Source organism: Cryobacterium sp. W22_MBD10_FK3 (genome assembly GCF_052113745.1).
In the GTDB taxonomy this organism is placed as follows: Bacteria; Actinomycetota; Actinomycetes; order Actinomycetales; family Microbacteriaceae; genus Cryobacterium.
Window position 1 is genome coordinate 510,579 of the sequence record NZ_JBGQOH010000001.1, and the last position, 57,671, is coordinate 568,249.

Sequence of the window (57,671 nt, forward strand, 5' to 3'; positions counted from 1 at the left end):
TCGGGCAGTGGTGACTCCGGGCGGGCTCACTGTCGGTGGTAGGTGAGACGATCTCACCATGAGCAACCCCGACCAGGCACCACCGCCCGCTCCGGATGATGACCACCGCTCTCCGGAGTCCGCTCCACCTGGATTCACCCCCGACCCTGCCCCTGCCCCTGCTCCGTCGGCGCCGTTCGTTCCCCGCCCGACCCTGGACGAGTTCGTCCGCTCGGAGCTGGCCCGGCGCACGGAACTGATCGCGGCCGAGGCCCGGCTCATCGCCCAAGCACAGGCCCGGCAGGTCGAGTATCTCGTCGACCTGCAGGGTTGGAGTGAGGACCCGCAGGTGTCCTCGCGCTTGCACGGCAGCCCGGAGAGCATCCGGCTGGCCGACGCGAACGCGGCCACCCTGACCGAGGATCAGGCCCGCGCGGCCGCGTACAGCCGATGGGAGGGCCGGGACGTGGCCCGCCGCACCATCGTGAGCGAGACGGCCTGCCTGTTGCGGATGGCCGAACGCACGGTGGAACACCTGATGGATCAAGCCCGCTGGGTCATGTGCGCCCCGGCCACCTTCGAAGCCCTCTGCACCGGAGAGATCAGCTACCGGCACGCCACCACCCTCGTCGACCAGATGCGAACCCTGCCCGACGACGAGCACGCGGCATTCGAAGCGAAGGTGCTGCCGGAGGCGAAGCGGCTGCCGGTGGGCCGGTTCAAGGACAAGGCCCGAAGGCTGCGGGAGCGGCTGCACCCGGAGACCATCGTGGCCCGCACCACGAACGCCCTGACCGAGCGGCACACCCGCTGGGAGGCCGCCGCCGACGGGATGGGCTGGCTGCACTGGTACGGCACCGCGCACGACACCAGAGCCGCCTACGACCGGATCAACGCCATGGCCGTGAGCCTGAAGAAGATCGGCGACCTCACCACCGCTGACGACCCGGACGCCGGGTCCGGGATCGGTAGCGGTGCCGCGTTCGGGATCGACTCGGCAGCCGGCATCGGCCAGGACCCTGCCGAGGAGCTGCCGACCCGCACCCTGGATCAGCTCCGCGCCGATGTCACCCGGGCGCTGCTGCTAGACGGCATCACCCCGGACGGGATGGGCGCCGGGATCCGCGGCACGGTGATGATCACCGTGCCCGTGCTGACCCTGCTGGGCTTGGACGAGGAACCCGCCACCCTGGAGGGGTACGGGCCGATCTCACCCGAGACCGCCCGGGAGATCGCCGGCCACGCACCCAGCTTCACCCGGCTGCTCACCCACCCCGAGACCGGGGTGGTGCTCTCGCTGGGCAAAACCCAGCACAAGAACACCAAGGCCATGAAGAAGTGGCTGCGGGTGCGCGACGAAACCTGCCGGTTCCCCGGCTGCGCCCGCCCCGCGGTGACCAGCGACGTCGACCACACCGACCCGTGGGCCGAAGGCGGCCGAACCGACAGCGACAACCTCGCCCACCTCTGCGAACCGCACCACCGGCTCAAACACCTCTCGCAATGGCGGGTCACCCAGGAACCCGGCGGGATTCTGCTGTGGACCTCGCCGGGGCAGCGCAGTTACCGCACCGATCCGGCCAACCCGATGGGACCACCGCGGCCGCGGCCACCGCTCGTTGGGCCGACCACCCGCAGACGGCCCGCCGACGATAGCTACCTGCTGCCCCGGCACCGGCCGAAGCGGCACCCAGCGCCGCCGGTGCCCGGCAACCCGCCGTTCTAGAGACGCTTGAGAAGCTGGAGAAGGAGGCCTAGGACGCGAGGGTGTTCACAGCGTTCTTGCTGTCGCGCCACGCAATCCAATCCACGACCGGGGCCAGATCGTAAGCGGGGCCGGAGATGCCGAGCGTGAAGAGGGTGGTGCCGAGCTCGTAGAGCTCGTCGGCCTCGTCGGTGGTCTTGCCGCGCAATTCGGTCGAGATCTCGATCTCGTTGATGTCGCGGCCCACGGTGTCGCACCAGGTGCCCAGCACCCCGAGCTTGTGGGTGAGCACGTCCGGGCTGGAGAACGAATGCCAGATGTCGGCGTGCTGGGCAACGATGCGCAGAGTCTTCTTCTCGCCACCCCCGCCGATGAGCACGGGGATGTCACGAACCGGCGCCGGGTTCAGCTTTGCCCAGCGTGATTCGATGCGGGGCAGGTCGGCGGCGAGGGCATCCAGCCGGGTGCCAGCGGTGCCGAAGTCGTAGCCGTACTCGTCGTAGTCACGCTCGAACCAGCCCGAGCCGGTGCCGAAGATGAAGCGCCCGCCGCTGATGTGGTCGATGGTGCGAGCCATGTCTGCCTGCAGGTCGGCGTTGCGGTAGCTGTTGCAGTTCACCAGGGCGCCCATCTCGATCACGCTGGTCTGCTCGGCCCACGCCGCGAGGAGCGTCCAGGATTCGAAGTGCAGGCCCTCGGGATCGCCGGAGAGCGGGTAGAAGTGGTCCCAGTTGAAGGCGACGTCCACGCCGAGGGCTTCCACGGCCGAGACAGTGTTGCGGATCGACGTGTAGTCGGCGTGCTGAGGGGCGATCTGTACACCGAGGCGTACCGGACGGGGCTGGGGAGAGGTCATTGCAAAATCCTAATCCCCGACCTCGCCCAACCCGCTCAGGCGTGCGCGAGCGCCAGCCGGGTTAGCGGCCGAGCATCTTCTGCAGTGCCGCCATCTCCTCGGGCGACGGGCCGCCGGCCGGCGCCTTCACACCGCCACCGAGGCCGAAGCCCGAGCCGCCTGTCGCCGGCGCGCCGCCGAGCTTCTCTCCGGAGGCGATGGCCGCGTTCTCCGCGGCGCGTTTGGCCGGGTTGCCCGACTTCGAGCCCTTCTTCTTCTGCTGCACCTGGGGGCGCTTGCCACCCATGCCGCCGGGAATCGGACCCATGCCGGGAATGTTGGGCATGCCGCCCTTCGCAACCGTCTTCATCATCTTGGCGGCCTGCTCGAACCGTGCCACGAGCTGGTTCACCTCGGAAACGTTGGACCCTGATCCCCGGGCGATGCGCAGGCGACGTGAGCCGTTGAGGAGCTTGGGCGTGACTCGCTCGGCCTTGGTCATCGACTGGATGATGGCTTCGGTGCGCACGATCTCGCGTTCGTCGAAGTTCTCGAGCTGCTGCTTCATGGCGCCGGCGCCGGGCAGCATGCCCATCATCTTCTTGATCGAACCCATGTTGCGCAGCTGCTGCATCTGGCCGAGGAAGTCGTCGAGGGTGAAGGTGTCGGTGGAGAACTTCTCCGCGATCTTGCGCGCTTCGTCTTCGTCGAAGGCGCCCTGGGCCTGCTCGATCAGGGTGAGTATGTCACCGAGGTCGAGGATCCGGCTGGCCATCCGGTCGGGGTGGAACGGTTCGAAGTCGTCGAGGCTTTCACCCGTGGACGCGAACATGATCGGCCGGCCGGTGATCGACGCGACCGACAGCGCCGCGCCACCGCGGGCGTCGCCGTCGAGCTTGGAGAGCACAACACCTGTGAAGTCCACGCCGTCCTGGAATGCGCGGGCGGTGGCCACGGCATCCTGGCCGATCATGGCGTCGATGACGAAGAGAACTTCGTCGGGGTCGATGGCCTTGCGGATGTCCGCGGCCTGCTTCATCATCTCGGCGTCGACGCCGAGGCGCCCGGCGGTGTCGACGATGACCACGTCGTGCAGCTTCTGCTGGGCGAACTTGACACCGTCTCGGGCGACCTTGACCGGATTGCCGACGCCGTTGCCGGGCTCGGGTGCGTAGACCGCGACGCCGGCCTGGGCCGCGACGACCTCGAGCTGCGTGACGGCGTTGGGCCGCTGCAGGTCGGCGGCGACGAGGATCGGCGTGTGACCGTCTTTGGCGAGCCACTTGGCGAGCTTGCCGGCCAGGGTGGTCTTACCGGCACCCTGGAGGCCGGCGAGCATGATGATGGTCGGCGGCTTCTTGGCGAATTCGAGGCGGCGTTGCTGGCCACCGAGGATCTGGATGAGCTCCTCGTTGACGATCTGCACAACCTGCTGGGCGGGGTTCAGCGCCTTGCTGACCTCGTCACCGAGGGCGCGTTCGCGCACCTTGCCGGTGAATTCCTTGACCACCTCGAGCGCCACGTCGGCGTCGAGGAGGGCGCGACGGATCTCGCGGACGGTGCCGTCGACATCCGCGGCGCTGAGCTTGCCCTTGGTGCGGAGATTTTTAAACGTCTCGGCGAGGCGATCTGAGAGGTTTCCAAAAGTAGCCATTGTGGTCTTAGTTTAACCGGATCCGGGCCGCTTCGGCTCACCCGTGGCGTTCCGGCCCGTTCGGCGCCCGATCCGGCGGCAATCAGGCGTCGGGGGTGATCAGGCGCTCGACGGCCCGCACCACGCTGGCCCGCCGGGCGATGACCGCATCGGCATCCGGCTCCCGGTCTGCGGTCAGGGCCGATGACGGCTCGTGGATCCAGCAGGAGACAATTCCGAAAACCAGGGCGTTGAGGTGGTCGGGATCCCAGGAGCGGTCGACAGCGCCGGCCGCCTGCAGGGCGATGACGCCGCGGAGCCGTTCGGCGTGGAAGTCGTTGATGAGGGTCAACGGCGGGTTGATCGCGTCCTGGCCCTCCAGGTTGGCCCAGTCGATCATTCGCAGGTGTTCCGGATGGGTCACCGCGTGGTCGTACATTGCACCAGCGAATTCGGGCAGGGTCTCGCCCGCGTATTGCTGCACCGCGTTCGCGAACTCAATCAGGTTCAGCTCCAGGACCGCACTGAAGAGCTCAGCCTTGTTCCGGTAGTACGCGTAGAGCCGTTCCTTGCTCGCCGAGGCATTGCCGGCGATCCGGTCGATGCGGGCACCGGCCAGCCCACGGGCGGCGAATTCCACCCTGGCGGCCTCGAGGATGCGCTGGCGGGTGGGTTCAGGCTCCCGCGGGGCCAGACCGGACGGTGATTCGTCACTGTTCATACCCCCGAGTGTAACAAAACGAACTAGTTCGTTTGGTAGAGTTCTCGGCATGTCAAAATCGAGCGCGACCGGCGTCCCTCCGGTTTCCACCCCGTCAACAACAGACTCCTTCACCCCCGCGGAACTAGCGCACAACCCGCGCCGCTGGTGGCTCCTGGCCATCGTCGCCCTCGCTCAGCTCACCGTGGTGCTCGACGGCACCATCGTCAACATCGCGCTCCCCCACGCCCAGACCGACCTCGGCATGAGCGACGGCGATCGCACCTGGGTCGTCACCTTGTACGCCCTGGTCTTCGGAGCCCTCCTCCTCCTCGGCGGCCGCATCGCCGACTACTGGGGCCGCAAGCGTTCCTTCATCGTGGGCATGGCCGGCTTCGCCGTGGCGTCCACCCTCGGTGGGATGGCGCAAAGCACCTGGGAGCTCCTCGCCGCCCGCGGCCTGCAGGGCCTGTTCGCGGCCCTCCTCGCGCCGGCCTCGCTCGCGCTGCTCACGGTGAACTTCCCCGGCGGCAAGGACCGCATCAAGGCGTTCTCGGTCTACGGCGCTATCGCCGGCGGTGGCGCGGCCGTCGGCCTCGTGCTCGGCGGCGTGCTCACCGAATACGCCAGCTGGCGCTGGTGCCTTCTGGTGAACGTGCCGATCGCCGTTGTCGCGATCGTCGCCGCCATCCCGATCATCACAGAGAGCAAGGCCCACGGCAACACCCGGTACGACGTGCCGGGCGCGATCCTGGTGGCCCTGGGCCTCGGCTCGCTGGTCTTCGGCTTCGCCCAGGCCGAGAACGGCTGGTCCTCGTGGCAGGTGCTCGTCTTCATCCCGCTCGGCGTTGTGCTGCTGGCCCTCTTCGTGCTCGTTGAGAGCCGCTCCAACCACCCCCTGCTGCCGCTCCGCATTCTCGCCAACAAGGTGCGCGGTGGCGCGTTCATCACCGGCACCCTGACCGGCGCCGCCCTGCTGGGTGGGTTGCTCTTCCTCACCTTCCACCTGCAGATCGTGCTCGGCTTCTCGCCGTTGCAGTCCGGCCTGGCCTCCCTGCCCATGACAGCCATGATCATCGTGGGCGCGGCGGTGCTCTCGAAGTTCCTGCCCCGGGTGGGTGTGCGGCTGCCGATGACAGTCGGCCCCGTCGTCGTGGCGGCCGGTCTGCTCTACCTCTCCCGCATCACCGTGGGCGGCAGCTACGTCGTCGAGGTGCTGCCCGGGCTGATCCTGATGGGCCTGGGCCTGGCCATGATCTTCGTGCCGCTGCAGAACGTGGCTCTGGCCGGCATCGACGCGCACGACGCCGGCGCCGCCAGTGCCGCCGTCACCGCCGTGCAGCAGATCGGCGGTTCGATTGGCTCCGCGGTGTTCACTGTGCTCTACACCTCGGCGGTCGCTGCCACTCTCGCCGGCGGAGACGGCACTCCGGTCGCCCAGCTGCAGGCCTTCGTCGACGGCTACCAGGCTGCTTTCTTCTGGGCTGCCGTCGGTGTCTTCCTGGCCGCCCCCGTGGCGTTCTTCATGGTGCGTCCGCGCGCCGAGGACCTGCTCGGCACCGAAGGCGCCGTGCACCTGGGCTGAAGCGCCCACCCGCAACACACGAAGGCCCCCGGTTTCCACCGGGGGCCTTCGCCGTGCGCAACCGAGGCTAGCTGTCGGCGGCGATCACGATCGTGTCGCCGTGCACGTCGAGGGTGACGACGAGCAGGGCATCCGTCTCGTGCGGGTTGATCGAGTAGTCGAGCACCGCGAAATGCTGGTCATTGCCGATGTGGTGCGGGTGGAACCCGATCCGCTGCAGCTGGATGGACCGCAGGAAGTCGATCTGTTTGTCCCCGGAATCCCAGATCAGGGCGTCCTCCAGCACCTCGCCGTCGACCTCCTCGAACTGGGCGACGATGAACTGGCTGGTCACCGACACCTCGGCGCTCAGGTCGGCCACGAGCGACTCCCTGGCCTGGGAATCCAGGTCTTCCAACGCGTTGATCATGGCCGCGACGATGTCGAGGGCCTCGGCGGACACCGACTCCTCGTCGGGCGAGCTCACGTCAATCTCGACGTTCTGGTCGCCCAGTTCGACGGTGTCGGACCAGTACACCTCGCCGCTGTCGTCGTCGCTGCCGAGAATTCCGAAGAAGTCGTGTTCGATGGTCATGAGACGTCCTATCCGACGAGTTTTTGTGCGAAAACGTGCGGGGTGAATCCGGTGAGGTCGTTGATCCCCTCACCCTGCCCGACGAGCTTGATGGGGATGCCGGTCTTCTCCTGCACGGCCAGGACGAAGCCGCCCTTGGCGGACCCGTCGAGCTTGGTGAGCACCAGCCCGGTCACCCCGGCGTGCTCGATGAAGGCCTCCGCCTGGGCAAGGCCGTTCTGGCCGGTGGTGGCGTCCAGCACCAGGAGGACCTCGGAGATGGGGGTCTGCTTCTCGATCACCCGGCGGATCTTGGTGAGTTCGTCCATCAGCCCGCCCTTGGTCTGCAGGCGGCCGGCGGTGTCGATGATGACGATTTCGGTGCCCGTGTTGATGGCGCGTTCGACGGTCTGGAAGGCCACCGAGGCCGGGTCCTGGCCCTGCGCCTGCGGCTTGACGATCTCGGCGCCGGCGCGCTCGGCCCAGGTGGCCAGCTGCTCCACCGCGGCGGCGCGGAAGGTGTCGGCGGCGCCGATCAGCACGCTGCGGTCGTAGACACGCAGGAACTTCGCGAATTTGCCGATGGTGGTGGTCTTGCCGACGCCGTTGACGCCGACCACGAGCACCACGGCGGGCCGTGCGCTGAGGTTCAGGGTGGAATCGAGTTTGGCCAGGCGCTCCTCGATGCCCTCCCGCAGCATCCGGTGCAGGTCCTTGGGGTCGGTCGTGTTGTATCTGGCCACCTTGGCGCGAAGCTCGGCGACGATCGCATCGGTGATGTCCGGCCCGAAGTCGGCCTGAATCAGCGAGTCCTCGAGGTCATCCCAGGTGTCTGCGTCGATCGTCTTCTTCGCGAACACTCCGCGCAATGCGCCGGAGAGGGACCACGGGGTGCGTTCTGCCATGGGTCAAGGCTAGTCGGCGTGGACCGGCCGTGCGCACCCGACCCGCGCGCCGACGGCGCCGCCCACGGCCAGGGCGATGCCGGCGGCGATCCGCCGTGGGGTGGCGCGGGGTCCGGGGTGCTGGGTATCTTCACCGGTAGCGCCGTTGCCGCCCGAGCGAAAGGATGCCCGATGTCCCCCGCGACCCCCACCGTCCTGGCCGATCTGGATGCCCAACTGGAGGGAAGCGTGCTGCTGCCCGGTGCTCCGGGCTGGGACGACGCCAGGGCGGCCTGGAACCTCGCCGTCGACCAGCAGCCGCGCGCCATCGCCCGGCCCCGCTCCGTGCGGGACCTGCGCCATATCATCGTCGCCGCCCGCGAGGCCGGCGCGGGCGTGACCGTGCAACCGCGCGGGCACGGCGCCGGCACCGACCTCACCGACACGATCCTGGTGCGCACCACGGCGTTCGACGAGGTGAGTGTCAACGTTCTCGCCCGGTTCGCCCGCGTCGGCGCCGGCGTGCCGTGGGGCACCCTGCTGGCTCGCCTCGACGGCACCGGGTTGGTGGCCCTCGCCGGGTCGAACCCCGATGTGAGCGTCGCCGGGTATCTGCTCTCCGGTGGCCACTCCTGGTTCAGCCGGTGGAAGGGGCTGGCGGCGCACTCGATCCGCGCGGTCGAGCTGGTCGATGCGCGCGGGGTACTGCGCCGGGTCACCAGGGAAAGCGATCCCGATCTGCTCTGGGCGCTCCGCGGCGGCGGCGGCCTGTTCGGCGTGGTGACGACTCTCGAAATCGACCTGTTCCCGGCGCCGGACCTTTTCGGCGGCAAGATCCTGTTCCCGGCGGAATCGGCCGAGGTGGTTTTCGGTGCGGCGCTCGACGTCCTGTTGGATGCACCCCCGGAATTGAGCCTGTTCCTGGGCATGATCAATCTGCCCGACACCCCGGCGGTGCCGGAACTCCTGCGCGGCCGCAGCTTCACCCAGGTGGATGCCGTCTTCGTGGGCACCGAGGCGGACGGCCAGGCGCTGCTGGCCCCTCTGCGCACCATCGCACCGGTGATCGCGGATCTCAGCCACGCGTTTTCGATCGGCCAGCTCGGTGATGTATCGGCCGAGCCCCAGGAGCCCTCGGCCACCCTCGACTGGGCCATGGCGGTGACCGAGCTGGAGCCGGCGACCATCGCCGAACTGATCGAGGCCTTCCGCACCGGCAGCTACGCGGGTCTCACGCTGCTGCAGATTCGGCCGTTGGGCGGGCTGCTCGTTGACGCCGCCGTGGGCGCCGATGGAGCAGCGGGGCATCTGGATGCGGCATTCGTGCTGTTCGCGGCGGCCATCCTGCCGCCCGGCGCGCCGGTCCCGGTCGGAGCGGAGCGGCATCTGCTCTTCCAGCCCCTGGCGGACACCCTGCAGGCCGTCGGAACGCCGCGCACGGTTCCGTCGCTGCTCGCAGCCGAGCAGGACCTGTCCCTCGCCTTCGCGCCCGACACCCTGCAGCGGCTCGGGCAGGTCAAGAAGGCGGTCGATCCGGAGAACCTGTTCCGCAGCAATCGACCGCTGCCGGCGGCGTACCTGCTCAGCTAGGCCCGAAGCGTCACGACGCCTGCTCGTCGGCCGCCGGGATGCCGGCCTCGCGAACGATGCGCTGGCCCACAACGGCGGACACACCGTCTTGCCGCATCGACACCCCGTAGAGCGCATCCGCGATCTCCATGGTGCGTTTCTGGTGGGTGATGACGATCAACTGACTGGTGGTGCGGAGGTCCTCGAAGATGGTCAGCAGGCGGCCCAGGTTGGCGTCGTCGAGCGCGGCCTCCACCTCGTCCATGATGTAGAACGGACTGGGCCTGGCCTTGAAGATCGCGATGAGCAGGGCAACGGCGGCCAGCGACCGTTCGCCGCCGGAGAGCAACGAGAGCCGTTCGATCTTCTTGCCCGCGGGCTTGACCGAGACCTCGATCCCGGTGGTGAGCATGTCGGAGGGGTCGGTGAGCTGGATGCTGCCGCTCCCCCCGGGGAAGAGCACCGGGAAGACCTCCGCGAACGCGGCCTGAGTGTCGTCGAAAGCGCTCGCGAAGATGGTGCCCATCTTGTCGTCGATGTCGTCGATGATCGTGAGCAGGTCGGCACGGGTGTTGGTGAGGTCGGTGAGCTGCTCGGTGAGGAAGGAATGCCTCTGCTCCAGGGCGGCGAACTCTTCGAGGGCCAGCGGGTTGATGCGCCCCAGCCGGGCATACTTGCGTTCCGCGGCGGCCAGGCGCGCCTGCTGGGCGGCGCGGTCGTACGGGATCAGGTCGTCGGCGGCGATGTCGTCATCGTCGCCATCGAGGCCGACGGATCCGTGCGGTCCGGCCCCGGCCTGCCCGGAAGGCACGGGCTGGTCTGGACCGTACTCAGCCACGAGCACTTCTTCGACGAGCCCCAGCTCGCCCGCGGCGCGCTCCAGGAAAGCCGACAGCTGCAGCTTCTTCTCGTAGATCGCCAGCTCGAGGCCGTGTACGTTCTCTGTGATGGCCTGTAGGCGGGTGCGCAGCCCGCTCTCGGCGCGGCGGAGCTCGCTGAGCTCCTCGTTCTGACTGGCGCGCTCGGCTTCGGCGGCGGCCAGCCGCTGGCGGGCCTCGGCAACGGCACCGTCGATCGAGGCCAGGACCGCGGGTAACGCGTCGGCGACGGCAGAGGCGGCGTGCACCTGGCGGCGACGGATGACGGCACGGCGGGCAGCGGCGTCGGCCTCGGCCCGGTCGGCTGCGAGCTGCCGCGTGAGACCCTCCACCCTGGCCTGGCCGCTGCGCACCCGTTCTCTGGCCGTGTCGACCTGCAGACGTGCTTCGATCTCGGTCTCCCTGGCACGTTCCAGCTCGGCGTAGAGGGAGTCGCGTGCACTGACGTCCAGGATGGGTCGGGGCGTGGAGCGCAGGGTGCTCAGGGCGGCGGCGCTGGTGGCCGCTGCGCGCTCGGCCTCGGCGACCCCGGCCGACGCCAGGTCGGCCGCCGCCGACAGCCTGTCGAATTCGGCTGACGCGGCATCCGCCTGCACGGTGAGGCGGTTGCGCCGGTCGGCCAGCGCACTCTGTCGGGTGCTCTGCTCCCGAAGTGCCACCCTGGCGGCCCGGGTCTGCTCCTTCGCTGTGGCCAGCATGGTGCGCTGCTCGCCGAGGTCCCCGGAGACCTGGGCGATCTGCGAGGTCACCTCGGCCAGGCGGCTCTCGGCGGCGTCGCGTTCGGTGACGAGTTCGAGTTTGCTGGGCGCGGCCCCTGCCCCGCCACGCAGCGACTGGGCGGTGAGCACATCGCCGGCCAGCGTGATCACCGTGACCGGGTACGCCGTTCCGGCGCTCAGGAGGGCATCTGCCGCGGCCACGGCGACGGCGAGGTCGTCGACGATCACGGTTCGGGCCAGGAGGCCGAGAACCCCGTCCGGTGCCGTGACGACGGTGTGGGCGGCTCGACTGCCGGCCAGCCCGGTCAGGTCGAGGGGTGGTCCTGCTGTGTGATCTCCGGCCTGGGCGATGACCAGCTCGACCCTGCCCAGGTTGTCGGCATCGGCGTGCTCCACAGCGGCGATGGCGGCCGCTCGGTCGTCGGCGGCGACGGCGTCGGCCAGGGAACCCAGTGCCGCGGCGATCGCGCGTTCGAACCCGGGCTGCACGCTCATCTGCTCGGCGACCAGCCCCCTGATGCCGGGCAGGCCTGCACCGATCAGGGCGCTCGACCCGTCTTTCTGGCCGAGAGCCAGCGTCAGGGCGCCGGTTCGGGCCGCCAGGGCGTCGCGCTCGCGCTCCGCGCCGTGCAGGAGTTCCCGCAGTCGCTCGAGGTCGGTCTCGGCCCGGGCGACCTCGGCCTCCGCGCTCTCCAGGACCTCGGCGAGGTCTACGGCAGGCTCGTCAGCCTCATCGGCGTCGTCAAGGGCGGCGAGCTGGTCGCGGGCGGCGCCCAGGCGGTCGCGGGCGGAGTCGAGGGCGCCCTGCTGGCGCAGTACTTCGCCGCGCACCGCCGCCAGGCGGGACGCCGCGGTGTCGGCCTGTCCGGCCAGGTGGGAGACCTGCAGGTCATGCCTGGACACGAGAGCCGACTGCGCGGCGATTTCGTCGTCGACGGCGTCGAGGTCGCGCCGCACCGCGGCGGTCGCCGTGCGCGCGCTGGACCAGGCGTCTTCGGCGGCGGAGATTCCGGCTCGGAGCCTGTCGACCTCTGCGGCGGCATCCTGCACGCGCTGGGGCGTGATGCTGGACGCACGTTCGGCAGGTTCGGCCTGCGTGCCGAGAAGTGCGAGTCTCTGGTTGGCCAGGGTGTAGAGGCCGCGCAGCCGTTCCTGGGCGGATTCGAGCCCGAAGGCGGTGCGGCGGGCGACGTCCACGGCGTCGCCGACCTGGGCCTCCTCCAGTCGGCGCACCCGCACCTGGTTGTGATCGAGTTGGTCCTGGATGACGATCCGCTCGGAGTGCTTTTCGCTCTCGGTGCGCCCGTGAGTGTCGAGCGCGGTGCGCAGGGCGACCACGTCATCGGCCAGCAGCCGGGCGCGGGCGTCCCGCACCGTGGCAGCGATCTGCTGGGCCTGCCTGGCCACCTGGGCCTGTTGGCCGAGCGGCTTGAGCTGGCGCCGGATCTCGCCGGCCAGGTCGCTGAGCCTGGTCAGGTTGGTCTGCATCGCCTCGAGCTTGCGAACGGTCTTTTCCTTGCGCCGTCGGTGCTTGAGAATCCCCGCGGCTTCCTCGATGAAACCGCGCCGTTCTTCGGGGCTGGCGCGCAGCACAGCATCCAGTTGCCCCTGCCCCACGATCACGTGCATCTCGCGGCCGAGCCCGGAGTCGCTGAGCAGCTCCTGAACGTCGAGCAGTCTGCAGGTGCGCCCGTTGATCGCGTACTCGCTGGCCCCGTTACGGAACAGGGTGCGCGAGATCGTCACCTCGGCGTAGTCGATGGGCAGCGCGCCGTCGCTGTTGTCGATCGACAGGATCACCTCGGCCCGGCCGAGGGGTCCGCGGGTGGAGGTGCCCGCGAAGATGACATCCTCCATCTTGCCGCCGCGGAGCGTTTTCACGCCCTGCTCGCCCATGACCCACGCCAACGCGTCGACGACGTTCGACTTGCCGGAACCGTTGGGACCGACGACACAGGTGACCCCGGGTTCGAAGGCGAAGGTCGTCGACTGGGCGAAGGACTTGAAACCCTTGAGGGTGAGGCTCTTCAGATACACCCCGTCCACCCTCCCTCGCGCCGGCACCGCGCTCGCCGCATCGTGGCCACCGGATAGTGACCGCCTGGTCACGGCTAACGGTACCCGACCAGCGCTCAATCACTGGGATCGGCCCGCTGGTGGGCACGATTACCGCCGCCTGCGCCCTGAGGCCCCTGCGAAGGCGGGTTCGGGGATCTTGAAGAGCGGGCTGACACGGACGCGCCTATTGCCGGCGGCACGCCGCGGGTACGCTGATCGACCATGACCGATGATGCGTTCACGATCGATGAGCTCGCCATCCCTGAGCATCCGAACGGCGCGGGCTGGACTGATTTCGCCGCGTCGGTGCACGTCAAGAACGCCGTGGAGATGTTCGCGTACGGCACCGACGAACTGACGTTCACCGCCGAGGAACTCCTGCCCGCATGGCACACCCTCGAACACGCACCACGCCGGTTGCTGGTTGCCAGGGCGGAGGGGCAGATCGTGGGTCGTGCGGTGTACGAGACTCTGGCCGAGCCCTCGTCCGACTATGCGTGGTTGAGCGTCGAGGTGTTGCCGCAGTTTCGCCGGCGGGGAATCGGCGGCGCTCTAGCAGCACGGTTGGAGGCGATCGCCGACGCCGAGAACCGTGCGAACCGGGTGGTTTACGCCGTCTCCCCCGAGCACGTCGACCGGGGGGAGTCCGCCGAGCGTCTGATGGCACCGACGGGTTTCGGTTCGGTGCCGCTGGCAAACCCCGAGGTGCTCTTCCTGCTGCATCGCGGGTACAGGCTGGAGCAGGTTGAGCGCGGCAGCCGGCTCGAACTGCCTGTTGACCCTGACGTGCTCGCAGAGCTCGAGCGCACCGCCGCCCGGCACGCCGGCGATGACTACGCCCTGGTGAGCTGGACCGGGCGCACCCCGGAACGCTGGCTCGAGGATTTCACCGAGTTGTACACGCGGATGTCGACCGATGCCCCGACCGCCGGCCTCGAGGAACCGGAGGACGTCTGGACCGTTGAGCGGCTGATCGCCGACCAGGACGCCGGCGCGGCCGGCCCGCGCACGGCGCTGGTGACGGCGATCCTGCACCGGCCGAGCGGGCATCTGGCCGGCTTCACCGAGTTGTCGGTGCCGGCGGGCTCCGCCCGGGCCGCCAGCCAGGAAGACACCCTCGTGCTGCGGGAACACCGCGGTCGCCGGCTGGGCATGCTGCTGAAGATCGCGAATCTGAAGCAGTTGGGCCAGGCCTTTCCGCTGGTGCCATCTGTGACCACCTTCAACGCCGAGGAGAACCGCCACATGCTCAGCGTGAACGAGGCGCTCGGTTTTGTGCCGATGGGCTACGAGGGAGCCTGGCGCAGGGTCAGCGCAGGCGCTGGCAGCGTGGACAGAAGTGCGAGGAGCGATTCATGAATTTGGCCCGAACGAGCTCCGTGCCGCAGCGCGGGCACGGGCGGCCGTGTTGCCCGTAGGCGTTGAGGCTGTGCGAGAAGTAGCCGGACTGGCCGTTCACGTTCACGTACTGGGCGTCGAAGCTTGTTCCGCCCTCCGCGAGGGCGCGCGACAGGATCGCCCGTACGGCGTTCAGCAAACGACGGGCCGTGACCGTTGAGAGTGAGGCCGCGGGCTGGTCGAAGTGCACCCTGGCCTCGTACAGGGCTTCGTCGGCGTAGATGTTGCCGATTCCGCTGACGACGTTCTGGTCGAGCAGTACTCGTTTGATTCCCGACCGGCTACGACCCAGCGCGCGATAGAACTCCGCTGCGGAGAACCACGGGTCGAGCGGGTCGCGGCCGATGTGCGCCACCTGGCTGGGGATCAGGCCCGCCCAGACCGCGGCAGTGGCAGCTGCTCCGCCTGCGGGTGGGGAACCCGGAGCCAGGCCGGGCCCCGCGTATCCGGCCGGATGGCCGTCACCGGTGGCCTGCAGCCTGTCGACGGCCATGCTGCCGAAGATGCGCTGATCCACGAAGTGCAGGGCCAGCTCGCCGTGCACGGGGTGTTCAAGGCTGAGACGGATGCGCAGCAGCTTTTCGGGCGGCTCGCCGGCGTTTCGCAGCAGCACCTGCCCGCTCATGCCCAGGTGCGCCACGATCGCGCGGTCCGGAACTGTGCGCTCAGGAACGGCGCGGTCCGGTACTGTGCGGTCCGGTACTGTGCGGTCCAGGACTGTGCGGTCCGGGACCGGAGGGTGCGGCTGCAGCGGAAACCACAGGAATTTTCCCCTCCGCACGGCCGCATCGATGCGGGCCCCGGTCAGGAGTGCGTCGAACTCACCGAGCGACCTGTCGTGGCGGCGCAGAGAGCGTTGGTCGAAGACCTCGACACCGGTGACTGTCGCGCCCGACACTGCGTTCTCCAGGCCGGCACGGACGACCTCCACCTCGGGGAGTTCGGGCACGGGTCAGCTGCGGGTGGCGCGCAGGGTGGTCCACGCGTCGAGGGCAGCGGCCATCTCCGCGTGCTTCTTGCTGGTGCCCTCCCCCGTGGCCGTCACAGCGGTGCCGACCGTGACCGTGGCGACGAAGACCTTGGAGTGGTCAGGACCGCTCTCGGCGACCGCATAGACCGGAACACCGGCTCCGAGCCGGGCTGCGGCTTCCTGCAGGCTGGTCTTGGGGTCCATGGAGATCCCGAAGTGGCCGGGGTCGGCGAGCATGGGCGCCAGCAGGCGCATCACAAAACGCGTCGCGGACTCGACGCCGGTGTCAAGGTACACGGCCCCGATGAGGGCCTCGACGGTGTCGGCGAGGATCGACGACTTGTCGCGGCCGCCGGTGAGGGTCTCGCCACGCCCGAGGCGCACGAAGCGGCCCAGGCCGATCCCCCGGGCGACCTCGGACAGCGCGGCCGTGGAGACCAGACTGGCCCGGCGCTTGGCGAGGTCGCCCTCGGGAAGGGACGGGAAGTCGCGGTACAGCATCACGGTCACGGCCTGGCCAAGAATCGAGTCGCCCAGAAACTCCAGGCGTTCGTTCGTGGGCAGGCCACCGTTTTCGTACGCGAAGGAGCGGTGCGTCAGCGCGAGCTCCAGAAGGCCGGAGTCGACCTGCAGACCGAGGATCTGCTGCAGGGCAGCCATCGAATCGTCCGGCGACCCGGCCTGCTTCCGGGCAGCAGAAACTCCTGCAGCGGGATTCGCTGCAGGAGCATCGACTGTTCCGGGATTTGCGTCAGAACCTGACACGGTTGCGCACCACCCCTTGACTAAACCTTTTGACTAAACGTCAGCGACCTTACGGCCCTTGTACTCCATGAAGAGTGCGGTGCCGGCGGCGTCGGTGACGACCTTGGCACGGTGCGGCAGGCTGTAGACGACCTTGCCGTTTTCCATGGTCTTCACCAGGGTGGGGGCTTCGGCCTTCCAGCAGGAACGGCGTGAGCGGGTGTTGGAGCGTGATTGCTTGCGCTTCGGGACTGCCATGACTACTTCTCTTCTCTATCCGGTACAGCATGGATGTCGTCATCCGTGCTGATGCTTTCGGAAGCTTGGAATTCCAATAGTGCGGACCAGCGGGGATCCTGCACGTCACTCGGTTCAAGTTCAGGGGAAGTGGCACGCCGTTCCCCGGTCTCTGGGTCGAGACCTGGGCAATCCCGCCGGCAAACCGGCTGGAACGGCAGTGACAACACCACTGCATCCCTGATTAGTGGTTCAAGATCCACGTGGTCATCCTGAACCGCACACTCATAAGCTTCGTCTAGATCGTACGCGAAAAGCTCGACAAAATGAACTCGGACAGGCAATTCGATGTCAATCAGGCATCTTCCGCACTCTCCGGCGGCTTTTCCGGTCACATCGGCGGTCACCAGGATGCCCTCGTGGATGCATTCCAGGCGCAAGTCGGCTTCCAACGTCGAGCCGGCCTTCACGGCGACAAGCGCTTCGCCGAGGTCATTGGGCACGACAATGTCGATTTGTCGCTCATACTGCGTTCCCGGGCGGTTGATGATGTCGCGGACGTCAACCTTGTAGGGGGTCTTCTTGAACTTGTTCACAAGGGAAAATTCTACGCGTCCACGGGGCATGGTCGCTCCCCGCCGGTTTCGGCCCCCGCCCGGTCACTCCGGAGCGGCGGCGGCCAGGCCCATCCGGCGCAGCGCGGTGGACGTCAGCGACGCCGGGAAGACCAGGGCCCTGACCCGGCGGGCCGTCCCTGAACCGGCGCGCAGGGCTTCCAGGACCACATCGAGATCGGCCAGGAGCCCGGCCCCTCGGGCGGGCGCCGCACCGCTCTTGGGCGCGTAGTGGGCCTGCTCGGTCGCCACCAGCATCCGTTCGAGGGCGTCCCGCACGGCCGGCGTGTCGCCGATGCCCGGGCGCTGACGGATGGTGGCGGCCAGTTCCCGGGTCGTGAGGGTCTCGTAGACGCCCAGCCCCGCATCCACCGCCGTGTCGGCCAGCTCGCGCCAGGCCAGAACGGCGCCGACCCGGTTCGTGGCCAACAGCCGGCGTCGGCGCTGCCTGCGGGCCAGCCGCACGGCGCCGGGAGCGAGCAGCAGCAGCAGCAGGCCCACGGCGACAAGCCCGATCCGGGCGAGGGTTCCGGGCAGCTCGTCCTCTGTGGCCGACAGGGAGTCTGCGGCGCCGGGCTCGAACCCGGGGTCGTCGTTCAGGCGCGGTACGACGGGCGCCGCTGCACCGGGGGCCGGCGCGCCGGAGACCGTCGTGCTCTCGGGCTGGGCATAGTCGGGCACAGAGCCCCGGCCAGGAGTCGGTTCGAAGGGCACCCAGCCGACACCCACGAAATAGAGTTCGGGCCAGGCGTGCAGGTCGTGTGAGTCCACGTTGTACCGATTGAGTCCGTCGATCACCGTCGATGTGCGAGTGCCTGGGAGGTATCCGAGGGAGATCCGGGCCGGGATGCCCAGACTCCGCGACATCAGGGCCATGGCTGAGGCGAAGTGCACACAGTAGCCGCGCTTCACGTCGAGGAAGGTGGCGATCACATCCGCTCCCCCGCCGTCGTAGCCCTCCTCGACCGGGGCCTCGGTGTCGTAGCTGAACTCACTGCCGCGGAGGTAGTCCTGCACGGCCACCGCGGCGTCGTAGCTCGAATCGGTGCCTTCGGTGACGGTGAGGGCGGTCTGGCCGATGATTTCCGGCGTTCCCATCGGCAGGAACAGGCTGGGCTCGATCGCCACCGGATACCGTCCCCCGGCTTGGCGGAGCTCGTCCCTGGTGGGTTGCACCTCGAGTGAGGTCACTGTGTACCGCTGCCCGGCGGTCGTGCTGTTGACGCTCGAGATGGCCTGGGTGTCCAGGTTCCAGTACCAGTCCCCGTCGACCCCCTCGACGCTCAGGGCCGGCACCGGAACCGGAAGCATGTCGGTGCGCACCCCGTCGATGGTGATCAACGTCCTCGCCTCAGTGCGGGCCACCTGGGCGGACAGCCCGGGCGGATCGGCGATCGCATCGACGGTGAGGTCGGTGTTGACCTCAGCCGCCCGCGGCAGCCAGCTGGCGCCCTTGATGTCGTCAAGGGTGAGCAGGGCCAGGTACGGCTGCTCGGTGGCCGTCGTGCGGTAGTGCAGAGCCGGCCCGGCCGTCGGCCGGCGCAGATCCTGGCCGAGATTGATCATCGGGCTGACCCCGGCGCCGAACAGGGCACTGGTCGGCTTGGTTCCGAAGGCTCCCCCGGAGAACACCGGCGCGGCGAGGCTGACGACCAGAGAGCCCACTATGCCGATCGCGCCGATGGCCAGTGCGCCACGCACGGCGCCGGCCGCTCCCGTGAGCCCGGCGCTCCGACCTCCCGCGTCGAGGTTGACCTGCATGCCGCGAAGGTGAACGTCGATGCGCAGCAAGAGCAGGAAGGCTGCAGCGGTCGCGACGAGCGAGACCCAGCCCGCGCCCGTCGACACGACGAACCCGGGCACCGCGACCGGCACCAGCGCCGGGACACCGGCCAGCGCGGGACGTCGGAGCCCGACGGCGAGGAGGTCCATCACCATGGCCAACAGACCAACCCCGACCACCAGCAGGAACAGGATGCCGTCCAGGACTTGGGCCGGCGTGCCCTGTGTCTGGATGGACCGCACTCCGGCGGTGGCCAGTTCGGTGAATCGCGCGACAGTGTCACCGGTGGGGATCAACCAGAGCAATCCGGTACCGCCGCCGAAGAACAGTGTGAGCAGGACGACGAGCGCACCCGTGGACAGCAGCGGCACGAACACAGGCAGCACGCCGAGCCGGCGCAGCCACGCGGCGCAGACGAGCACGATGCCCGCCACGACCAGAAGCGCCAGCCACCAGGCTGATCCGGACAACACCGCGCCCAGGGCGGCGCATCCCGTCATCAGCAGCACCAGCACCGCCAGGCTCAGCGGCCAGCGCACGATCACAGGCCGGCGGCGGGGCGGCCCACTCCCGGGGGCGCGGCTCCCCCGCCCGCCGGCGCGCTGGGCGGCGGCCCGCTGGGCGTCGGCACGCTCGGTGCGCTCGGCAACCTCGGCCCTGGTCATCGTGTCTCCGCCCGGTCCAGGCCGGCCTGCGCCCACGCCGCGGCAACACCCGAGGCGGCGTTCACCTGCACGCACTGCCAGCCGGCATCGGTGAGGCGCTCGAGGGCTTGGGCACTCACGGTGTCGAAGACGAAGGCGACGGCCGGCTGGCAGAGGCCACGCAGCGCGGCCAGGTCCCTCGTGTCGCCGGTGCCGATGTCGACGAGCACCGCGAACCCCGGAATCTGCCGGCCGAGGGCCGGGGCCGGGCGATGCCCGGAGTCCCACACATCGTCGTCGCCGCGCGCGCGCGCCGGGCGGTCGCGCTGCACCACGTTCGCCAGCGCGTCAACCAGAGAAAGCACCCCCTCTGGTCCGGTGAACGATGCCGGTTCGTCTCCGCGCAGCCCGCCACGCCGGCCGTCATCCGGATCGTGTCGGGCCTTGGGGTCACCGGGCCGCGACCGGCCGGGGACAAGCTGACAGGGGCCGAGCTCCACGACATCCAGCCGGAACCCGCCCTCGAGCAGATGCACGGCGATCGACGCCGCCAGTTCGATGGCCACCTCGAACTCGGTGTCGTGGTCGGCGCCGTGTCCGCCGCGGGTGGTGTCGAGGATGAGGCGTGCCTCGGGATGACTGCGCTGTTCCTCCTGCCGCACCATGATCTCTCCGTGCCGTGCTGTCGCGGGCCAGTTGACCCTGCGCATAGGGTCACCAGGCCGGTACTCCCGGGCGATCAGCTCGTCGGAGTCGTTGTCGAGATGGCGCACGCGCTCGTGACGGGACCCCTCGCCCCGCGTGATGGACACCCCGTTGCCCGGCAACGCGGTGACCCTGGGGGTGACCGTGAGGTCGTGCGGAGCACCGACCGGCCATTCGCTGTAGGCGAGCCCGAAGGGGTCGGTGCGGCCGAGCATGAGCGGTCCGATCGGATACACGCCGCGCCGGGTCGTGTGCACGTGGTAGCTCACCACGGCCGTGTCGCCCGCCGCGGTGCGTCCTGCCCACCCCGGGGCGAGGGTGCGCAGCGGCTGGCTCGGCGGCACGGCCACGCCCCTGGCCGCCAGGTCGCGCCAGCGCAGCCCGGGCATGGGGGCCGGGGCGAGATTTCGGATCTGGATCGTCACGGCGGCGCTGAGGCCCGCAGACACGGTACCGGGCCGAAAGGTGCGCGTGACGGCGACGCGAAGCGGATGCACGAGGACGAAGCCGAGTGCCGCGGCCGATACGAGCAGCAGCAGACCGGCCACGAACAGGAGGTCCCGTTCGTCGTACACCCAGGCGACGGCGAAGAGCACGGCGCCGAGGCCCAGGAAGACGGCACCGCGGAGGGTCGGGCGCACCAGACGGCGGGCCCTGCCCCTGCGCCCGGTCAGGTCGGTGCGGGTCATGCTCATCGCGTCATGCTCATCTGCGTCACGTCCACTTGCGTTTACGCCCCCATCATGACTGCGGTTCCGCCCGCCCGCTATACCCGGCCCTGAGAGCCTGTCGGCACGGGGGTGGCGGCCAGGATGCGCCGCACCGTCTCCTCGATGAGCATCGCGCTGTCCTGGGACCGGTGGCCCAGCGCCCTGGTGGTGGGCACCAGGCGGTGGCCCAGCACGGCGACGGCGAGCGAGTCGATGTCGTCGGGAATCACGTATTCGCGCCCGTGCAGCGCCGCCTGGGCCTTCGCGGCCCTGATGAGCTGCAGCGTCGCCCGCGGACTCGCGCCCAATCGCAGGTCGCGGTCGTCCCTGGTGGCACGCACCACGGCCACCGCGTACTCCTTGACCGCTCCAGAAGCGAACACGCTGCGGGCGGCCGTCATCATGCCACGCAACTGCGCGCCGGTGACGACGGCGTCGATGCGGGCCAGCGGGCTTGTCACATCGCGGGAGTCGAGCATGGCGAGTTCGGAGGCGGGGTCGGGGTAGCCCATCGAGATGCGTGCCATGAACCGGTCCCGCTGGGCCTCGGGCAGGGCGTAGGTGCCCTCCATCTCGATCGGGTTCTGGGTGGCGACCACGGCGAACGGGCGGGCCAGCGGGTAGCTGTGACCGTCAACGGTCACCTGCCGCTCCTCCATGCACTCGAGCAGCGCCGACTGGGTCTTGGGGCTGGCCCGGTTGATCTCGTCGCCGATCACGATGTTCGCGAAGATGGCGCCTGGCTTGAACTCGAACCGGCGCTCGGCCTGGTTGTAGACCGACACGCCGGTGACATCAGAGGGCAACAGGTCGGGGGTGAACTGGATGCGGCTGACGCTGCAGTCCACCGACTTGGCGAGAGCCTTGGCGAGCATGGTCTTGCCCACCCCTGGCACGTCCTCGATCAGGAGATGTCCCTCGGCCAGGAGCACCGTGAGGGCGATCTGCACGGCGGAGTGCTTGCCGTCGATGACGGCCTCGACATTGCGCATGATCGCCAGGGCGGCGCCCTGCACGTCGGCGAGAGCCACCTCCGCTTCACCGTCCACGTCGATGGCGTCCAGGGCGCTCACCTCCACGGTCGTCGCGTCGGCCACGGACGACTCCGAGACCCAGCGTCCCGGAAACGAGTTCATGCCAGCGGTCGATTCAGGAAGGCCGCGACGGCCGGCGGCACGTATGGGGCGATATCGCCGCCGAGCGCGGCCACCTGGCGCACCAGGGAGCTGGATACGTGTGCGTGGGCGGGATCCGGCAGCATGAAGATGGTTTCGACCGCGGCGAGGTTGCGGTTCACGATGGCCATCGGGGTCTCGTAGGCCACGTCGATCTGCGAGCGGATGCCCTTGACCAGCACGCTGGCGCCCACATCGACGCAGTAGTCCACGAGCAGCCCCATGCTCCACGAACTGACGATGATGTTGCCCGGCAGTTCGGCATCCAGGATCGCCCGCTCGATGAGCGACACCCGTTGGGTGATGGGGAGGAGCGCCGACTTTCCAGGGTTGTGCACCACCAGCACGTGCAGTTCGTCGAACAGTCCGGCCGCCCGTTCGATCACGTCGAGGTGCCCCAGTGTGACGGGGTCGAACGAACCAGGTACGACGGCGATCCTGCGCATAGGGATCACCCTAGCGCCAGCGCGCAGCGCCCGCTGCCCGGTCCGGCCCAATTTTGCAGACGTCTAGCCCATTGGCAGGCACGGACCCGCAACCGGTTCAGCCCTTGGACAGTGCGGCGCGCTCGGAGTCGTCGAGCCGGCGGCGAACGGCCGCGCGCAGCGCCGGCATGGTGCGGAGCTCCGGGTCTCCGCCGATGAGGTCACGGGCGGCGGTCCTGGCGTCCGCGATGATGTCGCCGTCGGTCGCCACCCGCAGCAGGCGCAGCGAGGATTGGCCACCGGACTGGAAGCGTCCGAGCACATCGCCCTCCTGCCGTTGCTCGAGGTCGACCTGGGCCAGGACGAAGCCGTCGAGGGTCTTCGCCACGGCCTCGATGCGCTCACGCGCCGGGGACCCCGTCGGAGCCGCCGTCACGAGCAGGCACAGTCCGGGCACTCCGCCCCGGCCGACCCTGCCGCGCAACTGGTGCAGCTGGGAGACGCCGAAGCGATGGGCATCCATCACCACCATCACCGAGGCGTTCGGCACGTCGACGCCCACCTCGATGACCGTTGTCGCCACGAGCACCTGAACATCGCCGGCCGCGAAGGCCTGCATGGTGGCGTCCTTCTCGTCGGCGCTCATCGCGCCGTGGAGCGGTTCGATGCGGGCGCTCTTCAGCAACGGATGCCGGCGGAGTTCGGCGAGCAACTCGTCGACGGTGGTCATCGGAGTGGCATCGAAGTCGATCTCCTCACCCTGCTCGAGCTTCTTGGGCGCGATGGCCGGGCACACCACGAAGCACTGGCGGCCGAGCGCCAGCTCCTCCGACACCCGCTGCCAGACCCGCACCACCCAGGCCGGTTTTTCGTCGAGCGGCACCACAAAACTCTCGATACCCGGGCGCCCAGACGGGAGCATGGCGATGGTGCTCACGTCGAGGTCGCCGAACACCGTCATCGCGATGGTGCGGGGAATGGGGGTGGCCGTGAGCACCAGAACGTGCGGGGGCAGCTCGGCCTTCTGGCGCAGGGCCTCGCGCTGGTCGACGCCGAAGCGGTGCTGTTCGTCGATGACGACCAGGCCGAGGTCGAAGAAGCCCACGGTGTCGCTGAGCAGCGCGTGCGTGCCGATCACGATGCGCGCCTGGCCGGAGACGGTGCGGAGCAGGGCCTTGCGTCTCTCGGCGACGGGAAGCTGGCCGGTGAGCAGGGTGGGCATCAGCTCGGCCGCGAGATCGGGGCCCAGGATGCGTGCTATCGAGCGCAGGTGCTGCCCGGCCAGCACCTCGGTGGGGGCCAGCAGCGCCGCCTGGCCGCCGGAGTCGGCCACCGCGAGCATGGCGCGCAAGGCGACCACGGTCTTCCCCGAGCCGACCTCGCCCTGCACGAGCCGGTTCATCGGGGCGGTGAGGGCGATGTCCCGCAGGATCTCGGCCCCGGTGATCTCCTGGTCGACGGTGAGGGCGAACGGCAGGGCGGCGTCAAAGCGTTCCAGGTAGCCGCCGGGCACCGGCTGCCGCGACCGGGTGCGCAGTGCCCGGTGCTCGGTGTGCTGCTGCACCAGCACGCACTGCAGCACAAACGCCTCAGTGAAGCGAAGCGTGGCCCTGGCCGCGTTCCATTCCTCGTCGGTGACGGGGCGGTGGATGAGGGTGAGCGCGTCGCGGTGCCCGAGCAGGGACCGTTCCAGGCGCATCTGCTCCGGGATCGGGTCGTCGACGGGGCCGAGCTTCCCCAGCACGTCCACGATGATCTTCGCGATCTGCCAGCTGGTCATGGCCGCGGTGGCCGGGTAGATGGGGATGGGCCGCTGCCCCCAGAGCCGGGCCTCCGCCGCATCGGCCGGCGAGATCGTGGCATCCATGGGGTCGTCACTGCCGGGCACGATCTGGTAGTCGGGCTGGGCGAGCTGGCGGGCCTTGTTGAAGACCGTGACCTTGCCGGAGAACATGCCGCGCATACCCGGGCGCAGGGTCTTGATCAGCCACGGCTTGTTGAAGAAGGTGAGCGGGAGTATCCCGTTGCCGTCGGAGATCACCACCTTGGTGCGGTGCAGAGCCTTCTTGCCCGGCTGCGCACGACCGTAATCCTGGACTGTCACCGAGATCACCTCGGCCAGCACCGTGACGGCTTCGTCGAGGGGCAGTTCTGCCAGCGTCGTGAGCTCACCGCGCCGGGCGTAGCGCCGCGGGTAGTGACTGAGCAGGTCGCCCACCGTCGCCATGCCGAAGGCCTTGGCCAACACGGTGGCCGGCCCCGCGGGCAGCACCAGGCGCAGCGGGGAGTCCAGTCCCAGCGGGGCGGGGTCGTCGAAGGGGTCGCGCGGGGTGGCTGCGGCATCCGAACCGGTCATACTCCGATGCTAAACGTCACCACCGACAGTGGGTGCCCGCTCTGCAGTCTGTGGATGCCGCACGACGGCTAGGCTCGAAGGCAAATGACGCGAATTGTCGCCGGGTTCGCCGGCTCCCTCACCCTCACCGTGCCGGCCAAGGGCACCAGGCCCACCAGCGACCAGGTGCGCGAGGCGCTCTTCTCGGCGCTCGACGCGCGGGACGCGATCCGGGATTACCGGGTGCTCGACCTGTATGCGGGGTCCGGCGCTCTCGGCCTCGAGGCCGCCAGTCGCGGTGCCAGGGTGGTCACCCTCGTCGAGAACGGCTTCGCGGCCGGCCAGAGTTGCCGCAAGAACGCCGCGGCCGTGCAGAAGGCCGCCCCGAAGGGCTCATCCCTCGCCATCGCGGTGTCGACCCAGGCCGTGCAGTCATTCCTGGCCGCCACGCCCGACGGCTTCGATCTGGTTTTCCTCGACCCGCCGTACGACCTCGCCGAACCGGAACTGGCCGCGAACCTCGCTGCGCTCACCCCACTCCTGGACCCAGACGCCCTCGTGGTGGTGGAACGCTCATCCAGATCGCCCGAACCCACCTGGGGACCCGGCCTCGAACTGGAGCGCCGTAAGGACTACGGCGACACCACACTCTGGTACGCCGGAGTAGCCAGCGAGGCGTAAGCGGCGCCTCTGCACCGAATACCCCCAAAGAGGGCTGGTCAGAGCCGGTTTGTGGGCATAGCCTCATGGTGTGGGCACTGACGCCCACCACACCCGGAAGGTCGCCCTCGTGCGCGTAGCGGTAGTTTGTGCCAGCCATTACGGCTCCACCAGGGGCATCGCCGAACGGATCGGCTCCGAACTCGGCCTCGCCGGCCTGGACGCGCGGGTCTTCGACGCCGCCACACCCCCGCACGCCGAAGACGTCGCGGGCTTCGACGCCTTCGTCGTGGGCAGTGCCGTGTACATGGGGCATTGGCTGAAGGATGCTTCGACGTTCGTGCGCCGCTACCAGCCGACCCTGCTCGAACACCCTGTGTGGTTGTTCAGCAGCGGTCCGCTCGGCCCCGAAGCCACGGCTGCCGACGGTGCCGATGCGAGCGCTGATTCGAGCGCTGTCGATGCGAACGGTGCCGACGTGCGGGAGAGCACGGTGCCCGCGGAGATCGCCGAGTTCACCAACACAGTGCGCCCGGTCGGGCACCGGGTGTTCTTCGGCGCCATCGACCCGCAAGCCTTGAGCCTGCCGCACCGCATGATCCGCAAGTTCCCCGGCGCGGCCGAGAAAATCCCGGCCGGTGATTTCCGGGACTGGCCCGAGATCGAGGCGTGGGCCAGGGACATCGCACGCGACCTGGTGAAGACCACCGGTTAGGCGGCTCAGGCGGTGGCACCGTCCCAACCCCGGTATGGGTCCCAGCCGCCCTGGGTGTGCGGCTCGCCGTCCACGAGAACGGTGCCGGCCTGCGCGGTGACGGTGCCCAGGCGCCGAAAACCGGCCGGCAGCGCCACGCCGGGCGGGAACGTCGCCAACAGGCCGTGGTCCTCTCCCCCGCCCAGCGCCAGCTCCCGCCTGTCACCGAGCGCCGCCGAGTCGAAGTCGACGCCGACACCGCTGGCTCGTGCCAGCCGGCCGGCGTCGATCGCCAGGCCGTCGGACACATCGAGCATCGCCGTCGCTCCGGCCTGCGCGGCCACCGGCCCGAGTCCGATCGGCGGAACCGGTGCCAGCTGGGCCTGGACGAACGCGGGCTCCCGCACCTTGAGGGCGTCGGCCTCACTGCGGCTCGGCACGCCCTGGGCGTCCACCCCGAAACGAAACAGCAGCCCGAGGCCGATGCCCGCGTCGCCCAGGCGCCCGGCGTGTGCCACCACATCGCCGGCCGCCGCTCCAGAACGCAGCACGGGGGCCCGGCCCTCGAGGTCGCCGAAGGCCGTGATCGACAGCGTCAGAACGTCGGAGGCGGACAGGTCTCCGCCCACAACCCCGCAGCCGGGGGCGAGGGCCTCGCAGCCGTCGCGCAGACCGTCGGCGATGCCGAGGATCACCGAGATCGGCGTCGACGGCGGGGCGGCGATCGCCACCACCAGCGCGGTCGGCCTGGCGCCCATCGCGGCCACATCAGACAGGTTCGTGGCGGCGGCCTTCCAGCCCAGATCGTGCGGCGTCGACCAGGCCAGCCTGAAATCGGGACCCTGGATCATCATGTCGCAGGTGACCACGAACCTGCCGTCGGCGGCGGAGAGCACCGCCGCATCATCACCGGGACCGAGCAACTCGGTGTCGGCGTGCGGCAGCCGCGGGAAGATCCGGGCAAGCACCTCGCCCTCGCTGAGGTCGGACAGGGTCTCATCGGGCGTTCCGGCGGTCGCGGCCGCAGCATTCGTCATGCTTCAAACGGTAACCTGAATGCGATGACTCCCCCGTTCACGAACCCGCACCGGTCAGGGCGCCGCACCGGCTTCCGCGCCGTCTCCGCTCTACTGCTCGCGGCCTCCGCCGTCGTTCTCACCGGCTGCTCTGCCGCTGTTCCGATGCAGCCGGCGGCGGATGCGGTGCACCCCGCCTGCGCCGACATCATCGTGCGCCTGCCCACCACCGTGGCAGACCAGCCGGAGCGGGAGACGAACGCGCAGGCCACCGGCGCCTGGGGCGACCCCACCGCCGTGCTGCTCACCTGCGGTGTCGAGGTGCCTGGTCCCACGACACTTCCGTGCGTGAGCATCAACGGTGTCGACTGGATCGAAGACGACACCGAGGCGCCCAAGTACCGGTACACGACCTATGGGCGTGAGCCGGCCACCGAGGTATACATCGACTCCGAGTTGGTCAGCGGATCGACCACTCTGGTCGACCTGGCGGCGGCAGTGTCGAACGTTCCCGCCACGAAGCAGTGCCTCGGCGCAGACGATGTGACCCTGCCCGGCGCCACCCCCTGAGCGAGACGCGTCTACCGCGAGTCACCGCAGAAGCACCCTTCCGGGCAGCTCAAGGGGCACTTTTTGCGCAACTCACGGGCGGATGCACCCGCGCTGGCTGCTGCTCTGGATCGCTGCGGCCGCTAGCTGGCCACGGCGGCGGATGCCGGGCGGCGCCGGCGCGCTGACCGGGCCAGAGCCACCTCGATCAGCTCGTCGATCAGCTTCGGGTAGGTGTACCCGCTGGCCAGCCAGCAGCTGGGGAACATCGAAATCGGGGTGAAGCCTGGCATGGTGTTGATCTCGTTGATCACCCAGCCGTCCGCGGTGAGGAAGAAGTCCACCCGTGCCAGACCGCTGGCGTCGATGGCCTCGAACGCGCGCACCGCGATGCGCTGCATCTCGGCGAGCTCCGCCGGCGCCAGGTCGGCCGGGCAGATCAGGTCGATGCCGGCGGCGTCCAGATACTTGGCTTCGAAGTCGTAGAAGTCGCGGCCGGTGACCACGACCTCGCCGGCAACCGAGGCGTGCGCAGGCTCGCCGGGGCGTCCCTGCAGAACGGCCACCTCGAGTTCGCGGCCCACCAGACCCACCTCGATGAGCACCTTGTCGTCTTCGGCCAGGGCAACGGCCATGGCGTCGGCCAGCTGGTCAGGCGTGCTGACCCGGCTCACGCCGACGCTGGAGCCAGCCCTGGCGGGCTTGACGAAGGCGGGCAGGCCCAGCTCTTCCAGGGCGGCGTATGCCAGGCCTGGCGCGTCGGCCCAGTCGTCGGCGCTGATGGTGCGCCACGGGGCCACGGCCAGCGATGCGTGCTGCAAAACCGTCTTGGTGAAGTGCTTGTCCATGCCCAGCGCCGACGCGAGCACGCCAGAACCGACGAACGGCAGGTCGACGAGTTCGAGCATCCCCTGAATGGTGCCGTCTTCGCCGTACGGCCCGTGCAGAATCGGGAAGACCAGGTCGACCGGGCCGAGGCTGCGTCGGCCGGAGCCGTCGACGACGGTGAGCTCGCGACTGCCGGCGGCGCCGTTCGCCGCGCTGTCCGGCCACACGATCCGGGTGCCGTTGTCGGCGACCTCCGGCAGGGCGGATGCGGTCAGCGCGAACTTCTGCGGGTCGTCGTCCTCGAGCACGAAGGCGCCGTCGCGGGTGATGCCCACCGGGATGACGGTGTAGCGGTCCCGGTCAATTGCTGCGAGTACCCCGCCCGCTGTGGCGCAGCTGATCGAATGTTCGCTTGAACGCCCCCCAAACAGCAGCGCTACCGTGAGCTTGTCCGTCATCGATGGTCCTTTCACCCTGCGGTGCGCCTGAGTCAGTGGTGAGGTGCGGCGCAATATCCCGCGGCTTCAGCGTACCCGCCAGCACCTGGCGCACCTGTTCGACGATGGGCATGTCGACGCCCTTGGCCCGGGCCAGCTCGAGGATCGGGCTCACGGATGCGAGCCCCTCAGTGGTCTGCTGCATCTGCGCGATGACGTCGTTGTAGCTGTAGCCCTGGCCGAGCAGCCGGCCCGCGGTGTTGTTGCGCGAGAGCGGCGACTGGCAGGTCGCGATCAGGTCGCCGAGGCCCGCCAGGCCGGCGAGGGTTTCCGGCTGGGCGCCGTACGCCACAGCGAAGTCGGTCATCTCCACAAGTCCGCGGGTGATGATCGACGCCTTGGTGTTCTCGCCGTAGCCGACACCGTCGACGATGCCGATCGCCACGGCGATGAGGTTCTTCAGCACGCCGCCGAACTCGGTGCCGATGACGTCGGTGTTCACGTACGAGCGGAAGTACTTCGTGGTGGCCAGCAGCGCTACCGCGTGCGCCGTCTCCAGGCTGGACGAGGAGACCACGGCGGCGGTGGGCTGCTCCTTGGCGATCTCCAGGGCCAGGTTGGGCCCGGAGATGGCGGCGATGCGGGACGGGTCGATCGGCAGGACCTGCTCGATGACCTCGCTCATCCGCAGCCCGGTGGACCGCTCGACGCCCTTCATGAGCGAGACGATGATGGCGCCGGGCGCCAGGAACGGTTCGGCCTGGATGAGGTTCTCGCGCAGGGACTGGCTCGGCACCGAGACGAAGACCTGTTCGGCCCCGGCGAGGGCCAGGTCGAGCCTGGACGTGGCACGGAGACCGAGAGGCAGGTTGATGCCCTGCAGGTAGTCGCTGTTGCGGCGCCCCTCGGTGATCTCCCTCGCCAGCTCGGGGCGACGGGCCCAGAGCACCACATCCGCCCCACCGTCGGTGAGGATCTTCGCGAAGGTGGTGCCCCAGCTTCCCGCGCCGAGAACGGCTACCCGGGTACCTGGCTGAACTCTAGGCTTCAAAACGGCCGGTCTCTTTCTGATCGTGCTCCGAGGGATTCCAGCGCTTCACGGGCGCGGCCTCGTTGCGAAGGTCCGCGAGCAACGCGGTGATGGCATCCATCACCACGGCCGTCGCCTCGTTCAGCGTTGCAGTGTTGAGAGTGCGGCCGCGGAACTCGGCCAGGTCGATCGGGTCGCCGATCTTCACCAGGATGGTTTTGCGGGGGAACACGTGCAGCTTCTTGGAATAGCGCGGCATGATCTGCTGGGTGCCCCAGTGCGCGGCAGGCACGATGGGGATGCCCTGTTCCAGCGCGATGCGTACGGCGCCGGTCTTGCCGCGCATGGGCCACAGGTCGGGGTCACGGGTCAGCGACCCCTCCGGGTACACGACTACCATCTGGCCGCGGTCCACGAGCCGGCGGGCCGCCTTGACGGGTTCGCTGCCGCGCACCGAGCCGCCACGCTGCACGGGGATCTGTCCGGACTTCGTGAGCAGCCAACCGGCAACGGGCAGCTTGAACAGCGACGCCTTCGCGAGGAAGCGGGGCAGTCGGCCGAGCTTCCAGCTCACCATGCCCATCACGATCGGGTCGATCTCGCTGTAATGGTTGGGTGAGAAAACGAACGCGCCCTCGCGGGGGAACTTGTGCGCGTCGGTGATCTTGTACCGAGCCACGACGTTCATCAGCGGAACCACCAGCACGGCCAGCAGCCAGAAGATCGACGGCGTGCTTTTCTCCGACCGCACTTTCCGGGTTGGCTTCAACGGGGACGCCGCAGGTTCGGGCACGTTCGAGTCAGGCACTCTTGAATCTGGCACGGTGCCATTATCCCGCGAGATCGAAGTCAGCTCCCAGTAGACGCAGCTTGGTGATGAAGTTCTCGTACCCGCGGCTGATGATTCCCACGTTGCTCACCGTGGAGGTGCCTTCGGCCGTGAGGGCCGCGATCAGGTGGCTGAAGCCGCCACGCAGGTCGGGAACCTCGATGTCGGCGCCGACCAGCTTGGTGGGGCCGGCGATGACGGCCGAGTGGTTGAAGTTGCGCTGACCGAACCGGCACGGGTGCCCGCCGAGGCATTCGCGGTGGATCTGGATGGTGGCACCCATCTCGACCAGGGCGTCGACGAAACCGAAGCGCTGTTCGTAGACGGTCTCGTGCACGATCGACACGCCGTGGGCGTGGGTCAGCGCGATCACGAGCGGCTGCTGCCAGTCGGTCATGAAGCCGGGGTGGACATCCGTCTCGATGATCACGGGCTTGAGGTCGCCGCCCGGGTGGTAGAACCGGATGCCGTCGTCGTGGATGTCGAACGCGCCGCCGACCTTGCGGAAGACGTTGAGGAAGGTGAGCATCTCGGCCTGCTTGGCGCCGCCGACGAAGATGTCGCCGTCGGTGGCCAGCGCGGCCGCAGCCCAGCTGGCAGCCTCGTTACGGTCGAACAGCGCGCGGTGCTGGTAGCCCTGGAGGCTGTCGACACCCTCGATACGGATCACCCGGTCGGTGTCGACGGTGATGATGGCGCCCATCTTCTGCAAGATGTTGATCAGGTCCATGATCTCGGGCTCGATGGCGGCGTTCTTGAGCTCGGTGATGCCCTCGGCGCGCACGGCCGTGAGCAGCACCTGCTCGGTGGCGCCGACGCTCGGGTACGGCAGCTCCACCTTGGTGCCCTTGAGGCCGTTCGGGGCCGACATGCGGATGCCGTTGGGCTGCTTCTCGACGACGGCGCCGAACTTGCGCAGCACCTCCAGGTGGTAGTCGATGGGGCGATCGCCGATGCGGCAACCGCCGAGGTCGGGGATGAAGGCTTCGCCGAGGCGGTGCAGCAGCGGGCCGCAGAACAGGATCGGGATGCGCGACGAGCCGGCGTGGGCGTCGATGTCGGCGTAGTGGGCGCTTTCCACGTCGATCGGGTCGAGCATCAGGCTGCCGGGCTCGTCACCCTCGGTGACCTTGACGCCGTGGGCCTCGAGCAGGCCGCGCACGATGCGCACGTCGCTGATGTTCGGCACGTCGCGCAGGATGCTCGGGGTCTCGCCGAGGAGGGCGGCGACCATGGCCTTGGTGACCAGGTTCTTGGCCCCCTTGACCTCGATGCGACCCACCAGCGGGCGACCGCCGCGGATCGTGATTTTGTCGCCCATCAGGCCCACATTGGCTCCGTGGCTCTGCGCGTTGCCGCGTTCTGCGTTGTCCTGGAGGTTCTCGCGGACCTGCTCATTTTCACCGACGATGATCACAAATTTACCTGCCTTGCGGGGAGAGTGCGGGGGCGCCAAGGCTCCCGGTGGGATTCGAATTCTGCGATCCGCGCTTCGTCACGCAGGGTGAGGCCGATGTCGTCAAGCCCTTCCAGCAGTCGCCATCTAGTGTATTCGTCGACCTCGAATGAGACTGTGAGGTCGCCGACACTGGCAGTGTATGCAACCAGATCCACCGTCAGTTCTATTCCGGGTTCGGCCTCGAGAACGCGCCAGAGGGTCTCGGCGTCTTCCTCGCTGATCTGGCCCGCGAGCAGGCCTTGCTTGCCCGAGTTGCCCCGAAAGATGTCGCCGAACCTGGGGCTCAGCACAACGTCGAAGCCGAAGTCGCGGAGGGCCCAGACGGCGTGTTCCCTGGAGGATCCGGTGCCGAAATCGGCGCCGACGACCAGGACCTTGGGGTTCTTGTACGGTTCCTGGTTGAGAATGAACTCAGGATCCTGCCGCCAGCCGTAGAAGAGCGCGTCTTCGAACCCGGTCTTGGTGACGCGCTTGAGGAACACGGCGGGGATGATCTGGTCGGTGTCCACGTTGGAGCGGCGCATCGGCACGGCCACTCCGGTGACGGTGGTGAATTTCTGCATGAGGTGCCTCCTACAGCTTCACGGCGAGATCGGCGGGCACGGCGTTCGCGGGGATGGTGCCGTCCTGCACGAGGTCCCAGGGGCTCGACAGGGTGCCGCGGATGGCTGTGGCCGCGGCCACCAGCGGGGAGACCAGGTGGGTGCGTCCGCCCTTGCCCTGCCGGCCCTCGAAGTTGCGGTTGCTGGTGGAGGCGCACCGCTCCCCCGGCGCCAGCTGGTCCGGGTTCATGCCCAGGCACATCGAGCAGCCGGCAAAACGCCACTCGGCTCCGAACGCGAGGAAGATCTTGTCGAGCCCCTCGGCTTCGGCCTCGATCCGCACCCTGGCGGACCCCGGCACCACGAGCATCCGCACGCCGTCGGCGATGGACTTGCCCTTGATGATGTCGGCGGCGGCGCGGAGGTCTTCGACGCGGCTGTTGGTGCAGGAGCCGAGGAACACCGTGTCGACGTGGATGTCCTTCATGGCGGTGCCCGCGGCCAGGTCCATGTACTCGAGGGCTCGTTCGGCGGCGCTGCGCTCGTTGGCGTCGTCGATGTCGGCCGGGTTGGGCACGGTGTCGCTCAGCGACACGCCCTGGCCGGGGTTGGTGCCCCAGGTCACGAACGGTTCCAGGGTGTCGGCGTCGAGCACGACCTCGGCGTCGAAGGTGGCGCCCTCGTCGGTGGCCAGGGTGTCCCAGTACTCGACGGCGGCGTCCCAGTCGGCGCCGGCCGGCGCGTGGGCGCGCCCCTTGAGGTAGGCGTAGGTGGTGGCATCCGGCGCGACCATGCCGGCGCGGGCGCCGGCCTCGATCGACATGTTGCAGATGGTCATCCGCCCCTCCATGGAGAGGGCGCGGATAGCGCTGCCACGGTATTCGAGCACGTAGCCCTGCCCGCCGCCGGTGCCGATCTTGGCGATGACGGCCAGGATGATGTCTTTGGCGGTGACGCCGGGGCGCAGGGTGCCGTCCACGGTGATCGCCATGGTCTTGAACGGCTTGAGCGGCAGCGTCTGGGTGGCCATGACGTGCTCCACCTCGCTGGTGCCGATGCCCAACGCCATGGCGCCGAAGGCTCCGTGGGTGGAGGTGTGCGAGTCGCCGCAGACCACGGTGATGCCGGGCTGGGTCAGGCCCAGCTGCGGGCCCACCACGTGCACGATGCCCTGCTCGATGTCGCCGAGCGAGTGCAGGCGGATGCCGAACTCGGCGCAGTTGCGGCGCAGCGTCTCGATCTGGGTGCGGCTGGTGAGGTCGGCGATGGGCCGGTCGATCGCCAGGGTCGGCGTGTTGTGATCCTCGGTCGCGATCGTCAGGTCGGGCCGGCGCACCGGGCGCCCGGCCAACCGGAGACCGTCGAAGGCCTGCGGGCTGGTGACCTCGTGCACGAGGTGCAGGTCGATGTAGATGAGGTCAGGGGTGCCGTTCTCGCCCTTGGCAACCAGGTGCTTGTCCCAGACCTTCTCGGCCAGGGTGCGGGGTCGGGACCCCTGGATTACTGCGTTAGTCATGTTCGTGCGTCTTCCTCGGGAACGGTAGCAGCCAACGAAAAACTCCGCGACGGGTGAGGCCTTTAGATTCGGGACTCGTCGCGGCACAGAAGAAGAAGTCGACGTTGCAGCACACCTCAGGCTAACACTGCCCGCCTGAGACCGCCTCCTCAATCGATCGGGGCCGCAGAGCGGGCCGGGCAGCAGTCAGCCCCTGGAGACCTCGACCGGGAACTCGCCGAGCATCAATCGCATACCGGGCAGCACCGGCGTGCGGATGCCGGGCTCGAGTTCCACCCTGATCCCGTCGGCGCCGATCAGGCTCACGCCGTTCGTGGAGTGCAGGTCGGTGACCGACAGCTCGTCGTCGGCATTGAGTTCCACCAGGGCGTGCGACTTGGAGACCGAGAGCGCCGGGTCGACGACGCTGACCATGGTGGCGGCGCGCCGGGTGACCGGAACCGGGTCCCGGCCGAACACGAGCGACCCGGTGACGGGCATCCGCTGGCCGTCGGCCAGTCGGAGGCTCCACCCGGTGACGATGCCGGCGGGTTTCGCATCGGCCGGGTGGGCCGGCGCAGCGGCGCGCGGCGGCACCGGCGCTTTGCCCAGCGGCGCCGGCACGAACGCCGGAATGGCCACGACCGCGGGAGACGGACCCGTCGGCGGTGCGGCGTCGCCGGGCTCAAACGCCGGCGTCACCGGGGCGGCGTGCGTCGGCGGCACCACGACGAGTGGCTTGGCGTGGTGCACGCGCGCTGTCGACTGGTCGTCGTTGTCGCTCGTCGGAAACATCCCGGGTGGGGGAACGATGAAATTCGGCTTATCCACGGCGCAACTCTACCGGCGACCCCGCGTGGCGGCACGGCTGCCGCGCACGTTGACCTGGCTCCAGTCGCGTTTGGACCGCAGGCGGAAGCGGCTGAACAGGCGGCGCAGGCGGCCGGCGGATGCCCCGGCGGTGTCCAGCGACGCCTGAGCCTGCACCCAGGTGCTCTCCACGACCTCGTCGTCCACGTCGGTGCCGCCGAACACGGCGCTGTCCACAGCGTCGGCGACGGGAACCAGGTGGTGCGAAGCCACGAACGCGGCAGTGTCGACGACCTCGATCGTCGGAGCGTCGGTGCCCGCATCCATCGATGCAGGCGCCTCTGTGCCGTCGGTGCCGGTCGCTGCGGTCTCGTCATTTCCGGCGACCCGGTTGCGGGGCTTCCGCGGCTTCCGCGGCTCCGCCTGGCCCGCCAGTTGTGCGGCGAGTTGCGCGTCCAGGCTCAGTGCGACCTGGCGGCGGGTCGAGTCCCGTGGCACCTCGAAGCCGAGCTCGGCGAACCCGTCGGTCAGCTCGGACCAGGCGCCTGCGGCACGCTGGTCGCCGGTGCCGCTCGTTCGGCGCAGGCGTCGGCGCCGGGACTTGAGCGCGGCCACGATGAGCAGGGGCACGCCGAGCAGCAGCAGCGGGATGCCCAGAACGCCCATGATCGCCCAGGCCCAACCGGGCAGCACGAAGTCCTTGTCCTGGTTCTCGTTCTTGGTGTCGTCGATCTCCACGGCCGTCAGCAGGTCGTCGGCCTCGTTGTCCATCCGCGGCGGCTGGCGCACCTGCGGTTGCGGCTCGGTCTTGGGCTTGGGGGTCTGGTCCTGGGGCACATCTGTCTGGTCCGGGGTGGGGTTGAACGCGACCCAGCCGATGCCCTCGAAGGCAACCTCGACCCAAGCGGTGACGTCGGTGCCGGTGATCTCCACGCTGGTCGCGTCTTCAGACACCTCGGGGGCGAATCCCATGACCACTCGGGCGGGGTAATTGAGGCTGCGCGCCATCAGGGCCATCGCTGCGGCGTACTGCTCCTCGTCACCGACCATCTGGGTGCGGGTGAAGAGCTCGTTGAGCCTGTCGGCGCCGTGACCGGCGCGGGAGGGGATGCCGTCCGACGCCAACCCGTGGCTGAGGAAGCCCTTGGTTTTCAGGGCCTGTTCAATGGCGCGCAGGCTGTCGATCGGGGTGTCGGTGCCACCGGAGAACTCGATGGCCTTGGCCACCACGACGTCGGGGATGTTCTCCACGCTGGGCAGGGTGACCTGGGCGACGGGCACGTCCGTGAGGTCCTCATCGCGGTACGTCTGCTGAAGCATGGCCGACATGGTGTATTCGTAGCCGGGCTGAACGCCGTTCGTGAGCACGGCGGTGCCGCTGTCGGCGTTGTAACGCAGGTTCTCTGCCTCGGCTTGGCTGTCGGCGTCGTCGAAGTCGACAGTGGTGGGGTACCCCACCCCCGGCAGCCAGACGTCTTCGTAGCCGACGACGTCGATGGTGACCGTGCTGTTCTGGGCGCTGGTGACCAGCGGCGGCTCGGGGATGGTGCGTCCGACCAGGCGGAAGCTGCCGGACCCGTTGACCACGCTCTCGGCGGCGGCCACGTTCCACAGCTTGCCGTCGTACGCGTCCATGCTCGCCAGACGTAGCACCTCACCGGGCTGGAGACCGGTGACGGTGAACAGGGGGGTGTCCGCGAGGGTCTTGGTGTACTGCCGGAAGCCGGACAGCGGGCTGGAGAACTCGAGCGGGTCGAAGGGCGGCTGGATCTCCTCGCGTAATACGAAGCGGTCCTTCGGGTCGGGGGCCAGGACCCCGCCGACGAGGGCGCCGATCAGGATGGCGCCCAGCATCAGAGTGGCGGTGCCGAGCAGTTTTTTGCGGAGCAAGCGGCTCCGGCCGGCGGCATCCGCGCCCTGCACGCTGGTGCGCCTCCAGCCGACCCAGACGACGGCGATGACGGCGAACGCCACGCCGCGCAGGCCGGCGAAGTAGGTCTTGTCGGTACCCATCAGGATGCCGATCAGGTAGAGCAGCACCGGCCCGATGAGCAGGATGCCGGTGCGCCAGGCCGTGCGGCGACGCCCGGGCAGCCAGCGGCTGGCCAGCATGGTGCCGACCATGGCCACCAGCCAGGCGGCGAAGTACGGCAGGACCGGCATGTAGTACGGGGCCTCGACCGGGGTGCCGAGGGTCACGATGTCGGCCCAGCCGAAGACCGCGCCGAGTGCGAGGCCCGCCGTGGACGCGATGCTGGGCAGCACCCCGATCAGCGCCTCCCCCGGCATCGTGAACGGTGTGCCGAGCAGGAAGTAGAGCAGGATCGCGGCGAGCACATTGGTCACCACGCCGAGCCGCAGCATGTAGCCCAGCACCGCGGCGCCGGTTCCCACGATCAACCCGCCCAGGCCGGCGACCAGGAAGTTGTAGTCGCCGAATGACGTCTCCAGGCCCAGGACGCCGAGGAGGGACAGCAGCGACAGCACGGCGACGTCGGTCCAGCCCGTGCGGGGGAACGGCCGGAAGACCAGCCGGGCCTTCGGCGTGCCCGCCGCGGTCGTGTCTGCCCCGGCCGGCGCTGACGCCCCGGACTGGGTCGTGCTGCGGGGCGTGCGTGTGAAGCGGCTCATCGGTGGACCCGTCGGAGAAGTTTAGGCAGGTCGGCGAGATCGCCGATGGTGAGGACAGTGAGGCCGGACACCGTGGACAAGCGGGACTGGGCCCCGGGTTCCATCCGGAACGCGAGGGTCGTGGCGTCCTTGCCGAACAGGGTTTGCGCGGACCTGAATTCGGTGAGGTCGATCAACGAACCGGCGATCACCATGACCACGCTGGGCGGGGGAAGGCGACGGGTGGCGGCGCGGGCGAAGTCGCGCAGGGTCGCGAAGACGTCGCTGACGGCCTCGATGCGGGAGGAATCATCCAGCAGGGCCACCGGGGTCGCTGTGCGCAGGGCGATCTTCTCGCTGACCACGCTGAGCCCGGTACCGTCCCTGATCACCTGCAGCGCCAGGGATGCGGTCACCGACACGGCGAGTTCGAACTCGTCCTCCGAGGCGTAGTAGCGGGAATCCGCGGTATGCACGATGGTGAGCTGGGTGCGCCGGGTTTCCTCGAATTGCCGCACCATCAGCTGACCGGTGCGCGCGGAGGTTCGCCAGTGCACATTGCGCAGGGCGTCGCCGGGTTCGTAGGCGCGGAGGGCGTGGAAGGAGATGTCGTCGCTGGTGATCTTCTTGGTGATCTCGCCCTCGAGGTCACGCATGAGGCCGGCGGCAGATGACGCGATGCGCGTGGTCACCGGGTGCACGAAGAGCTCCACCGCCTCGGTCCAGCGCACGATGCGGCGCAGCAGGCCGAGCTGGTCGCCGCGCACCGAGACGGCGGGACCGGCGACGATCACGGCGCGCCGGTGGGTGGGCACGGCGAAGAGCTCGTCGTGCTCGGCGGCCGGCGCCAGTCCGGGAATCACGAACTCGGCCAACCCGCTGCCGACGGGCAGCTCCATGCGGGCGGGCAGCAGGGCGCGTTCGCCCGAGTTGGTGACCGTCATCTGGCCGAGCGCCCGGCCTCCGGCCACCACCCGGTGCGGGTTGAGCTGCAGGTCGACGGTGTATGTGGCCCTGCCGACGATGAAGGGGATCGCCACGAGGACCGCGGCGAGCAGGGTGGTGGCCAGGTAGGTGAATTCCACCCAGCCGAAGGTGATGCTGAGCGCGTAGGAGAACACGGAGCCGACCAGGACGAGCCGGCCGGCCGGGCCGATCACATCGGTGACCGGCCGGATCCGCTGCGCCACGAGAGCCAGCACCTGACGCAGCAGGCGCCAGGCGTTGCCGGCCCCGGCGCCGAGCGCGCGCCCCAGCGACCTCAGGGCGTGTTCGGCCGGTGAGGTTCTGCGGGGTGCGCGTTCGGTGCGGGGTTTCATGCGGCGCGGAAGGCGGGCGGTGCGACCTCGACCAGGATGCGGTTGACGATGTCTTCTGCGGTGACGCCGGCGAAGTCGGCCTCGGGGTCGACCATGATGCGGTGGGCGAGCACGGGCACGGCGAGGTCGCGGATGTCGTCGGGGGTGACGAAGGTGCGGCCCTGGGACAGCGCCCAGGTCTTGGACGCGCGGGCGAGGGCCAGGGCGCCTCGCATGCTCACGCCCAGGGTGGAGGACACGTCGGTGCGGGTGGCGGTGACGATCTCGTTGAGGTAGCCGAGCACGGCGGCGTCCACGAAGACCTCCGAGGCGAGCTGAGCCATGGTCACCACCGAGCTCGAGGCGATGATGGGCGTGATGCCGGCATCCCTGGCCCGGTTGGAGGAGTCGAGCAGCAGAGTGACCGCAGTGTCGTGGTCGGGGTAGCCGAGCGAGGTCTTGAACAGGAACCGGTCCAGCTGGGCTTCCGGCAGCGTGTACGTTCCGGCTTGCTCGACGGGGTTCTGGGTGGCGATCACCATGAACGGGCTGCCAACCTCGTGGCTGACGCCATCGACGGTGACCCGGCCCTCTTCCATGACCTCCAGCAGGGCGGACTGGGTCTTGGGGCTGGCCCGGTTGATCTCGTCGGCGAGCACGATGGAGGCGAAGATCGGTCCCTTGTGGAACTCGAACAGGCCCTTGCCCTGGTCGTAGATCGTGACGCCGGTCACGTCGGACGGCAGCAGGTCAGGCGTGAACTGGATGCGCGAGTGGGTACCGTCCAGGGTGTTGGCCAGGGCCTTGGCGAGCACGGTCTTGCCGGTGCCAGGGAAGTCCTCGAGCAGCACGTGCCCGTTGGTGAGCATCGCGGCGACCACCAGACGGATCACGTGCTCCTTGCCCAGGATCGCCTGTTCGACGTTTCCGGCAAGCTTGCCGAAGGCCTCGGCGAACCAGTCTGCCTGTTCCTGTGTTACTGCCATGTGTTTTTCATCCTTATCTTGACCAGTTCTGAACGTCGCTTTTTTTGCCGTCCACGGTGACATATGCGTTGCTGAAGCCGCAGTAGCCGTTTGTCCCCCGATAACTGCCGTTACCGTCAGCGCCCACCGAGATGTTGGGAGCTGTAATGAGCGATCCGCCGTTGCAGTACAACACCGTGGCGTAGCTTCCGGCTGGCCAGTCCCGCAGGTCGATGTTGTAGTACGTGGTGCCCTGGAGGGGCCCAGGGTTGCCGCGGGTCAGAATGATCGTCTTCGCCGGTGCCGGTTTGGGTTGCGGCACGGCGACGTCCGAGGATGTCCATGCTCCACAGTCGCGGGGATTACAGGCCTGCACCCGGAACTGATACGGCTGATCGACGTTGCCCGACGCCGTCGCAGACCTGCCGCCGGTCGAACCGTTCGAGGCATTGCCCTGAATCCACTGGTAGTTGTAGCTTGTCACAGTTCGACCGCCGTCACTGGCGGGCGCCGCCCAGGTGAGGCTCAGCTCGCCGGTGCCCTGGCCCGGTGCCTTGAGAGTGGCCGACGCGGGCGCTCCCGGCTTGCCGTACGGTGTCACGGTGGCGCTCGCGGCCGAAGCCGTCGAGTCCCCCATGGCATTGCGGGCAGTCACTGTGAAAGCGTAGCCGGTGCCGTTGTTCAGGCCCGTGATCGAGTGCTTGCCCGCGCTGGTCACGGTCTGTGAGCCGCCGGACCACCTGATCGTGTAGTCCACGATCGGCGAGTTGTTGGACGGCGGCGCCGCGAAGGTCACGCTTGCGGTCGTGTCGCCCTCGGCGGCCTGGGGTTGGTTGGGTGCGTCGGGGTTGTTTCGGATCACGAACGTGACGCGGGCCTGGGTTTGCCTGGCCGGGTCGCGGGTGGCGTCTTGGATGGCATAGACCACGGTGAGGGTTCCGGTGGCGCCAGAGCCGGTTTTCACGGTCACGTCGGTGGCCGTGTGGCTGACCGATGCGGTGCCGATCTGCTGCTCGATCTTGGCGGAGAGTACTGTGAGTGGCTTGCCGTCCTGCGCGAACGGGTTGTAGTCGTTGTCGAGCACCGGAACGGTCACCGTGGTGCTCGGCCGGGTCTCGATTCCGGAACCGTTCGGCCCGGCGTCGTCAACGGCCTGCGGCAGCGGACGTGTTGAGGACACCACTGTCACATCGACGGAGCCGGGGATGGTGAATTCCTTGTAGGTGACGGTGAAGGTCAACCGCACCTTGGTGCCCGGTTGGGTGCCCAGGGGCGCCGAGACCGACAGACTGGAGCCCGAGATCGACGCGGCGACATCCGCCGTGGCACCCGCTAACCCGTTGTACTGCAACTGCTCGATGATGGCGGGGTTCGGGTGTCCGCTGGAGGAGCGCAGGTTCACCACCGTTGCGGCCTCGCCGGCCTGAACGGTGGCCTTGGGCGGGGTGAACGTGGGCGCGACATCCTCGAAATTCGGGTCGCCGACCGTGATCGGAATCGTCAGGGTGGCCTGCTGGGTGCCGTCGGTGACCACGAAGGTCACGGAGGCCGGACCGCGGTAGTCCCGCGCCGCCACGAAGCTGAGGCTCGTACCTCCGGCCATTGCATTGGACCCATCGCTGTTGGTCGCTGACGCGCTCACCAACGATGCCGGCTTCCCTGAGGGGACCTCGACGATGTCGCCGAGGTTCCAGGACTTGGAGCCGTTCATCTTCACGACCTGAGGACCGATGTCCTTCAGGAACGGGGCAGCGAACTCTTCCTCCGCCGTAGGCGCGGAAGAGGGGTTTTCTTGTTCCGACGTGGGCTTGGGCGGCACGATGATGAATGCCGTGGCGCTGAGCTCGTCGAGCTCGTTGGTGAGCCTGTAGGCGATCGCCTGCCGCTTGGTGGTGGGCTCGACCCGCACCGTACCGTTGGCCTGCAAGGCGCCGTTGGCCGCGTTGGGCCCTTCGAGGCTGATCACGAGGTCTTCGATCAGGCCGCTCGGGTTCTCGGCGCCGTCCAGCACGTTCACGTCGATGAAGGCGTTCTCCACGATCTCGTCGGGCTCGACGAAGTGATCGATCGCCACCGGGTACTGCGCCTTGGCGTCTTCGGTGACCTTCACCTGCACGAACGCGGTGTCCGCGCCGCCGTGCCCGTTGGTGATCTCATAGCGCAGCGTGTACGTGCCCTCTTCGGCCGGAGCCTCCACGATCACCCGGGCACCGTCCACAGTCGCCGTGATCCCGGGGTCCACCTCGGGCAGCTTCTTCGACAGGGTGAGCTTGTAACCGTTGGGGTCGGAGTCGTTCAGCACCACCGGAATCGACCCGGCACGGCCGGGCTTGATCTCGATCGCGTCATCGATGGCGTTCGGCGCCAGCAACTCCACCGGACGCGCAATCACACCAATCCGCACCGTGCCCTCGGCGGTCGCACCGATCGTGTCTTCCACCTGATAGGTGAACGTATCGGTGCCCGCCGTGCCGGGGTAGGCCTCGTAGACGAAGTAGTCGCTGCCCTGGTCGACGATGCGGCCCAATTCGGGCGCACTGGTCACGGCGATCAGGTAGACGGAGTCGCCATCGGGGTCGATGCCGTCCAGCGGCACCTGCACCTTGATGGTCGACTCCGCGAATGTGCGCATGGTGAGCGGAAGCGGGGTAGGCGGGCGGTTGGCTGCGACATCGGGGCCGACGACGGTGAATCGCACAGTGGCGGTGGCAGTCTCCAGGTATGCGTCGGTGATGCTGTAGGCCACGCTGTACGCACCGGGTTCGGCAGGGGCTTGGAAGCGCACCTCGTTGCCGGTGACGAAGGCCAGGCCGCCCACGTTTTCGGTGGCGCTGAGGTCGGGGACGACGCTCATGGTGGCGGAGTCGGGGTGGTAGTCGTTGTCGAGCACCGAGACACTCACGATGTCGCCGGCGCGAACGCTCACGGAATCATCCACCGCGACGGGCGGCTGATGCTTGATCAACGGCGGCACCGGAACCACCGTCACCCCCGCGGTCGAAGAGCCCTCACCGTCACTGATCGTGTAGGTGAACTGCACCTGCTGCGTCAAAGCGGCGGATGCCGTCACCCGCAACACCGTGTTCGTGAGAATCTCGACAGTGACCAGGTCGTCGGTGCTACTCAGGTCCACCGACTGCACCGCCAGCACCCGGCCCGACGGTGACACGTCGTTATCGAGCACCGGAATCGTCACCGGCTCCGCCGCCCGCAAATACGCGGTGTCCTTCACCGCGATCGGCGGCAACACGTTGTCCGGGCTCTCCACCACATCCACCCGGATCAGGCCCACACTCGAGGTGGCGCCGGCGCCGAGGCTGTAGGTGAAGACGTAACTGCCGGCCTTGCCCGAGGACACCGCCACAGTGCCGCGCTCCAGGTTCGCCACCGCGGTGAGGTCCTTGGGCACCTCGTTCACCCCGATCAGAGCCAGCGGGGCACCGGACGGGGTCACATCGTTCTTCAACGGTTCGATCAGCGCCGTCTCCCCCACGAACACCGTCGTGAAGTCCGGCGTGCCCACCGGGTTCAGGGTGCCGGCGGCCTTCACATCAACGGTGAGCACACCCGTGGCGGTCAAGGTGCCGTCCGACACGACGAACTGCACCTCCTTCACACCAAGCTCAGCGGTCTTCGACTCGAAGGTCACAAAACCCTCCGGGCCAAACCGCACCCCGTCACCGGTGGTCGGCGACGCCGACACCAGATAAATATCGTCACCATCCGGGTCGATCCAGTCCGAGAGCACGTTGTAACTCACGATCTGGCCCTGCTCAACACTGATCGCCCCGGCCCGGTTCGACACCGGCGCCAGATTCTGATCCAACGGACGCATCGTCACATCCACCTGCGCCTCAGCCACCGCACCCCGGCCATCAGCCACCGTGTACCGGAACGACACCGTGCCCGCGACAGTCTCAGCCGGCGTGAACTGCAACGCCCGCCCACCATCGATGAAATCCAGACTGCCCTGCGACTCCGAAAAACCACTCACGTTCGTCACCGTGAGCACATCACCATCAGGGTCGGTATCGTTCTCCAACACCGGCAACACCGTGGTCTTACCCGGCCGAACCCCATAACCGTCATCGCGCGCCAACGGCGCCCGGTTAACATTCGTGCGCTCCGCCAACGTGTCTTCAAAGGACTGCTGCGCAGCCTTCTCAGTACCGTCCTCGGCTTCCTCCTCCTCAGGAGGCGTCACCTCTTCCCAGTTCTCCACCAGGCGCATATTCGAATCAACCAACCACACATTGCCGTTAGACAGGTTGTTCAACGCGATCACATCGCGATTCACCCGAAACTCCAACACCGACCCCTGCGTAGGCTGCTCGATGGTTTCGGTCACGACCGCGGCACCATCGCAGGCGGCAAGGTAACGCTGGGCGCCGGCCCACGCGCCGTGCGCACACCCGTTCAGCCAGACCGGCGCCGACACGGCAGCCGGGTCGGTGATGGGGGTCTTGATGGATGCGTCGACGCTCTTGACCTTGCCGCCGTCCAAGGGCACGTCCAGCAGCGCGTCACCGGTGGCGACGAGCACACTGGCGTTCTCGGCGCCGGACTGCTGCAGTTTGAGGGTGCCCTTGGGCACCGTCAGGTTTTCACCGTCGACGACGACCCGGTCGTTCTCGGGGTCGAGCAGAACTGCCTTCTCCCCCACCGCGGCGATCTGGAACTCGCCCAGCTTGGGCAGGTCGCTCTCGACGGGATCGGAGGCGTCGTCGGACGCGGGGTCGTAGGTGTAGAGGGTTTTGTCCTTGGCGGACGCGCCGAAAACCACGCCCTCCGGGGACACCGCGATGTGGCCGCCCTTGCCCAGGCTCAACACCGGGTCGGTGGCCGTGGGATCAAAACTCAACTCACCGGCCGCACCGATCACCCAAACATCGCCGGTCGGCGCCATCACCGCCAGGGAATCACCGCCGTACACGACCTCGGACCCCGGCGTCACATCCACCCGTTCGCCCAAAGTGGTGAATGCGGGATCCACCCGCTCGATCGACCCGACACTGGAATCGATCAGGAACACGTCGTCGCCGTCCTGCAACACATCGAACGCCGTCGACGCGGCATTGACCGAGCCGTTCAACTCCTCGATCTGCCGGTTCAACCGGCCGGCCAGCAACTGCTTACCGTTCGTCACCCACACGTCCCGGGCCGCGAGGTCGACATCCGTCACCGGAAAACCCTCGTGCAACACCGCAAACGTCAACGGCACACCGGCCAGAACAGACAACACCACGACGGATGCCGACACCCGGCGCCCACGCAGCCACGAACTGAGGGTCCCCACCCGTTTTCCCCTCGTGTGTTGCCGGTGTGTTCCTAGGAGACACCGGCCTGGCAGACCGTGCGCGTCATCCGCTATTGCGGGACGTTTGGCACTGGCTCCTGACCGGCTCTTACGCTAGCAGACGAAGGGGTGCCACCACTACGGGGACTTGTCAGCCTGACTTGACTCTGCTTTCCTCGACTCTGCTTGCTTCGACGCTGCGTGCTTCGACTCCTCGTGCCGCGATTCCTCCGCGGCCCGGTCGAGCAGCACGACGTCGTCGAGGCTCACCAGCCGCGTGGCCACCGCGTACTCCACCAGTCGGGCCCGCCGGTTGGTGGCCAGGTGCCCGGTGCCGCCGCGAAGCCCGGCCACGCCGAGCTTGTCGAGTTTGCTGCACACGTTGTCGAGTTTGCGGTTGAAGGTGGTCATGCTCCAGCCCACCCTGGCTGCGGCCTCGGCCGAGCTCGGGATCGCCCCACGGCCCGGCACGGCCTGGGTGAGGATGCTCTCGGACAGGGCCACGATCAGCAGTCGCTGGCTGGTGGTGAGGGTCACCGGCAGGATTGTGGTGGTGCCGCCCTCGTGTGACGCCGAGAGAGACGTGTTGTAGAAGTCGTCCTCAGCGTGGATGGTGAAGTCGTAGGTCGAGGATCCGGCACTGAACATCACGTGCATCGTTTGGAACACGATGGGCAGCTTCGCTCCGGGGGCCAGCCAGGCCTGCACGGTTCCAGTGCTGTCGGACACCGTCGCCGACAGAAGGTTGCCGACGTTGGCGATCCACCACATGCCGAAGTCCTCATAGAGGCGGAGGAAGGTACGGTGCAGGTAGGGGTTGTCGTCGATGGTGAGGTCGGACTCCCGCCCGATCGAGAACGCTGAGCCGGGGTCGACTGAATACCACTCGCCGCAGAACTCGATGCGCAGCGGCTTCACCGCGATGATCTCACCGGTTGCAGGCACGGTTGGCCTCCGAAACCTTGCCGTCGGCGCGCTGCAGGTAGATGTCCAGGCACACCGTCGATCCAGGCACAACGCCGTCGACGGTGATGTCGGCAGTTTTGCTCAGGGTCGGCTGTGCCGGGGTCTCGGCGCGGGCCCACCTGTAGACGTCCCCCTCCTGCGGGCTGGGGTTGCTCACTGTGAAGGTGATCTGGGTGCCGTCCACCGATGTCTCCGTGCCGTCCAGCACCGGTGCGGGCACGCCGACAGCCATGTTGGCGCCGCCGGGCTCCGCAGCCACCGGGGATTTTGTGGGCGTCAGTGCCGAACCATCCGTACCGGTGAGCACCACCGCTGTGACCACGGCGCCGACGAGGAGAGCGCCGGCGAGGATCGATCCGATGAGCAGCAACGGCCGCCTACGGGGCCCATCGCCGGGCGGTGTCTGGTCGTCGGCGTCAGGCGCTTCAGTCTGCGCCGCCACGATCGGCGCACGCGGGCGCACCACAGTGCTGTCCTTGACCGGCTCGATGACCCGGGCGCCACGAATCCGGGTGGCGTCCGCCTGGTTGGCTGCAGGTGGGGTGATGCCGGCGGCCGGTGCGGGCGGCGAGGACACCGGGCGCTCGGGGGCACTGCCCGGCGCCTGGGCGGCGATCGACACCACGGAACGCGCCCGGGTCTCGTCGTCTCCGGCCGGAGCATCCGGTCTGACGTGCTGGGACCCGGCGACGGTGGGGATGTCGATGCCCGTGGGTGCGTACCCGAGCTCCAACTCCACCCGTTGCAGGGCACGTGCGAAGTCGACGGCCGTGGCGAACCTGTCGTCACGACGGGTGGCCATGGCCTTGGCCAGCACGGCCACGAGCGAGCGCGGCACGTCGTCGCGGCCGATGGGGGTGATGGCTCCGCGTTCGATCCGACCGATCAGGTCGAGGGTGCCGTTGGAGCGCCCGTGGATCTCGAACGGCGTCTGGCCGGCCAACAGGGTGTGGATGGTGGCGGCCAACGAGAAGACGTCGCTGCGCACGTCGGGTCGGGGATCGTCCTCGAACATCTCCGGCGGCGACCAGGGCACGCTCATGCCCACGGACTGGCTTTCGCCGGTGCCGGTGGCCTCTGGCCCCGCGGGGCGATGCCCGCCGGTGCTGGTCTGCACGGGCAGCTCTTCATCGAGGCTCGACGAGATGCCGAAGTCGGTGAGGGCGGGCCAACCGAAGTCGTTGGTGAGAACGTTGGCCGGCTTGATGTCGCGGTGCAGGATGCCGGCGGAGTGGGCGGTCGCGATGGCGCCGGCCAGGCGGACTCCGGTGCGCAGGGCGTCTTCGACCCCGAACTTCTCGCGCTTGTAGCGCTCGGCCAGGCTCGGGCCAGAGCAGTGCTCCATCACGAAGTATGGCCGGCCGTCTCCGGCGACGTCGGCGTGGTAGATCGTGACGATGTAGGGGTGCGTCGACAGTTGCGCCATCAGGTTCGCTTCGTCGACGAACTGCGCCTGCGTGGAGGGATTGAGCTGCTCGGTGAGCAGCACCTTCACGGCGACCCGGCGGCGCGGCAGGCGCTGCTGATAGAGGAACACATCGGAGAACCCGCCGGAGCCGAGGATCGAGACGAATTCGTAGCCGGGAAGCTCCGGGGCGACGGACGGCGCGCGGCGCATCACTCCTGTCCGACCGTGATGGTGATGCCGCTGCCGAGGTCGACCACGGTGCCCACGATGACCGCGGTGGGTTCACCCTGGCGCAGCTTCTGGGCGGGCTTGCCCGGCAGGGCCACCAGGGTGCCGTTGCGTGAATGCAGGTCGGTGACCACCACGGTGTCGCCTTCGACGGTGAAATGCACGTGATTGCGCGACACGTCCTGGTCGGCGCCGCCCAGGCTCACCAGGCGGGGCACGAGGTCGCCGGACATCTTGCTGACGCTCGGCGCCCGGCCAATCCGGATCGGCTGGTTGAGCGGTTCGCGCGCCCCGCTGGGCAACAGCAGGTAGAGCCGGGGAGCAGCTGCCGGCGCCGGGCCGGCTGCGGCGCGGCGGCGCGAATCGCGGAGCTTCTGGATGTCGCCGCTCATCACGGTGTGGCCGTCGTGATCGCCGGGCACATCGTCGATGTCGTCCGGATCTGCGCCGGCGCTGCTGGGGGCGGCGGCCGTCGTCGGCGCCGGAGAGTCGACGTCGTCTTCCTCGGCGTCCGGTCGCACCGCGGCCTGCTCGACGCCGCGCATGACGGTGGCGCCGAACAGGTGGTCGTACCCGCCTGCGGGGTCTGCATCGTGTTCGGCGTCCTCCTCCGCAGCGGGCTCGGCCGCAGCGATGTCGGTGATGGTCTGTTCACTCGCCGGTGCAGCGATGGTGCGACCGGCCACCGGCAGCACCGAGGGCGGCGGAACGATGCGGGCGGCCGGCTCCACCCGGACGGGCACAACCGGAGCGGACACCGCGGGAGATGAGACGGCCGGAGACGAGACGGCGGGAGTCGGCACCGCGCTGGTCGGTACCGCACTGGCGAGCACCGCGCTGGTCGGAGCTGCGCCGGCCGGCGCCGCCGCATCCTGCGCGGACGCGGCAGTGCGGGTTGCGTCGAGGGCCAGCCGCAGCCGGCGGGTGCGAACCATGCCCGACCGCAGCGGCAGCCCGGCGTCGAGGGGCAGGGCTGCATGATCGTCCGCGTCGGCCGGGTCGGCCTTCACCGGTGCCGCTGTGACAGATACGGCGCGAACGTGCGCGACGGATCGCTCCACCCAGGTTGAAACGCCCAGGCCGCCGATTGACACGTCACCCTCGACGGTGGCCAGAACGACTACGACGTCCCCGCGCACGAAAACTCGAACCGTCGCCGGTGCCGCGTCGTCCCAAGTGAGGAGCGCGAACGGGGGTGTTTTCGACAGCCCTCCCGCGGTGAGCTCGTCGAGCACAGCACGGGCACCCTGCTCGTCGGAACCCGCGCCGGTCAGGCTGGTCCAGATCCGCGATCCGGCCGCGGAATCGGCGGCGGGGAGCAGTACCAGACGGTCCCCCGTCGTCGCCGCCAGCCATCCGCCGCGGTTGTCATCGTCGTACGAAAGCACCAGATCCCCCTATTGCCCTTACCTAGTTACGGATTCGTGTCGCGCGGCCGGGTGTCTTCGAGATGCTCGTGCAGCCCGGTCGACCGTTCGCGGGTCACGTCGGTGTCTTCACCGGGGTCACCCCAGGTGGACTCGACGATGACCACCGTCACATTGTCCCTGCCGCCCTTGGCCAGCGCCGCGGCGACCAGTACATCGGCCAACGACCCGAGATCATCCGGCACCGCCTGCGAGGCCAGCAGCTCCGCGATCTCCACCACCGACAGCTCCTTGGTGAGGCCGTCGGAGCAGATCAAGAAGGTGTGGCGACCGGTGGCGGGCAGCAGCCAGACGTCCGCGTCGACGAATTCATCGGCGCCGATGGCACGTGTGATCACATTCCGGTCCGGATGCTTCTCAGCGTCGGTCGCCTTGATCAGGCCGGCGTCCACCATCTCCTGAACCGCGGAATGGTCAACACTGAGCTGCTCGAGCGTGCGGCCGTCCCAGGTGTAAACCCGGGAGTCACCGATGTTGAACGCCATCCAGTGGAACCCGACGTCGTCGCCGGCATCGACGAAGGCGACGCCGGAAAGGGTGGTGCCCGACACTGCAGTGCCGAAGTCATCGGCCGCGCTCAGGTCGCGCACCGCGTCGTTCGAGGAGTGGATGGCGTCGAGGATGCGTTCCGGGGTGGAGGGAACGTCTTGTTCGATGTGTTCGACGAAGACCCTGATCACGGTCTGGCTGGCCGCGTCGCCGTGGGCGTGCCCACCCATGCCGTCGGCGACGAAGAACACCGGGGACTGGGCCAGATAGCTGTCCTCGTTGACCTTGCGCACGCGTCCGACGTCGCTGCTGGCGCTGAAGCTGAACCGCACGCTCGATTCACCGAGGGCGATCGCACTCTCACCGTTCACCGCCATGTGCACTCCACAGATTTCGTCCAAGCCCCGATGCGGAGCGCTCCCGCCCCCATTGGGGGAAGTCGAGCTACCACCGTACCAATACCCGGGGCCCGTTCAGACGCCGTCTCACCGGGTTATTCACCGGTCGAGGGCGTGAACTCACGAGCGGCAGCATCCTTGTCGCGGCGCGAATCGCGGCGGCCCTTGACCAGGCTGGCGATTGTGGCGACGGCCATCGACAGAATGATCACGGCCAACGAGGTCCAGGTGTCGATCTCGGGTGCCCACGTGAAGCCCTCGCCGCCGTTGAGGAAGGGCACCTCATTGTTGTGCAGGGCGTGCAAGACCAGCTTGACGCCGATGAAGAAAAGAATGAAAGCGATGCCGTACTTGAGGTATTCGAGGCGCTCCAGCAACCCGCCCAACAGGAAGTAGAGCTGACGCAGGCCCATCAGCGCGAACACGTTGGCCGTGAACACGATGAACGGGCTCTGCGTGATGCCGAAGATGGCCGGGATCGAGTCAAGGGCGAAGATCAGGTCGGTGGTGCCGATGGCGATCAGCACGATAAGCATGGGGGTGAAGAGCCGGCGACCATCGATCGTGGTGCGCAGCTTGGCCCCGTCGAATGTCGGCGAGATGCGGATGTGACGGCGCAGGTAACGCACCAGTCCGTTCTCGGCGTCGTCCTCGCCGCCCTCCTTGGCGAAGGCCTGGTGAATGGCCGTGTACAAGAGGAACGCGCCGAAGATGTAGAAGATCCAGCTGAAGTTCTCGATCAGCTGGGCGCCGAGCAGGATGAAGATGCCACGCAGCACGAGGGCGATGATGATGCCCATCATCAGCACTTCCTGCTGGTATTTCCGCGGCACCGAGAACCTGGCCATGATGATGACGAAGACGAAGAGGTTGTCGATCGACAGGCTGTATTCGGTGAGCCAACCGGCCAGGAACTGCCCGGCGTGTTCACCGCCACCGAAGATCAGCATCAGCAGTGCGAAGACCAGCGCGAGGGCGACGTAGAACACGACCCACAGGGTGGCCTCGCGAATGGAGGGCACGTGGGGGCGCTTGTAGACGATCGCGAGGTCGGCGACGAGCACCAGCGTCAGGACGACCAGGGAGATCACTTCGAAGGCGATGGGCAACTCAAGATTCACGAAAAAGGGGCCTTTCGAAAGTGCGGCGAATGCTGGGCGTTGACGATGACGCCAGAGGGCCACGAGCGGGACCCCAGAAGGATGCTCCCGTGTGGGGTCCAATGTTACTCCTGCCGTGCCGTCAACCGGTCAGGGGATGGCCCGCGCCGGACACCGGCGATAGCCTCGCCGTATGAACAACGACGAACTCCGCAAACTCGCGACGAAAAGACTCAAGGCGCGCAGGGATTTCTGGAACTACTGCGGCGTCTGGCTGGGCGTCACGCTCATCGTCACTGCCGTGTGGCTGCTGACCGACCCGGGCGGGTACTTCTGGCCGATCTGGCCGATCGGCGGTATGGGTATCGCCGCGTTCTTCATCGGTCTGGATGCCTTCGGACCCAACCGGGGCATCATCACCGAAGAAGCCATCGACGACGAAGTGGCCAGAATCGCCGGCCGCAGCCAGCGCAGCGGCCCGAACTAGCCGATTCATCGCAAAACCGGCCACCCCGAGGGGTGGCCGGCAGAAATTGCTGATGCCGCTGAATCTGGTTCTGCGGAGGTCAACCTCTAACTAGATGAGCCAGGGGAACTTCTGCACGATCGGCAGGGCCTTCCAGGTCTTGCCGAAGCCCCAGGTGTCACCGGCCGCAAAGACGGCGACGACGATCAGGGCGAGCGCGTAGATGATGTGGTAGTCCACCAGCGGGTTGGTCGACGCAGCGTTGGGGGTGAAGACCCATTCCGCGAGGTACATGAAGACCATGATCAGGCTGCCGGCGATGGCGCTGATGCGCAGCCCCACACCGAGCATGACGGCCAGGCCCACGGCGATCATGCCGAGCATGAAGAGGAAGTCGACGAACGGGTTGGCGATGCCCACGAAGAACGGCTGCAGCGGGCCGGTGACGCCGGGGCTGTTGAGGAAGCCCTGGGCGGGAGTGCCACCGTTGAGCCAGGCCCGCTCGGCGGGAGTCGAGAAGCCCAAGCCGAAGGTCTTGTCGAGGAAGGCCCACAGGAAGATGAATCCGGTGGCCAGTCGCAGCACCGCGAGGGTGCGACGCTGGAGCAGGGTGGTGCCGGTCGTCGCGGCGGGGGCGGTGACCGCGGCCCCGCGGGTGGTGGTGCTGGCCATGGGCTGTTTTCCTCTGTGTCGAATTCGATTGTCCGTGTCGTCTGACATTGGACTGTGAATTCAAGACTCCCAGCCCGCTTTCAGCAACGACAGGGTCGAACGTCCTAACACAAAAAAGCCCGGCCGCCTTCAAAACGAAGGAGACCGGGCAGTTGTGACCCCAACCGGATTCGAACCGGTGTTACCGCCGTGAGAGGGCGGTGTCCTAGGCCGCTAAACGATGGGGCCGTTTTTGCAACTTCACGAGTATGCCACAGGCTTGATACTCAGTTCAAATCGAGTGCACCGTCCGCGCGTCGCACGGCGCATCCGCGATGCCGATCAGACCCGTCAGGCCGTGTGCCCCGCTCAGAGGATGCGCGTGTCGCGCGTTGCCCGAGGTCGGCTTTGGGTATTAGCTCGAGACATGAAGTTGACCAAATTGGAACACGCCGCACTCGTCCTCGAAGCCTCGGGGCAGAAGCTTTTCATCGACCCCGGATCGTTCACCACCGCACTGACGGAGACCGCCAACGCGTCCGCGATCGTGATCACGCACGAGCACCCCGACCACTGGACGCCCGAGCAACTGAACCGGGTGATCGCGATGAATCCGGGGGTGCCGATCTATGGTCCGGCCGGTGTCGCCCAAGCGGCGGGGGACATCGACGTGACTGTTGTCGCCGAGGGCGACACCGTGGAAGCCGGCCCGTTCACGCTCAGATTCTTCGGGCACAAGCACGCGGTGATCCACTCGTCGATCCCGGTGATCGACAACGTGGGCGTGCTCGTGAACGACGAAGTCTTCTACCCGGGAGATGCATTCACCATTCCCGAGGGTGTGGCAGTGAAGACCCTGGCCGTACCCGCCGGCGCGCCGTGGCTGAAGATCAGCGAAGTCATCGACTACGTTCTCGCCGTCAAGCCTGTGCGCAGCTTCCCCACCCACGAGATGGGGCTCTCACGAAGCGGCAAGGACCTGGCGAACTCCCGCATCAAGACCGCCACGGAACAGAACGGCGGCACCTTCTTTCCGCTCGAACCCCACGAAACGCTGGACCTGTAACAGAATCACACCGCTGGACCCGCACCGCCTGAATCAAAGGAGATCTCATGCGCTTCTCGTTGCTTATAATCAAGGCCGAGACCCAGGAGGGCGACATCTCCGAAGAGGAACTGCCGCCGTTTCGGGAGCTGTTCGACGCGTACGCGGCGTCTCTGCAGGAGTCGGGTGCGCTGGTGGCGGCGGATATCTTCAGGCCCGCCGCGGAGTCGACCACGGTGACCCTGCGCGGTGGCAGCCGGGAGGTGCGCGACGGTCCGTTCATCGACGCCGTCGAGACGCTGTCTGGCTGTTTCGTGATCGACGTACCGAACCGGGCAGCCGCGCTGGACTGGGCCGAGAAATGCCCGGCCGCGCTCTATGGGGTCGTCGAGGTGCGTCCGTCCGCGCTGGCCTTCCGTGACGGTCGCTGGCGCGGGGAGAGCTGAGCGTCACAGGGTGTCGGTCTCAGGATTTCCCTCCGGAGGGTGTGTGCGCTCAGCCGACTCGGCGAGCAACGCCGTCACCTCGGAGTCTTCGATGGCGTCGAACCGGCGGTAGTACTGGCCCACCGCCGCGAAGCCAAACGGCGCGGCCACGGAAACCACCTCGTCGGCGGCTTCACCCGCTGGTTTGGTCAGCTCCACCTCAGCTCGCGCGGCGATCACCGGAGCGGCCAGGACCACCCGCTGAGCGCCGAGCAGCCTCGCCACGCGGCAGGCCGCCCGGGCCGTGGAGCCGGTGGCCACCCCGTCGTCCACGATCAGAGCTGTACGTCCCGCCAGGTTCAATCGTGGCCGGCCGCGCCGCAGTTCGGCGACCCTGGCCTCCAGCACCGACCGTTCCCGGCCCTCTACCGCCTGGATTTGGGCGTCGGTGGTCTGCGCGAGCGCCAGAACGCGGACGTTGAGCACCCGCACCCCTTCCTCACCGATGGCGCCCATCGCCACCTCGGGTTCGAACGGCAGACCCAGCTTTCGCACGATGATCACATCGAGGGGCACGCGCAGTGCATTCGCCACTTCGGCGGCGACGGGCACTCCCCCGCGTGGCAGGCCGAGGACCACCACGGCCGGTACCCGAAAGCGGCCGAGGATGCCCGCCAGCTGCCGGCCGGCATCCGCTCGATCGGTGAAGAGTGCCATGGGTGCAGAGTCCTCCGAGGTGGAGTGCGGCGCAAGGCGGCGGCGAGAGCTGCCGCGTCAGCGTCGCCCGACAGCCTAGGCGGGCGCCCCGAACGCGGGCGGGTCTGGCCGGCCAGGTTGGGCCGGCCGTCGCGCCGACTCGTCGAGCAGGCGCGCCACCTCTTCGTCGGTGGTCGCCGAGAAGTCGGTGTAGAACTGTCCCACGGCCCAGAACGTGTCCGGTGCCGCCACATACACGATGTCGTCGGCGCCGGTCATCTCGGCCAGGGTCGATGCGGCGATCACGGGCACAGCGAGGATCACCGTGGTGGCGCCGAACCGCCGCGCCACGTCGCAGGCCACCCGAGCCGTCGCCCCTGTGGCCACCCCGTCGTCCACGATCACCACGGTGCGCCCATCCAGCGGCAGTCGGCTGCGGGATGGCCTGAGCCGCGCCACGCGGGCATCGAGGTACTCACGCTCGCGAGCGGCAACGGCGTTCACCTCGTCGTCGGTGACCTCGGTCAGGGCAACCACCGATTCGTCGATGAGCTCCTCGCCGCCCTCGCCGATGGCGCCCATCGCGAACTCGGGTTGGAACGGCACGCCGAGCTTGCGAACAACGATGACGTCGAGTGGCGCGTCGAGCGCGGCCGCCACCTCGAATGCGACGGGCACTCCCCCACGAGGGATGCCCAGCACCACCACGTTCCGCTCGCGCAGATAGAGCAGCTGCCTGGCCAACAGGCGGCCGGCCTCGACGCGATCGGAGAAGAGCACCACCGGGCCATGATCGCCCCGGCAGCGATCAGGCGCTAGGCGTTCTCGTCGAGGAGATCAGGTCGGGGCGCGTCTGTGGTGGAGTGCAGCTCGGTTCGAGGACTGCGGTCGAAGCGGCGACAGCAACGAAACCACCGGTCGTGTCGCCACAAGGCGACCCGACCGGTGGTTCACAGGTGCTGGAGTCAGTTCCGCAGTTCGAGGTACTTGGCGATCAGCGCCTTGGTCGACGAGTCCTGGGCCTCGAGGGCCTCGGCATCACCCTTGACCGCGGGAGTGACCTGGAGAGCGAGCTGCTTGCCCAGCTCGACACCCCACTGGTCGAAGGAATCGATTCCCCAGATGGTGCCTTCGACGAACACGATGTGCTCGTAAAGCGCAATGAGCTGTCCGACCACGCTCGGCGTGAGGGCCGGTGCGAGGATCGACGTGGTCGGCCGGTTGCCGGGGAAGGTGCGGGCAGGCACCACAGACTCATCGGCGCCTTCTGCACGTACCTCGTCAGCCGTCTTTCCGAACGCGAGGGCCTTGGTCTGGGCGAAGAAGTTCGCCATGAACAACGCGTGCACGTCCTGACCGGGCTCGACACCGGCGCCGTCGCCTGCCTCGTCCTTCAGGGGACGGGCGGGGTTCGCGACGGCGATGAAGTCCGCCGGAACCATCCGCGTGCCCTGGTGCAGCAGCTGGTAGAACGCGTGCTGGCCGTTCGTACCCGGTTCGCCCCAGAAAATCTCGCCGGTGCCGGTCGTGGTGGGCGTACCGTCCCAGCGCACGCTCTTGCCGTTCGATTCCATCGTGAGCTGCTGCAGGTAGGCCGGGAACCTGTGCAGGGATTGCGCGTATGGGAGCACGGCGTGGCTCTGGGCCTTGAGAAAGTTGGAGTACCAAACGTTCAAGAGTCCCATGAGCACGGGGACGTTCTGTTCAATGGGTGCGGTTCGCATGTGCTCGTCGAGCGCGTGGAAGCCGGACAGGAATTCGCGCCAGTTGTCGGGACCGATGGCGATGACCACCGATGTGCCGATGGCGGAATCGATCGAGAAACGACCGCCCACCCAGTCCCAGAAACCGAAGGCGTTCTCGGGATCGATGCCAAAGGCCGCAACCTTGTCGAGAGCGGTAGACACTGCGACGAAATGCTTGGCGACGGCCTCGGTGCGGGCGGCGGCGCTATCGTCCATGGTGCCGGAAGCGAGCAGCTGGTTCCACAGCCAGTCCCGGGCCAGGCGGGCGTTCGTGAGGGTCTCCAGGGTGCCGAAGGTCTTGGAGGCGACAATGAACAGGGTGGTTTCCGGGTCCAGGTCCGCCGTCTTCTCGTAGACGTCGGTCGGGTCGATGTTCGACACGAAGCGAACCTCGAGGCCCGCCTGCACATAGGGCTTCAGCGCTTCGTAGACCATGACGGGGCCGAGGTCGGAGCCGCCGATCCCGATGTTGACGACAGTCTTGATCGACTTGCCGGTGACACCCGTCCACGCGCCGGACCTCACCTTGTCGGCGAAGGCGTAGACCTTGTCGAGCGTGCTGTGAACATCGGCGTCGACATCCTGACCGTCCACCACGAATCCGTGCGGCGGCACCAGGCCGGCGCCGTCCTTGGGACGTCGCAAAGCGGTGTGGAGAACCGCCCGGTCCTCGGTGACGTTGATGTGTTCGCCGGCGATCATCGCTTGGAACCGGCCCGTGACGTCGATGTCCCTCGCAAGCTGCACAAGCTGAGCCAGGATCTCGTCAGTCAGCAGGTTCTTGGAGAGGTCGATGGTGAGGTCGGCCGCCTGCAGGGTGAACCGACTGGCCCGTTCCGGGTCAGCGGCGAACCAACCGCGCAGATCAGGTGAGAAGCCATCGGCGATGCTGGCGAGTTGCGTCCAAGCGGCGGTCGACGTGGGATCAACGGGGGCAGATGCGGTCATGGGTCCTCCTGGACGCAGGAAATGTTTGGTGCCCGCGGCTCCCGCAGCGAAGCGAGGCGGGCCGTCTTCAAGACTATTGCTGCGCCGGCCCCAACGGAACGCACCGTCGCTGGCCTGCTCAACAATCCGTGGTGCGCCCGGCCCATCGAGGGCGTCGTACCGGCGCCCTCGATGAGCCGCGAGCCATTCGGTCAGACCAGGACTTTCTTCTGCACGTTCTTGCCGACGAAGAGCGTATTCGCTTCCTCCAGCGACATTCCGTTCGTTTCCGGCACCAGCCGAAGTACGAAAACGAACGAGAGCGCGGCAAAGAGCGCGTACAG

47 protein-coding genes and 1 tRNA gene (1 of these 48 only partly in view) are annotated in these 57,671 nt (G+C 68.2%); 10 read left to right on the forward strand and 38 right to left on the reverse strand.

Annotated features, from left to right (window positions below; translation table 11 throughout):
- The first annotated feature begins 58 nt into the window (after positions 1-58).
- On the forward strand, positions 59-1,705 hold the full coding sequence (locus tag ACEN2M_RS02420) for a DUF222 domain-containing protein (protein ID WP_441646509.1): 1,647 nt from the start codon (positions 59-61) through the stop codon (positions 1,703-1,705).
- A gap of 28 nt (positions 1,706-1,733) precedes the next feature.
- Here ACEN2M_RS02420 and ACEN2M_RS02425 read toward each other — a convergent pair whose 3' ends face one another.
- From ACEN2M_RS02425 to ACEN2M_RS02435, 3 genes are all read right to left on the reverse strand, one after another.
- The gene (locus ACEN2M_RS02425) at positions 1,734-2,540 is read right to left on the reverse strand and encodes an LLM class F420-dependent oxidoreductase (RefSeq protein ID WP_441646510.1); all 807 of its coding nucleotides are present in this window, start codon (positions 2,538-2,540) and stop codon (positions 1,734-1,736) included.
- Positions 2,541-2,601: 61 nt separating this feature from the next.
- Positions 2,602-4,173 carry a signal recognition particle protein gene (gene ffh / locus ACEN2M_RS02430; protein ID WP_441646511.1) on the reverse strand — a complete coding sequence of 524 codons (1,572 nt, stop codon included), beginning with the start codon at positions 4,171-4,173 and terminating at the stop codon, positions 2,602-2,604.
- Between the two features lie 82 nt (positions 4,174-4,255).
- Positions 4,256-4,873 carry a TetR family transcriptional regulator gene (locus ACEN2M_RS02435; RefSeq protein WP_441646512.1) on the reverse strand — a complete coding sequence of 206 codons (618 nt, stop codon included), beginning with the start codon at positions 4,871-4,873 and terminating at the stop codon, positions 4,256-4,258.
- A gap of 49 nt (positions 4,874-4,922) precedes the next feature.
- Between ACEN2M_RS02435 and ACEN2M_RS02440 the strand changes: the two genes are divergently transcribed.
- Positions 4,923-6,437 carry an MFS transporter gene (locus ACEN2M_RS02440; RefSeq protein WP_441646513.1) on the forward strand — a complete coding sequence of 505 codons (1,515 nt, stop codon included), beginning with the start codon at positions 4,923-4,925 and terminating at the stop codon, positions 6,435-6,437.
- A 67-nt stretch (positions 6,438-6,504) separates the two neighbouring features.
- On the opposite strand, the gene ACEN2M_RS02445 is transcribed toward ACEN2M_RS02440, so the two are convergent.
- Together ACEN2M_RS02445 and ftsY are read right to left on the reverse strand one after the other, a co-directional pair.
- Entirely contained in the window at positions 6,505-7,011 is a 507-nt protein-coding gene (locus ACEN2M_RS02445) for a DUF2004 domain-containing protein (RefSeq protein WP_441646514.1), read from the reverse strand.
- Positions 7,012-7,019: 8 nt separating this feature from the next.
- On the reverse strand, positions 7,020-7,895 hold the full coding sequence (gene ftsY / locus ACEN2M_RS02450) for a signal recognition particle-docking protein FtsY (RefSeq protein WP_441646515.1): 876 nt from the start codon (positions 7,893-7,895) through the stop codon (positions 7,020-7,022).
- Between the two features lie 18 nt (positions 7,896-7,913).
- Here ftsY and ACEN2M_RS02455 point away from each other — a divergent pair, with 18 nt between their 5' ends.
- On the forward strand, positions 7,914-9,464 hold the full coding sequence (locus tag ACEN2M_RS02455) for an FAD-binding protein (RefSeq protein WP_441646516.1): 1,551 nt from the start codon (positions 7,914-7,916) through the stop codon (positions 9,462-9,464).
- 10 nt (positions 9,465-9,474) lie between these two features.
- On the opposite strand, the gene smc is transcribed toward ACEN2M_RS02455, so the two are convergent.
- Entirely contained in the window at positions 9,475-13,077 is a 3,603-nt protein-coding gene (smc, locus tag ACEN2M_RS02460; protein ID WP_441646517.1) for a chromosome segregation protein SMC, read from the reverse strand.
- A 243-nt stretch (positions 13,078-13,320) separates the two neighbouring features.
- Here smc and ACEN2M_RS02465 point away from each other — a divergent pair, with 243 nt between their 5' ends.
- A complete protein-coding gene (locus tag ACEN2M_RS02465; RefSeq protein ID WP_441646518.1) occupies positions 13,321-14,457 on the forward strand; it encodes a GNAT family N-acetyltransferase in 1,137 nt (378 codons plus the stop codon).
- Here the strand turns inward: ACEN2M_RS02465 and ACEN2M_RS02470 are convergent.
- From ACEN2M_RS02470 to ACEN2M_RS02510, 9 genes are all read right to left on the reverse strand, one after another.
- The gene (locus tag ACEN2M_RS02470; RefSeq protein WP_441646519.1) at positions 14,408-15,445 is read right to left on the reverse strand and encodes an Fpg/Nei family DNA glycosylase; all 1,038 of its coding nucleotides are present in this window, start codon (positions 15,443-15,445) and stop codon (positions 14,408-14,410) included. The two genes, ACEN2M_RS02465 and ACEN2M_RS02470, sit on opposite strands and share 50 nt — an antisense overlap.
- Positions 15,446-15,448: 3 nt before the next feature.
- Positions 15,449-16,126 carry a ribonuclease III gene (rnc, locus tag ACEN2M_RS02475; RefSeq protein ID WP_441646520.1) on the reverse strand — a complete coding sequence of 226 codons (678 nt, stop codon included), beginning with the start codon at positions 16,124-16,126 and terminating at the stop codon, positions 15,449-15,451.
- A gap of 138 nt (positions 16,127-16,264) precedes the next feature.
- Positions 16,265-16,468, reverse strand: coding sequence for a 50S ribosomal protein L32 (gene rpmF, locus ACEN2M_RS02480; protein ID WP_066596228.1), 204 nt, complete (start codon positions 16,466-16,468; stop codon positions 16,265-16,267).
- Between the two features lie 2 nt (positions 16,469-16,470).
- The gene (locus ACEN2M_RS02485) at positions 16,471-17,043 is read right to left on the reverse strand and encodes a YceD family protein (RefSeq protein ID WP_441646521.1); all 573 of its coding nucleotides are present in this window, start codon (positions 17,041-17,043) and stop codon (positions 16,471-16,473) included.
- Between the two features lie 63 nt (positions 17,044-17,106).
- On the reverse strand, positions 17,107-19,509 hold the full coding sequence (locus ACEN2M_RS02490) for a transglutaminase family protein (RefSeq protein ID WP_441646522.1): 2,403 nt from the start codon (positions 19,507-19,509) through the stop codon (positions 17,107-17,109).
- Positions 19,506-20,888: a DUF58 domain-containing protein gene (locus tag ACEN2M_RS02495; protein ID WP_441646523.1), complete on the reverse strand. Its 1,383-nt coding sequence runs from the start codon at positions 20,886-20,888 to the stop codon at positions 19,506-19,508. Before ACEN2M_RS02495 ends, ACEN2M_RS02490 begins: the two co-directional genes overlap by 4 nt.
- Positions 20,889-20,959: 71 nt before the next feature.
- Positions 20,960-22,039, reverse strand: a complete 1,080-nt coding sequence (locus ACEN2M_RS02500; protein WP_441646524.1) for an AAA family ATPase — start codon at positions 22,037-22,039, stop codon at positions 20,960-20,962.
- Entirely contained in the window at positions 22,036-22,524 is a 489-nt protein-coding gene (coaD, locus tag ACEN2M_RS02505) for a pantetheine-phosphate adenylyltransferase (RefSeq protein WP_441646525.1), read from the reverse strand. The genes ACEN2M_RS02500 and coaD overlap by 4 nt, the downstream gene beginning before the upstream one ends.
- Positions 22,525-22,621: 97 nt before the next feature.
- Positions 22,622-24,859, reverse strand: a complete 2,238-nt coding sequence (locus tag ACEN2M_RS02510; RefSeq protein WP_441646526.1) for an ATP-dependent DNA helicase RecG — start codon at positions 24,857-24,859, stop codon at positions 22,622-22,624.
- Positions 24,860-24,943: 84 nt separating this feature from the next.
- Here ACEN2M_RS02510 and rsmD point away from each other — a divergent pair, with 84 nt between their 5' ends.
- Together rsmD and ACEN2M_RS02520 are read left to right on the forward strand one after the other, a co-directional pair.
- Entirely contained in the window at positions 24,944-25,519 is a 576-nt protein-coding gene (gene rsmD / locus ACEN2M_RS02515; RefSeq protein WP_441646527.1) for a 16S rRNA (guanine(966)-N(2))-methyltransferase RsmD, read from the forward strand.
- A 70-nt stretch (positions 25,520-25,589) separates the two neighbouring features.
- On the forward strand, positions 25,590-26,213 hold the full coding sequence (locus ACEN2M_RS02520; RefSeq protein WP_441646528.1) for a flavodoxin domain-containing protein: 624 nt from the start codon (positions 25,590-25,592) through the stop codon (positions 26,211-26,213).
- Between the two features lie 5 nt (positions 26,214-26,218).
- On the opposite strand, the gene thiL is transcribed toward ACEN2M_RS02520, so the two are convergent.
- Complete coding sequence (thiL, locus tag ACEN2M_RS02525) at positions 26,219-27,229, reverse strand: thiamine-phosphate kinase (RefSeq protein ID WP_441646529.1); 1,011 nt, start codon at positions 27,227-27,229, stop codon at positions 26,219-26,221.
- Between the two features lie 24 nt (positions 27,230-27,253).
- On the opposite strand from thiL, the gene ACEN2M_RS02530 reads away from it, so the two are divergent.
- On the forward strand, positions 27,254-27,778 hold the full coding sequence (locus tag ACEN2M_RS02530) for a DUF3515 family protein (RefSeq protein WP_441646530.1): 525 nt from the start codon (positions 27,254-27,256) through the stop codon (positions 27,776-27,778).
- Between the two features lie 122 nt (positions 27,779-27,900).
- On the opposite strand, the gene ACEN2M_RS02535 is transcribed toward ACEN2M_RS02530, so the two are convergent.
- From ACEN2M_RS02535 to ACEN2M_RS02610, 16 genes are all read right to left on the reverse strand, one after another.
- A complete protein-coding gene (locus tag ACEN2M_RS02535; protein WP_441646531.1) occupies positions 27,901-29,043 on the reverse strand; it encodes a D-alanine--D-alanine ligase family protein in 1,143 nt (380 codons plus the stop codon).
- A complete protein-coding gene (locus ACEN2M_RS02540) occupies positions 28,946-30,073 on the reverse strand; it encodes an NAD(P)H-dependent glycerol-3-phosphate dehydrogenase (protein ID WP_441646532.1) in 1,128 nt (375 codons plus the stop codon). Before ACEN2M_RS02540 ends, ACEN2M_RS02535 begins: the two co-directional genes overlap by 98 nt.
- On the reverse strand, positions 30,063-30,875 hold the full coding sequence (locus ACEN2M_RS02545) for a lysophospholipid acyltransferase family protein (protein ID WP_441646533.1): 813 nt from the start codon (positions 30,873-30,875) through the stop codon (positions 30,063-30,065). Before ACEN2M_RS02545 ends, ACEN2M_RS02540 begins: the two co-directional genes overlap by 11 nt.
- Before the next feature lie 7 nt (positions 30,876-30,882).
- Entirely contained in the window at positions 30,883-32,202 is a 1,320-nt protein-coding gene (gene murA / locus ACEN2M_RS02550; RefSeq protein WP_441646623.1) for a UDP-N-acetylglucosamine 1-carboxyvinyltransferase, read from the reverse strand.
- Between the two features lie 92 nt (positions 32,203-32,294).
- Positions 32,295-32,903, reverse strand: a complete 609-nt coding sequence (leuD, locus tag ACEN2M_RS02555) for a 3-isopropylmalate dehydratase small subunit (protein WP_104166779.1) — start codon at positions 32,901-32,903, stop codon at positions 32,295-32,297.
- Positions 32,904-32,913: 10 nt separating this feature from the next.
- The gene (gene leuC / locus ACEN2M_RS02560) at positions 32,914-34,398 is read right to left on the reverse strand and encodes a 3-isopropylmalate dehydratase large subunit (RefSeq protein ID WP_441646534.1); all 1,485 of its coding nucleotides are present in this window, start codon (positions 34,396-34,398) and stop codon (positions 32,914-32,916) included.
- Positions 34,399-34,584: 186 nt separating this feature from the next.
- Positions 34,585-35,208: an FHA domain-containing protein gene (locus ACEN2M_RS02565; protein ID WP_441646535.1), complete on the reverse strand. Its 624-nt coding sequence runs from the start codon at positions 35,206-35,208 to the stop codon at positions 34,585-34,587.
- A gap of 9 nt (positions 35,209-35,217) precedes the next feature.
- Positions 35,218-37,818: a transglutaminase family protein gene (locus tag ACEN2M_RS02570; RefSeq protein ID WP_441646536.1), complete on the reverse strand. Its 2,601-nt coding sequence runs from the start codon at positions 37,816-37,818 to the stop codon at positions 35,218-35,220.
- Complete coding sequence (locus tag ACEN2M_RS02575) at positions 37,815-39,116, reverse strand: DUF58 domain-containing protein (protein WP_441646537.1); 1,302 nt, start codon at positions 39,114-39,116, stop codon at positions 37,815-37,817. The genes ACEN2M_RS02570 and ACEN2M_RS02575 overlap by 4 nt, the downstream gene beginning before the upstream one ends.
- Positions 39,113-40,081 carry an AAA family ATPase gene (locus tag ACEN2M_RS02580; protein WP_174776994.1) on the reverse strand — a complete coding sequence of 323 codons (969 nt, stop codon included), beginning with the start codon at positions 40,079-40,081 and terminating at the stop codon, positions 39,113-39,115. Before ACEN2M_RS02580 ends, ACEN2M_RS02575 begins: the two co-directional genes overlap by 4 nt.
- A 13-nt stretch (positions 40,082-40,094) precedes the next feature.
- Positions 40,095-45,356, reverse strand: coding sequence for an Ig-like domain-containing protein (locus tag ACEN2M_RS02585; protein ID WP_441646538.1), 5,262 nt, complete (start codon positions 45,354-45,356; stop codon positions 40,095-40,097).
- A 138-nt stretch (positions 45,357-45,494) separates the two neighbouring features.
- Positions 45,495-46,301: a hypothetical protein gene (locus ACEN2M_RS02590; RefSeq protein WP_441646539.1), complete on the reverse strand. Its 807-nt coding sequence runs from the start codon at positions 46,299-46,301 to the stop codon at positions 45,495-45,497.
- On the reverse strand, positions 46,285-47,940 hold the full coding sequence (locus tag ACEN2M_RS02595) for a protein kinase domain-containing protein (RefSeq protein ID WP_441646540.1): 1,656 nt from the start codon (positions 47,938-47,940) through the stop codon (positions 46,285-46,287). The genes ACEN2M_RS02590 and ACEN2M_RS02595 overlap by 17 nt, the downstream gene beginning before the upstream one ends.
- Positions 47,940-49,346, reverse strand: a complete 1,407-nt coding sequence (locus ACEN2M_RS02600; RefSeq protein ID WP_441646541.1) for an FHA domain-containing protein — start codon at positions 49,344-49,346, stop codon at positions 47,940-47,942. Before ACEN2M_RS02600 ends, ACEN2M_RS02595 begins: the two co-directional genes overlap by 1 nt.
- A gap of 26 nt (positions 49,347-49,372) precedes the next feature.
- A complete protein-coding gene (locus ACEN2M_RS02605; RefSeq protein ID WP_441646542.1) occupies positions 49,373-50,251 on the reverse strand; it encodes a PP2C family protein-serine/threonine phosphatase in 879 nt (292 codons plus the stop codon).
- Between the two features lie 116 nt (positions 50,252-50,367).
- Positions 50,368-51,393, reverse strand: coding sequence for a TerC family protein (locus ACEN2M_RS02610; RefSeq protein ID WP_441646543.1), 1,026 nt, complete (start codon positions 51,391-51,393; stop codon positions 50,368-50,370).
- 172 nt (positions 51,394-51,565) lie between these two features.
- Between ACEN2M_RS02610 and ACEN2M_RS02615 the strand changes: the two genes are divergently transcribed.
- Complete coding sequence (locus tag ACEN2M_RS02615) at positions 51,566-51,859, forward strand: 2TM domain-containing protein (protein ID WP_441646544.1); 294 nt, start codon at positions 51,566-51,568, stop codon at positions 51,857-51,859.
- Between the two features lie 90 nt (positions 51,860-51,949).
- Here ACEN2M_RS02615 and ACEN2M_RS02620 read toward each other — a convergent pair whose 3' ends face one another.
- A complete protein-coding gene (locus ACEN2M_RS02620; protein WP_441646545.1) occupies positions 51,950-52,510 on the reverse strand; it encodes a DoxX family protein in 561 nt (186 codons plus the stop codon).
- A gap of 155 nt (positions 52,511-52,665) precedes the next feature.
- Positions 52,666-52,738 (reverse strand) — tRNA-Glu (locus tag ACEN2M_RS02625).
- Between the two features lie 178 nt (positions 52,739-52,916).
- Here ACEN2M_RS02625 and ACEN2M_RS02630 point away from each other — a divergent pair.
- Positions 52,917-53,555, forward strand: coding sequence for an MBL fold metallo-hydrolase (locus ACEN2M_RS02630; RefSeq protein WP_441646546.1), 639 nt, complete (start codon positions 52,917-52,919; stop codon positions 53,553-53,555).
- Positions 53,556-53,602: 47 nt separating this feature from the next.
- Positions 53,603-53,980, forward strand: a complete 378-nt coding sequence (locus ACEN2M_RS02635) for a YciI family protein (protein WP_441646547.1) — start codon at positions 53,603-53,605, stop codon at positions 53,978-53,980.
- Between the two features lie 3 nt (positions 53,981-53,983).
- Here the strand turns inward: ACEN2M_RS02635 and ACEN2M_RS02640 are convergent, their stop codons facing one another.
- From ACEN2M_RS02640 to ACEN2M_RS02655, 4 genes are all read right to left on the reverse strand, one after another.
- Positions 53,984-54,676 (reverse strand): phosphoribosyltransferase, encoded by a 693-nt coding sequence (locus tag ACEN2M_RS02640; RefSeq protein ID WP_441646548.1) that lies wholly within the window; start codon positions 54,674-54,676, stop codon positions 53,984-53,986.
- Positions 54,677-54,751: 75 nt separating this feature from the next.
- Positions 54,752-55,438 carry a phosphoribosyltransferase gene (locus ACEN2M_RS02645; protein ID WP_441646549.1) on the reverse strand — a complete coding sequence of 229 codons (687 nt, stop codon included), beginning with the start codon at positions 55,436-55,438 and terminating at the stop codon, positions 54,752-54,754.
- A gap of 182 nt (positions 55,439-55,620) precedes the next feature.
- Entirely contained in the window at positions 55,621-57,348 is a 1,728-nt protein-coding gene (gene pgi / locus ACEN2M_RS02650; RefSeq protein ID WP_441646550.1) for a glucose-6-phosphate isomerase, read from the reverse strand.
- 191 nt (positions 57,349-57,539) lie between these two features.
- On the reverse strand, positions 57,540-57,671 hold the final stretch of the coding sequence (locus tag ACEN2M_RS02655) for a sugar porter family MFS transporter (RefSeq protein WP_441646551.1). The gene runs 1,329 nt beyond the window's last position; the window shows 132 of its 1,461 coding nt (coding positions 1,330-1,461); its start codon lies beyond the right edge, outside the window — the gene reads right to left on this strand; it ends in the stop codon at positions 57,540-57,542.

Coding starts and splice junctions, on each gene's coding strand:
- ACEN2M_RS02420 (WP_441646509.1), top strand. CDS start 59: ATGAGCAACCCCGACCAGGCACCACCGCCCGCTCCGGATGATGACCAC.
- ACEN2M_RS02425 (WP_441646510.1), bottom strand. CDS start 2,540: ATGACCTCTCCCCAGCCCCGTCCGGTACGCCTCGGTGTACAGATCGCC.
- ffh (WP_441646511.1), bottom strand. CDS start 4,173: ATGGCTACTTTTGGAAACCTCTCAGATCGCCTCGCCGAGACGTTTAAA.
- ACEN2M_RS02435 (WP_441646512.1), bottom strand. CDS start 4,873: ATGAACAGTGACGAATCACCGTCCGGTCTGGCCCCGCGGGAGCCTGAA.
- ACEN2M_RS02440 (WP_441646513.1), top strand. CDS start 4,923: ATGTCAAAATCGAGCGCGACCGGCGTCCCTCCGGTTTCCACCCCGTCA.
- ACEN2M_RS02445 (WP_441646514.1), bottom strand. CDS start 7,011: ATGACCATCGAACACGACTTCTTCGGAATTCTCGGCAGCGACGACGAC.
- ftsY (WP_441646515.1), bottom strand. CDS start 7,895: ATGGCAGAACGCACCCCGTGGTCCCTCTCCGGCGCATTGCGCGGAGTG.
- ACEN2M_RS02465 (WP_441646518.1), top strand. CDS start 13,321: ATGACCGATGATGCGTTCACGATCGATGAGCTCGCCATCCCTGAGCAT.
- rnc (WP_441646520.1), bottom strand. CDS start 16,126: ATGGCTGCCCTGCAGCAGATCCTCGGTCTGCAGGTCGACTCCGGCCTT.
- rpmF (WP_066596228.1), bottom strand. CDS start 16,468: ATGGCAGTCCCGAAGCGCAAGCAATCACGCTCCAACACCCGCTCACGC.
- ACEN2M_RS02490 (WP_441646522.1), bottom strand. CDS start 19,509: ATGACCAGGGCCGAGGTTGCCGAGCGCACCGAGCGTGCCGACGCCCAG.
- ACEN2M_RS02495 (WP_441646523.1), bottom strand. CDS start 20,888: ATGAGCATGACCCGCACCGACCTGACCGGGCGCAGGGGCAGGGCCCGC.
- ACEN2M_RS02500 (WP_441646524.1), bottom strand. CDS start 22,039: ATGAACTCGTTTCCGGGACGCTGGGTCTCGGAGTCGTCCGTGGCCGAC.
- coaD (WP_441646525.1), bottom strand. CDS start 22,524: ATGCGCAGGATCGCCGTCGTACCTGGTTCGTTCGACCCCGTCACACTG.
- ACEN2M_RS02510 (WP_441646526.1), bottom strand. CDS start 24,859: ATGACCGGTTCGGATGCCGCAGCCACCCCGCGCGACCCCTTCGACGAC.
- rsmD (WP_441646527.1), top strand. CDS start 24,944: ATGACGCGAATTGTCGCCGGGTTCGCCGGCTCCCTCACCCTCACCGTG.
- thiL (WP_441646529.1), bottom strand. CDS start 27,229: ATGACGAATGCTGCGGCCGCGACCGCCGGAACGCCCGATGAGACCCTG.
- ACEN2M_RS02530 (WP_441646530.1), top strand. CDS start 27,254: ATGACTCCCCCGTTCACGAACCCGCACCGGTCAGGGCGCCGCACCGGC.
- ACEN2M_RS02535 (WP_441646531.1), bottom strand. CDS start 29,043: ATGACGGACAAGCTCACGGTAGCGCTGCTGTTTGGGGGGCGTTCAAGC.
- murA (WP_441646623.1), bottom strand. CDS start 32,202: ATGGGCGACAAAATCACGATCCGCGGCGGTCGCCCGCTGGTGGGTCGC.
- leuD (WP_104166779.1), bottom strand. CDS start 32,903: ATGCAGAAATTCACCACCGTCACCGGAGTGGCCGTGCCGATGCGCCGC.
- leuC (WP_441646534.1), bottom strand. CDS start 34,398: ATGACTAACGCAGTAATCCAGGGGTCCCGACCCCGCACCCTGGCCGAG.
- ACEN2M_RS02570 (WP_441646536.1), bottom strand. CDS start 37,818: ATGAGCCGCTTCACACGCACGCCCCGCAGCACGACCCAGTCCGGGGCG.
- ACEN2M_RS02575 (WP_441646537.1), bottom strand. CDS start 39,116: ATGAAACCCCGCACCGAACGCGCACCCCGCAGAACCTCACCGGCCGAA.
- ACEN2M_RS02580 (WP_174776994.1), bottom strand. CDS start 40,081: ATGGCAGTAACACAGGAACAGGCAGACTGGTTCGCCGAGGCCTTCGGC.
- ACEN2M_RS02595 (WP_441646540.1), bottom strand. CDS start 47,940: ATGCGCCGCGCGCCGTCCGTCGCCCCGGAGCTTCCCGGCTACGAATTC.
- ACEN2M_RS02605 (WP_441646542.1), bottom strand. CDS start 50,251: ATGGCGGTGAACGGTGAGAGTGCGATCGCCCTCGGTGAATCGAGCGTG.
- ACEN2M_RS02615 (WP_441646544.1), top strand. CDS start 51,566: ATGAACAACGACGAACTCCGCAAACTCGCGACGAAAAGACTCAAGGCG.
- ACEN2M_RS02620 (WP_441646545.1), bottom strand. CDS start 52,510: ATGGCCAGCACCACCACCCGCGGGGCCGCGGTCACCGCCCCCGCCGCG.
- ACEN2M_RS02630 (WP_441646546.1), top strand. CDS start 52,917: ATGAAGTTGACCAAATTGGAACACGCCGCACTCGTCCTCGAAGCCTCG.
- ACEN2M_RS02635 (WP_441646547.1), top strand. CDS start 53,603: ATGCGCTTCTCGTTGCTTATAATCAAGGCCGAGACCCAGGAGGGCGAC.
- ACEN2M_RS02640 (WP_441646548.1), bottom strand. CDS start 54,676: ATGGCACTCTTCACCGATCGAGCGGATGCCGGCCGGCAGCTGGCGGGC.
- pgi (WP_441646550.1), bottom strand. CDS start 57,348: ATGACCGCATCTGCCCCCGTTGATCCCACGTCGACCGCCGCTTGGACG.